The organism is Ferrimonas marina (assembly GCF_900129905.1).
GTDB classification, from domain to species: domain Bacteria; phylum Pseudomonadota; class Gammaproteobacteria; order Enterobacterales; family Shewanellaceae; genus Ferrimonas; species Ferrimonas marina.
Map to the genome: position 1 here is coordinate 173,015 of NZ_FQXG01000007.1, position 55,850 is coordinate 228,864.

Annotated in this window: 54 protein-coding genes and 1 riboswitch (1 of these 55 cut by a window edge); of the genes, 23 read left to right on the plus strand and 31 right to left on the minus strand. The window is 61.2% G+C overall.

Annotation, left to right across the window (positions count from 1 at the left end; translation table 11 throughout):
- Positions 1 to 276: 276 nt before the first annotated feature.
- From BUC04_RS17190 to BUC04_RS17210, 5 genes are all read left to right on the plus strand, one after another.
- Positions 277 to 1,137: a sulfite exporter TauE/SafE family protein gene (locus BUC04_RS17190; protein WP_073326033.1), complete on the plus strand. Its 861-nt coding sequence runs from the start codon at positions 277 to 279 to the stop codon at positions 1,135 to 1,137.
- Positions 1,134 to 2,636 (plus strand): tryptophan halogenase family protein, encoded by a 1,503-nt coding sequence (locus BUC04_RS17195; protein ID WP_067663858.1) that lies wholly within the window; start codon positions 1,134 to 1,136, stop codon positions 2,634 to 2,636. Before BUC04_RS17190 ends, BUC04_RS17195 begins: the two co-directional genes overlap by 4 nt.
- A 214-nt stretch (positions 2,637 to 2,850) precedes the next feature.
- Positions 2,851 to 5,028: a catalase/peroxidase HPI gene (gene katG / locus BUC04_RS17200; protein ID WP_067663861.1), complete on the plus strand. Its 2,178-nt coding sequence runs from the start codon at positions 2,851 to 2,853 to the stop codon at positions 5,026 to 5,028.
- 407 nt (positions 5,029 to 5,435) lie between these two features.
- Complete coding sequence (locus tag BUC04_RS17205) at positions 5,436 to 6,359, plus strand: SPFH domain-containing protein (protein WP_143165779.1); 924 nt, start codon at positions 5,436 to 5,438, stop codon at positions 6,357 to 6,359.
- 4 nt (positions 6,360 to 6,363) lie between these two features.
- Positions 6,364 to 6,816 (plus strand): NfeD family protein, encoded by a 453-nt coding sequence (locus BUC04_RS17210; RefSeq protein ID WP_067663863.1) that lies wholly within the window; start codon positions 6,364 to 6,366, stop codon positions 6,814 to 6,816.
- Between the two features lie 46 nt (positions 6,817 to 6,862).
- On the opposite strand, the gene BUC04_RS17215 is transcribed toward BUC04_RS17210, so the two are convergent.
- From BUC04_RS17215 to BUC04_RS17225, 3 genes are all read right to left on the minus strand, one after another.
- On the minus strand, positions 6,863 to 8,401 hold the full coding sequence (locus BUC04_RS17215; protein ID WP_067663865.1) for a tryptophan halogenase family protein: 1,539 nt from the start codon (positions 8,399 to 8,401) through the stop codon (positions 6,863 to 6,865).
- Positions 8,402 to 8,407: 6 nt separating this feature from the next.
- Positions 8,408 to 9,118, minus strand: a complete 711-nt coding sequence (locus tag BUC04_RS17220) for a SapC family protein (protein ID WP_067663868.1) — start codon at positions 9,116 to 9,118, stop codon at positions 8,408 to 8,410.
- Positions 9,119 to 9,232: 114 nt separating this feature from the next.
- The gene (locus tag BUC04_RS17225) at positions 9,233 to 11,839 is read right to left on the minus strand and encodes a TonB-dependent receptor (RefSeq protein WP_067663870.1); all 2,607 of its coding nucleotides are present in this window, start codon (positions 11,837 to 11,839) and stop codon (positions 9,233 to 9,235) included.
- 550 nt (positions 11,840 to 12,389) lie between these two features.
- Here BUC04_RS17225 and BUC04_RS17230 point away from each other — a divergent pair.
- On the plus strand, positions 12,390 to 13,679 hold the full coding sequence (locus BUC04_RS17230; RefSeq protein ID WP_067663873.1) for an NAD(P)/FAD-dependent oxidoreductase: 1,290 nt from the start codon (positions 12,390 to 12,392) through the stop codon (positions 13,677 to 13,679).
- A 424-nt stretch (positions 13,680 to 14,103) separates the two neighbouring features.
- Here BUC04_RS17230 and ruvX read toward each other — a convergent pair whose 3' ends face one another.
- From ruvX to yciH, 3 genes are read right to left on the minus strand one after another with little or no spacing between them, the layout of a single operon-like run.
- Entirely contained in the window at positions 14,104 to 14,520 is a 417-nt protein-coding gene (gene ruvX, locus BUC04_RS17235) for a Holliday junction resolvase RuvX (RefSeq protein ID WP_067660891.1), read from the minus strand.
- Positions 14,517 to 15,080, minus strand: a complete 564-nt coding sequence (locus BUC04_RS17240) for a YqgE/AlgH family protein (protein ID WP_067660884.1) — start codon at positions 15,078 to 15,080, stop codon at positions 14,517 to 14,519. The genes ruvX and BUC04_RS17240 overlap by 4 nt, the downstream gene beginning before the upstream one ends.
- Before the next feature lie 27 nt (positions 15,081 to 15,107).
- Positions 15,108 to 15,437, minus strand: coding sequence for a stress response translation initiation inhibitor YciH (gene yciH, locus BUC04_RS17245; protein ID WP_067660881.1), 330 nt, complete (start codon positions 15,435 to 15,437; stop codon positions 15,108 to 15,110).
- A 317-nt stretch (positions 15,438 to 15,754) separates the two neighbouring features.
- On the opposite strand from yciH, the gene BUC04_RS17250 reads away from it, so the two are divergent.
- Positions 15,755 to 16,309 carry a DUF4136 domain-containing protein gene (locus BUC04_RS17250; RefSeq protein ID WP_067660878.1) on the plus strand — a complete coding sequence of 185 codons (555 nt, stop codon included), beginning with the start codon at positions 15,755 to 15,757 and terminating at the stop codon, positions 16,307 to 16,309.
- A gap of 51 nt (positions 16,310 to 16,360) precedes the next feature.
- Here the strand turns inward: BUC04_RS17250 and yciA are convergent, their stop codons facing one another.
- The 9 genes from yciA to BUC04_RS17295 form a co-directional block, all read right to left on the minus strand.
- Complete coding sequence (yciA, locus tag BUC04_RS17255; RefSeq protein ID WP_067660875.1) at positions 16,361 to 16,768, minus strand: acyl-CoA thioester hydrolase YciA; 408 nt, start codon at positions 16,766 to 16,768, stop codon at positions 16,361 to 16,363.
- Positions 16,765 to 17,781, minus strand: a complete 1,017-nt coding sequence (gene ltaE, locus BUC04_RS17260) for a low-specificity L-threonine aldolase (RefSeq protein WP_067660873.1) — start codon at positions 17,779 to 17,781, stop codon at positions 16,765 to 16,767. The genes yciA and ltaE overlap by 4 nt, the downstream gene beginning before the upstream one ends.
- A 380-nt stretch (positions 17,782 to 18,161) precedes the next feature.
- Positions 18,162 to 18,986, minus strand: coding sequence for a mechanosensitive ion channel family protein (locus BUC04_RS17265; RefSeq protein WP_067660868.1), 825 nt, complete (start codon positions 18,984 to 18,986; stop codon positions 18,162 to 18,164).
- A 76-nt stretch (positions 18,987 to 19,062) separates the two neighbouring features.
- Positions 19,063 to 19,653, minus strand: a complete 591-nt coding sequence (locus BUC04_RS17270; RefSeq protein WP_067660865.1) for an SOS response-associated peptidase — start codon at positions 19,651 to 19,653, stop codon at positions 19,063 to 19,065.
- A 43-nt stretch (positions 19,654 to 19,696) separates the two neighbouring features.
- Positions 19,697 to 20,299, minus strand: a complete 603-nt coding sequence (locus BUC04_RS17275) for a DUF924 family protein (protein WP_067660862.1) — start codon at positions 20,297 to 20,299, stop codon at positions 19,697 to 19,699.
- A gap of 136 nt (positions 20,300 to 20,435) precedes the next feature.
- Entirely contained in the window at positions 20,436 to 23,591 is a 3,156-nt protein-coding gene (locus BUC04_RS17280; RefSeq protein WP_067660859.1) for an efflux RND transporter permease subunit, read from the minus strand.
- Entirely contained in the window at positions 23,588 to 24,871 is a 1,284-nt protein-coding gene (locus BUC04_RS17285; protein WP_067660856.1) for an efflux RND transporter periplasmic adaptor subunit, read from the minus strand. The genes BUC04_RS17280 and BUC04_RS17285 overlap by 4 nt, the downstream gene beginning before the upstream one ends.
- 185 nt (positions 24,872 to 25,056) lie before the next feature.
- Complete coding sequence (locus tag BUC04_RS17290; RefSeq protein WP_067660853.1) at positions 25,057 to 26,172, minus strand: PilT/PilU family type 4a pilus ATPase; 1,116 nt, start codon at positions 26,170 to 26,172, stop codon at positions 25,057 to 25,059.
- Positions 26,173 to 26,191: 19 nt separating this feature from the next.
- A complete protein-coding gene (locus BUC04_RS17295; protein WP_067660850.1) occupies positions 26,192 to 27,226 on the minus strand; it encodes a type IV pilus twitching motility protein PilT in 1,035 nt (344 codons plus the stop codon).
- Positions 27,227 to 27,252: 26 nt separating this feature from the next.
- Between BUC04_RS17295 and BUC04_RS17300 the strand changes: the two genes are divergently transcribed.
- From BUC04_RS17300 to hemW, 7 genes are all read left to right on the plus strand, one after another.
- Positions 27,253 to 27,936 carry a YggS family pyridoxal phosphate-dependent enzyme gene (locus tag BUC04_RS17300; RefSeq protein WP_067660847.1) on the plus strand — a complete coding sequence of 228 codons (684 nt, stop codon included), beginning with the start codon at positions 27,253 to 27,255 and terminating at the stop codon, positions 27,934 to 27,936.
- A 25-nt stretch (positions 27,937 to 27,961) separates the two neighbouring features.
- Entirely contained in the window at positions 27,962 to 28,777 is an 816-nt protein-coding gene (proC, locus tag BUC04_RS17305; RefSeq protein WP_268762543.1) for a pyrroline-5-carboxylate reductase, read from the plus strand.
- Between the two features lie 32 nt (positions 28,778 to 28,809).
- Positions 28,810 to 29,346, plus strand: coding sequence for a YggT family protein (locus BUC04_RS17310; RefSeq protein ID WP_373277956.1), 537 nt, complete (start codon positions 28,810 to 28,812; stop codon positions 29,344 to 29,346).
- Positions 29,343 to 29,639 carry a DUF167 family protein YggU gene (gene yggU / locus BUC04_RS17315; RefSeq protein WP_067660838.1) on the plus strand — a complete coding sequence of 99 codons (297 nt, stop codon included), beginning with the start codon at positions 29,343 to 29,345 and terminating at the stop codon, positions 29,637 to 29,639. The genes BUC04_RS17310 and yggU overlap by 4 nt, the downstream gene beginning before the upstream one ends.
- 71 nt (positions 29,640 to 29,710) lie before the next feature.
- A complete protein-coding gene (locus BUC04_RS17320) occupies positions 29,711 to 30,151 on the plus strand; it encodes a DUF4426 domain-containing protein (RefSeq protein WP_067660835.1) in 441 nt (146 codons plus the stop codon).
- A gap of 117 nt (positions 30,152 to 30,268) precedes the next feature.
- The gene (gene rdgB, locus BUC04_RS17325; RefSeq protein ID WP_067660833.1) at positions 30,269 to 30,868 is read left to right on the plus strand and encodes an RdgB/HAM1 family non-canonical purine NTP pyrophosphatase; all 600 of its coding nucleotides are present in this window, start codon (positions 30,269 to 30,271) and stop codon (positions 30,866 to 30,868) included.
- Complete coding sequence (gene hemW, locus BUC04_RS17330) at positions 30,869 to 32,005, plus strand: radical SAM family heme chaperone HemW (protein ID WP_067660831.1); 1,137 nt, start codon at positions 30,869 to 30,871, stop codon at positions 32,003 to 32,005.
- Here the strand turns inward: hemW and BUC04_RS17335 are convergent.
- Together BUC04_RS17335 and BUC04_RS24010 are read right to left on the minus strand one after the other, a co-directional pair.
- A complete protein-coding gene (locus BUC04_RS17335) occupies positions 32,002 to 32,298 on the minus strand; it encodes an energy transducer TonB (RefSeq protein WP_082766690.1) in 297 nt (98 codons plus the stop codon). The genes hemW and BUC04_RS17335 overlap by 4 nt on opposite strands.
- Before the next feature lie 9 nt (positions 32,299 to 32,307).
- Positions 32,308 to 32,475, minus strand: a complete 168-nt coding sequence (locus BUC04_RS24010) for a hypothetical protein (RefSeq protein WP_156480003.1) — start codon at positions 32,473 to 32,475, stop codon at positions 32,308 to 32,310.
- A gap of 208 nt (positions 32,476 to 32,683) precedes the next feature.
- On the opposite strand from BUC04_RS24010, the gene BUC04_RS17340 reads away from it, so the two are divergent.
- Positions 32,684 to 34,471, plus strand: coding sequence for a DUF885 domain-containing protein (locus BUC04_RS17340; protein WP_234977457.1), 1,788 nt, complete (start codon positions 32,684 to 32,686; stop codon positions 34,469 to 34,471).
- 531 nt (positions 34,472 to 35,002) lie between these two features.
- Here BUC04_RS17340 and BUC04_RS17345 read toward each other — a convergent pair.
- The 5 genes from BUC04_RS17345 to trmB all read right to left on the minus strand — a co-directional run bounded on the left by BUC04_RS17345 (position 35,003) and on the right by trmB (position 39,018).
- Positions 35,003 to 35,944, minus strand: coding sequence for a LysR family transcriptional regulator (locus BUC04_RS17345; RefSeq protein ID WP_067660825.1), 942 nt, complete (start codon positions 35,942 to 35,944; stop codon positions 35,003 to 35,005).
- A gap of 97 nt (positions 35,945 to 36,041) precedes the next feature.
- A complete protein-coding gene (locus tag BUC04_RS17350) occupies positions 36,042 to 36,851 on the minus strand; it encodes a DUF2884 family protein (RefSeq protein WP_067660823.1) in 810 nt (269 codons plus the stop codon).
- A 186-nt stretch (positions 36,852 to 37,037) separates the two neighbouring features.
- Positions 37,038 to 37,952 carry a glutaminase B gene (glsB, locus tag BUC04_RS17355; protein WP_067660820.1) on the minus strand — a complete coding sequence of 305 codons (915 nt, stop codon included), beginning with the start codon at positions 37,950 to 37,952 and terminating at the stop codon, positions 37,038 to 37,040.
- Entirely contained in the window at positions 37,952 to 38,290 is a 339-nt protein-coding gene (locus tag BUC04_RS17360; RefSeq protein WP_067660817.1) for a YggL family protein, read from the minus strand. The genes glsB and BUC04_RS17360 overlap by 1 nt, the downstream gene beginning before the upstream one ends.
- An 11-nt stretch (positions 38,291 to 38,301) precedes the next feature.
- A complete protein-coding gene (trmB, locus tag BUC04_RS17365; RefSeq protein WP_067660814.1) occupies positions 38,302 to 39,018 on the minus strand; it encodes a tRNA (guanosine(46)-N7)-methyltransferase TrmB in 717 nt (238 codons plus the stop codon).
- A gap of 78 nt (positions 39,019 to 39,096) precedes the next feature.
- Between trmB and mutY the strand changes: the two genes are divergently transcribed.
- The 3 genes from mutY to BUC04_RS17380 all read left to right on the plus strand — a co-directional run bounded on the left by mutY (position 39,097) and on the right by BUC04_RS17380 (position 41,337).
- Positions 39,097 to 40,146, plus strand: coding sequence for an A/G-specific adenine glycosylase (mutY, locus tag BUC04_RS17370; RefSeq protein ID WP_067660811.1), 1,050 nt, complete (start codon positions 39,097 to 39,099; stop codon positions 40,144 to 40,146).
- 205 nt (positions 40,147 to 40,351) lie between these two features.
- A riboswitch (cyclic di-GMP riboswitch) is annotated at positions 40,352 to 40,437 on the plus strand.
- A gap of 15 nt (positions 40,438 to 40,452) precedes the next feature.
- Positions 40,453 to 40,926, plus strand: a complete 474-nt coding sequence (locus BUC04_RS17375; protein ID WP_067660809.1) for a hypothetical protein — start codon at positions 40,453 to 40,455, stop codon at positions 40,924 to 40,926.
- A 42-nt stretch (positions 40,927 to 40,968) separates the two neighbouring features.
- Positions 40,969 to 41,337 carry a hypothetical protein gene (locus BUC04_RS17380; RefSeq protein ID WP_067660806.1) on the plus strand — a complete coding sequence of 123 codons (369 nt, stop codon included), beginning with the start codon at positions 40,969 to 40,971 and terminating at the stop codon, positions 41,335 to 41,337.
- A gap of 45 nt (positions 41,338 to 41,382) precedes the next feature.
- On the opposite strand, the gene BUC04_RS17385 is transcribed toward BUC04_RS17380, so the two are convergent.
- A complete protein-coding gene (locus BUC04_RS17385) occupies positions 41,383 to 42,357 on the minus strand; it encodes a hypothetical protein (RefSeq protein WP_143165780.1) in 975 nt (324 codons plus the stop codon).
- Positions 42,358 to 42,506: 149 nt separating this feature from the next.
- On the opposite strand from BUC04_RS17385, the gene BUC04_RS17390 reads away from it, so the two are divergent.
- The 3 genes from BUC04_RS17390 (at position 42,507) to BUC04_RS17400 (ending at position 44,650) form a co-directional block, all read left to right on the plus strand.
- The gene (locus BUC04_RS17390) at positions 42,507 to 42,779 is read left to right on the plus strand and encodes an oxidative damage protection protein (RefSeq protein WP_067660800.1); all 273 of its coding nucleotides are present in this window, start codon (positions 42,507 to 42,509) and stop codon (positions 42,777 to 42,779) included.
- A 136-nt stretch (positions 42,780 to 42,915) separates the two neighbouring features.
- On the plus strand, positions 42,916 to 44,040 hold the full coding sequence (locus tag BUC04_RS17395; RefSeq protein WP_067660797.1) for an alkane 1-monooxygenase: 1,125 nt from the start codon (positions 42,916 to 42,918) through the stop codon (positions 44,038 to 44,040).
- A gap of 79 nt (positions 44,041 to 44,119) precedes the next feature.
- Positions 44,120 to 44,650 carry an acyl-CoA thioesterase gene (locus tag BUC04_RS17400; protein ID WP_067660913.1) on the plus strand — a complete coding sequence of 177 codons (531 nt, stop codon included), beginning with the start codon at positions 44,120 to 44,122 and terminating at the stop codon, positions 44,648 to 44,650.
- Positions 44,651 to 44,732: 82 nt separating this feature from the next.
- On the opposite strand, the gene BUC04_RS17405 is transcribed toward BUC04_RS17400, so the two are convergent.
- The 4 genes from BUC04_RS17405 to parM all read right to left on the minus strand — a co-directional run bounded on the left by BUC04_RS17405 (position 44,733) and on the right by parM (position 48,799).
- The gene (locus tag BUC04_RS17405; protein ID WP_143165781.1) at positions 44,733 to 46,085 is read right to left on the minus strand and encodes a hypothetical protein; all 1,353 of its coding nucleotides are present in this window, start codon (positions 46,083 to 46,085) and stop codon (positions 44,733 to 44,735) included.
- Between the two features lie 149 nt (positions 46,086 to 46,234).
- Positions 46,235 to 46,678 carry a DUF3010 family protein gene (locus BUC04_RS17410; RefSeq protein ID WP_067660791.1) on the minus strand — a complete coding sequence of 148 codons (444 nt, stop codon included), beginning with the start codon at positions 46,676 to 46,678 and terminating at the stop codon, positions 46,235 to 46,237.
- A 252-nt stretch (positions 46,679 to 46,930) separates the two neighbouring features.
- A complete protein-coding gene (locus tag BUC04_RS17415; protein WP_067660788.1) occupies positions 46,931 to 47,788 on the minus strand; it encodes a hypothetical protein in 858 nt (285 codons plus the stop codon).
- Between the two features lie 9 nt (positions 47,789 to 47,797).
- The gene (parM, locus tag BUC04_RS17420; RefSeq protein WP_067660785.1) at positions 47,798 to 48,799 is read right to left on the minus strand and encodes a plasmid segregation protein ParM domain-containing protein; all 1,002 of its coding nucleotides are present in this window, start codon (positions 48,797 to 48,799) and stop codon (positions 47,798 to 47,800) included.
- Between the two features lie 258 nt (positions 48,800 to 49,057).
- Between parM and BUC04_RS17425 the strand changes: the two genes are divergently transcribed.
- On the plus strand, positions 49,058 to 50,431 hold the full coding sequence (locus BUC04_RS17425; RefSeq protein WP_067660784.1) for an ethanolamine ammonia-lyase subunit EutB: 1,374 nt from the start codon (positions 49,058 to 49,060) through the stop codon (positions 50,429 to 50,431).
- The gene (gene eutC, locus BUC04_RS17430) at positions 50,424 to 51,287 is read left to right on the plus strand and encodes an ethanolamine ammonia-lyase subunit EutC (RefSeq protein WP_200804705.1); all 864 of its coding nucleotides are present in this window, start codon (positions 50,424 to 50,426) and stop codon (positions 51,285 to 51,287) included. Before BUC04_RS17425 ends, eutC begins: the two co-directional genes overlap by 8 nt.
- On the opposite strand, the gene BUC04_RS17435 is transcribed toward eutC, so the two are convergent.
- The 4 genes from BUC04_RS17435 to BUC04_RS17450 form a co-directional block, all read right to left on the minus strand.
- On the minus strand, positions 51,284 to 52,411 hold the full coding sequence (locus tag BUC04_RS17435) for a lipocalin-like domain-containing protein (RefSeq protein WP_067660778.1): 1,128 nt from the start codon (positions 52,409 to 52,411) through the stop codon (positions 51,284 to 51,286). The genes eutC and BUC04_RS17435 overlap by 4 nt on opposite strands.
- Positions 52,408 to 54,780, minus strand: coding sequence for an FtsX-like permease family protein (locus BUC04_RS17440; RefSeq protein ID WP_067660775.1), 2,373 nt, complete (start codon positions 54,778 to 54,780; stop codon positions 52,408 to 52,410). The genes BUC04_RS17435 and BUC04_RS17440 overlap by 4 nt, the downstream gene beginning before the upstream one ends.
- Positions 54,773 to 55,459, minus strand: a complete 687-nt coding sequence (locus BUC04_RS17445) for an ABC transporter ATP-binding protein (RefSeq protein ID WP_073326034.1) — start codon at positions 55,457 to 55,459, stop codon at positions 54,773 to 54,775. Before BUC04_RS17445 ends, BUC04_RS17440 begins: the two co-directional genes overlap by 8 nt.
- A 213-nt stretch (positions 55,460 to 55,672) precedes the next feature.
- On the minus strand, positions 55,673 to 55,850 hold the end of the coding sequence (locus tag BUC04_RS17450; RefSeq protein WP_082766688.1) for an alkaline phosphatase. The gene runs 1,445 nt beyond the window's last position; the window shows 178 of its 1,623 coding nt (coding positions 1,446–1,623); its start codon lies off the right edge, out of view — the gene reads right to left on this strand; its stop codon occupies positions 55,673 to 55,675.

Sequence of the window (55,850 nt, forward strand, 5' to 3'; positions counted from 1 at the left end):
GAGACAGCGGGTCATGGCCTGTGCCCGGGTTTGATTAACCCATACCGAGGGAGTGGCAAAATCGCGACACCGTAACAAGGGGAGTCCAACACCCTGCGGTTGCTTACCAAAGATAAGCGGCACAAATCTTCACAGTTGAGATACATAATGACAACGCTGTCATTTGCTGTCTACCCCTCGGGAAGATTTTCTTTTGCCGCAGGGTAAAACGGCTGACAGCGCTGTCGGCCGATGCTAGGTTAGGCGATAAAAACAAATCGATAACAAGCTGTTCCCATGTCGAATCCCGCTCAGTCTTTCACACGGATCCCCTGGCCGGCCTGGTTGGCCCTGCCCGCCCTTGCCCTGCTCTATCTCTATGGTGCGCCGCTGCAGTACACCCTGCTGGGGATTGGCGGTGCCATCGTCGCCAACGCCACCGGGGCCGGTGGCGGTGTCATCTTCATTCCGGTATTCAGCCAACTCGGGCTGGATGCCCAGCAATCGGTGGCCACCTCGCTGGCGATCCAGTGCTTCGGCATGACCACCGGCGCCCTGGCCTGGTACCGGCTGCATCGACGACTGCGTCACCCCCACTGGCAGGTGTTACCCGCCATTATCCTGCGGGTGGCCCCCGCCTCGGTACTGGGACTGATGCTGGCGCTGCCACTGCCCAGCCCTGCCGGGCTGGATCCGCTGTTTGGCGCCTTCTCAGTGGTGCTGGGTGCCAGCTTGTTGCTGCTGACATTGCGCTACCGGGCGCCCCATGGCCATGCCCGACTGGGGCGTTGGGAGGGGCATAGCCTGATCCTGCTGGGTCTGATCGGCGGCGCCATCACCGCCTGGCTGTCGGTCGGGGTGGGTGAGCTGCTGGTGCTGCTGCTTATCCTGCGCCGCTTCGACGTCACCCTGGCGGTGGCCTGTGGGGTGATCGTCTCCGCCATCACCGTCTGGCCCGGTGCCCTGATGATGCAGGCCAGCGGTGCCATTCAATGGCAAGTGGTGCTGCTGGCCGGCCCCGGCGCCATCCTCGGTGGCTTCCTGGCCCGCCGATTGGCCACCGCCCTGCCCGCCCGGGGCCTGAAACTCTTCTTTGCCGGCTGGATCCTGCTGACCGGCCTCGTCACCTTGTTGTTAGCTGCCCAGGGGGCCCTATGAATCCAACACCCTTGCGCTCCATCACCATCGTCGGCGGCGGCAGTGCCGGCTGGATGACCGCCCTTTACCTCAACCGTTACCTCAACCACGATGCCCCCCGCTGCGACATCACCCTGGTCGAGAGTGAGGACATCGGCATCATCGGCGTGGGAGAAGCCACGGTGCACAGCATCCGCTTCTTCTTTGCCGCCATGGGCCTGGACGAGGCGGAGTTGATGCGCGAGTGCTGCGCCACCTACAAGACCGGGATCCTGTTTCGCAACTGGATGGCCCCCAAAGAGGGCAGCACCCACCAGTATTTTCATCCCTTCGAGGAGCAGCGGGTGCCCGGCGTACTGGACCTGGCCAGCACCTGGCTCAGCGGCGGCCAAACTGACCAAATGCGCTACGATCAGGCCGCCAGCCTGGGCAGCCGACTGATGCAGCAGGGGCTGGGCCCGAAAACCCCCACCTCGCCGCCCTGGCAGGGTGTGGTGCCCTATGGCTATCACCTGGATGCGGTGCTGATGGGGCGCTACCTGCGCAAGAAGGCGATCGAGGCCGGAGTAGGCCATGTGGTGGGCACGGTGGATCGCATCGAGCACGAAGGGGAACGGATCACCGCGCTCTACTGCCAGCAGCAACGCTTCCAGTCAGACCTGTTCATCGACTGCAGCGGCTTTCGCCGCCTGCTGCTCTCCCCACTGCGGCAGGACAACTGGCAATCCTTTGAGGATGCACTGCCCTGCAACCGGGCGGTCGCACTGCAACTGCCCTACCAGCCGGGTGTTAGTCCCCGCCCCTACACCACCGCCACCGCCCTGGAGAACGGCTGGATCTGGGAGATCGACCTGCAAAACCGCCGCGGCAACGGCTATGTCTATGACGGTAATCGCCTGACCGAGGCCGAGGCGGAAGCCAGGCTGCGTGAGTTCCTGGGCGAGCCGGAGCAGGGCAAGGCGGTTCACCTGAAGATGAACATTGGCTGCGTTAAATCCTTCTGGGTGGGCAATTGCGTCGCCATCGGCTTGTCCGGTGGCTTTATCGAGCCGCTGGAATCCACCGGACTGCACCTGATCAACCTGAGTGTGCGCCTGCTGGCCACCCACCTGAACTGCGCCGAGCCGGACCAGAGCAGCAAAGACAGCTACAACCGGCTGATGAACGGCATCTACGACGATCTTAAGCGCTTTATCGTACTGCACTACTGCCTGACCGACCGGCAGGACACCCCGTTCTGGCAGCAGGCCCAGCGCAGCGTCGATCACACCCCGGTACTGGCCCAGCAACTCGAGCTTTGGCGCCACAAGGTGTGTGAGTTTATGGATCTGGCGGGCAGCTTCAGTACGGTGTTTACCGATGAGAACTACCGCTACGTGCTCTATGGCATGGATCACCTGCCCCAGTTGCCGCCCCAAGGTGCCCCGGCGGCCTGCCGTGCGGCACTGGATCAGCTCCATCAACGGTTCGATCAGGTCACCCTGCAGGCCCTGCCCCACGCCGAGCAACTGCCCAATTAACCCCCCTTGCCGGCCATGGCCCTATGCCATGGCCGGCACCTCGTATCCTCTCTGCGGTTCCCTACCACAACCACCAACTAAATACCCTGTTTCTATCCTGTGACATCCGCATCCAGATCAAGGGACCGGGCACTGAGCTGCTATAACGTGATCAGCGTCATTTCAGCGGCCAGCCCCTTTACTGGCCCGTTTACCGCGATACAAGGAGTCTCAGATGGGTGACAAGCAACAGAATCACGGCGGCAAATGCCCGGTTATGCACGGCGGCGCCACCAGCAGCACCATGGCCGACAAGGATTGGTGGCCAAAGACCCTCAAGCTCGACATCCTCCACCAGCACGACCATAAGCCCGATCCCATGGGGCCCGATTTCAACTATCGCGAAGCGCTCAAAGAGCTGGATGTGGCGGCCCTGAAGCAGGACCTCACCGCGCTGATGACCGACAGCCAGGACTGGTGGCCGGCGGATTGGGGCCACTACGGCGGCCTGATGATCCGGATGACCTGGCATGCCGCCGGCACCTACCGCATCGCCGATGGTCGCGGTGGCGCCAGCACCGGCAACCAGCGCTTTGCGCCACTCAACTCCTGGCCGGACAACGCCAACCTGGATAAGGCTCGCCGCCTGCTGTGGCCGATCAAGAAGAAGTACGGCAACGCCCTGAGCTGGGCCGATCTGCTGGCCTACGCCGGCACCATCGCCTACGAGTCCATGGGCTTGAAGACCTTTGGCTTCGGCTTTGGCCGGGAGGATATCTGGCATCCGGAGAAGGACATCTACTGGGGCTCCGAGCAGGATTGGCTGGCCCCCACCGACAACCCCAACAGCCGCTACTCCGGCGAGCGGGATCTGGATAACCCCCTGGCGGCGGTGATGATGGGGCTGATCTACGTTAACCCGGAAGGGGTGGATGGCAACCCGGATCCGCTGCGCACCGCGGCAGACATCCGCACCACCTTTGGCCGCATGGCGATGAACGATGAGGAAACCGTGGCGCTCACCGCCGGTGGCCACACCGTGGGCAAGGCCCATGGCAATGGCGATGCGGCCCAGTTAGGGCCGGAGCCGGAGGCTGGCGAGGTGCATGACCAGGGCCTGGGCTGGCTTAACAAGCAACAGCGAGGTATCGGCAACCAGACGGTCACCAGTGGTATCGAGGGCGCCTGGACCACCCACCCAACCCAATGGGATAACGGCTACTTCAAGCTGCTGCTGGGCTACGACTGGGAGCTGAAAAAGAGCCCCGCCGGGGCCTGGCAGTGGGAGCCGGTCAATATCAAAGAGGAGGACAAGCCGGTGGATGCGGAGAACCCGAGCGTTCGCCACAATCCGATCATGACCGACGCCGACATGGCGATGATCAAAGACCCGGCCTACCGCGCCATCTCCGAACGCTTCCACCAGGACCCTGCCTACTTCTCCGAGGTGTTTGCTCGCGCCTGGTTCAAGCTGACCCACCGGGACCTGGGGCCCAAGGCCTGCTACTTCGGCCCGGATGTGCCTCAGGAGGAGCTGATCTGGCAAGATCCCGTTCCCGCTGGCAAGGCCGACTACGATGTGGACGCGGTCAAGGCCAGCATCGCCGCCTGTGGCCTCTCCATCAGCGAGATGGTCACCACCGCCTGGGACAGTGCCCGCACCTTCCGTGGCTCTGATCGTCGCGGTGGCGCCAACGGTGCCCGCATCCGCCTGGCGCCCCAGCGAGACTGGGCGGGCAACGAGCCGCAACGCCTTGGTAAGGTGCTGGACGCCCTGCAGCCGGTAGCAACCCAACATGGCGTCAGCCTGGCAGACGTGATTGTGCTGGCGGGCAACCTGGGGGTGGAGCAAGCCGCCAAGGCCGCCGGGTTCGAGACCGTGGTGCCCTTTGCCCCAGGCCGGGGTGATGCCAGTGAGGCGATGACAGACGCCCACTCCTTTGCGGTGCTGGAGCCGCTGCATGACGGCTTCCGCAACTGGCTCAAACAGGAGTACGCGGTCAGTGCCGAGGAGCTGTTGCTGGATCGGGCCCAGCTGATGGGCCTGACCGCACCGGAGATGACCGTGCTGCTTGGCGGCATGCGTGTGCTGGGCACCAATCACGGTGGCAGCCAGCATGGCGTCTTTACCGACCGGGTTGGCGCTCTGAGCACCGACTTCTTCGTCGCCCTGACCGACATGAACCTGACCTGGCACCCGACCGAGGATGGGCTTTACAGCCTCAACGACCGCGATACTGGCGCAAGCCGCTGGTCCGCCACCCGGGTGGACCTGGTGTTCGGCTCCAACTCGGTGCTGCGTGCCTACGCCGAGCTGTATGCCCAGGACGACAACCAGGCCAAGTTTGTCGAGGATTTCATCGCTGCCTGGACCAAGGTGATGAACGCCGATCGCTTTGACCTGATCGACTGATCCCGCCCGCCCCGGCACCTTGTGCCGGGGCGTACTCGAGTACCTACCCAAGGGGGCTCAGCCCCCTTAGACCCCCAGTGCCTCCTATCGGTGCTCACTCTTTCGCTCTGCACCATTGCCTGGCGGTACAGACCAGAGTCGGCATCCCTGCCTTCGCTGGTCACTCGGGCCATCCTGGCCCTCAACCTGACCAATGATACCTCCGCTCAGGCACCTCTATGTCGGCGAAAGAGCAGAGGCACCATCACCCGCGGAGGCCTATTACGCTCTTCGCGAACACTCGGTGTCAAAAAGCGCATGCCTCCTAAATCACCCTACTCAACACCTGCCGCCGAGTGAGAAGTGCTCGATAAGCGGCTCTAATTCGTTTACTTTTTAGCTAGTTAACCTAAAAGGCAGGAGCCGATATGTTGTTTGGATTCAGTGAGGTGGCCATCGTTCTGGTGGCCTTGGCACTCATTATCATCGCCACCGGGGTCAAGATGGTGCCCCAGGGCTTCAACTACACCGTGGAGCGCTTCGGCCGCTATACCCGTACCCTCTCCCCTGGCCTCAACCTGATCGTGCCCTTTGTCGACAGCGTCGGCCACAAGCAGAACATGATGGAGCAGGTGCTGGATATCCCGCCCCAGGAGGTGATCTCCGCCGACAACGCCATGGTCACCACCGACGCGGTGTGTTTCTACCAGGTACAGGATGCGGTCAAGGCCTCCTACGAGGTCAATCAACTGGCCTTTGCCATGCAGAACCTGGTGATGACCAACATCCGTGCGGTACTGGGGGCGATGGAGCTGGATGAGATGCTGTCCAACCGCGACCGCATCAACGCCAACCTGCTGACCAAGGTGGACGAAGCCACCGATCCCTGGGGGGTTAAGGTGACCCGCATCGAGATCCGCGACATCAGCCCGCCGGATGACCTGGTGGATGCCATGGCCCGGCAGATGAAGGCCGAGCGGGAGAAGCGGGCGGCGATCCTGGAGGCGGAGGGCGAACGGGAAGCCGCCATCCAGGTGGCCGAGGGCCAGAAGCAGTCGGAGATCCTCAAGGCCGAGGGTGAACTGGAGGCGGCCAAGCGTGAGGCGGAAGCCCGGGAACGACTGGCCGAAGCGGAAGCCAACGCCACCGCCATGGTGTCCAAGGCGATTGCCGAGGGCGAGATGCAGGCGGTGAACTACTTCGTCGCACAGAAATACGTGGAGGCGCTGCAGCAGGTGGCCTCCGCCGACAACAGCAAGGTGATCATGATGCCGGTGGAAGCCAGCTCAGTGATCGGCTCCGTCGCCGGGATCTCCGAGCTGTTCAACGGCAATAAGAAGCCGGAGGCCTGAGCCCATGCTGGCATCCCTCTCTCCCTGGCACTGGCTGATCCTGGCCCTGGTGCTGATGGCCTTTGAGGCCCTGGGCACCGGTGGCTTCCTGCTAGGCATCGCTATCGCCGCGGCGGCCCTGGCAGCCCTGACCCCCTTTGTCGAGCTGGGCTGGGCCAGCCAGCTGGCGCTGTTTGCCCTGGGCTCGCTGCTGTTCACCGTGATCTACTGGAAGGGGTTTCGCCGCTTCAATGAGCAAACCAACCGGCCTGACCTCAACAACCGGGCAGCCCAGCTAGTGGGGCGCAGCTTTACCCTGGAGCAGGACCTGGCCGCCGGCGATGGCCACCTGATGGTGGGGGACACCCGCTGGCGGGTGCGCAGCGAGCAGCCACTGAGCCAGGGCACCCTGGTGGTGGTCAGCGGCTATGATGCCATGGTGCTGCTGATCGAACCTAAGCCCCAGCCTCCGGCCTGAACCCCATGCCAAAGAAAAAGGCGCCTTATGGCGCCTTTTTGTTGGGTTATACCTTTTGCAGGCCGTGCTGCTGGATGCGGCTGATGAGCTGCCGATGGCCCAGCAGTTGCGATTTGAGCTGGCTATGGCGCCGTGCAATCGCCTCCGCCCGCTGCCTTGCCTGCTCGGCATGGGGGAAGCGCTCAGCCAGTAGCTGGGTGTCGTAGCCCATGCCGTACAACACGTAGAGGTAGTTCTCCAGGTTGAACACCTCCATGGTACTGGCGAAGTCGTAGCGGCTGGGCAGGGCATGACGCCAGTGGGCCAGATTCTCCTGCAGCGTCTGCGACCAGCTCTGCGGGTCGCGGTTGTCCCGCCAGAAGGCGCTGTCGTCCCGCTCTGAGACGGCGTAGTGCAGCTTAATAAAATCGATCACCCGCTCCCAGGTGTGGTTCACCCGGCGGTTAAACCGGTTGGCCACTGCGCCTAGCTCATCCTGGTGGCCCGGCAGCTGCTCCGCCAGCATGCGGGAGAGCAGATCAAACAGCAGGATGCCGGTGGCCTCCAGCGGCTCCACAAAGCCACCGGACAGACCGATGGCGACGCAGTTGCCCTTCCAGGCCTGCTCGCGGTAACCCACCTTCATCGGTATGCGGCGGCAGTCCAGGCCATCGGCGGCAGGGCCAATATAGTCACGCAGCTGCTGCTCCGCCTGGTCGCAATGGATGTAGCTGCTGGCGTAGACATGGCCAATGCCCCGGCGACCGGTCAGGCCGATGTCCCAGATCCAGCCCGCCGGCATTGCGGTGGAGATGGTCTGGCAGGCAATCGGCGCCTCGGGGTCGTCATAGGGCACCTGGATAGCCAGCGCGGTATCGACGAACAGGGTGTCGGAGCGGTCCCGCCAGGGCACGTTGAGCGAGCCCTCGATCAGGCGCCCGGCAAAGCCGGTACAGTCGACGAACAGATCCCCCTTGAGCTTGCCATCGCTGCAGTGCAGCGCCGCAATCTGACCGTTCTGGCCCAGCTCCACCTGCAACACCTCAGCCTTGCGATGCACCACCCCCAAGCGCTCGGTGGCGTGCTCGGTCAGCAGCGCAGCAAACTTGGCTGCGTCCAGGTGATAGGCGTAGGCGGCGGGGCCGGTAAACTCGGCGTCCACCAGGGTCTTGGGCCCCAGGCCCGCATCACACAGCTGCGCCTGTACCCCCACCGCATCGGCGTAGCGGCCCGGTTGACCGGACAGCAGCCAGTAGGGGGTGGGGTCGATGCCGTCGATGGCGGGGTAATCAAAGGGGTGGTAGTAATGGTGTCGCTGCGTGCCATTGGGCGCATGGCGCCAGTCGACAAAGCGGATCCCCTGTTTCAGGGTGGCATCGCAGCGGCGGATAAAATCGGTTTCCCGGATCCCCAGGTAATGCAGGGTCTGGCGCATGGCGGGGACGGTGCCCTCGCCGACGCCAATGGTGGCGATATCCGGGGACTCCACCAGGGTAACACGCAAGCCGCTGTCGCCATGCTTGCGTGCCATATGACAGGCGGCGAGCCAGCCGGCGGTGCCCCCGCCGACGATCACGATCTCACGGATCTGTCCGTTGCCTGTCATGGTGTATCAGCTTTCCTGCTGCACTTTCATGTGCGCCAGGCGGTTCACCTGCTGCAGGGAAGCCAGGTGAGCGTAGATGGGGCCCAGCAGACCGCGCTTACGCAGATCCATGAACTTGTCATCTTCCAACTCGGCCAGCTTCTGCTCGTCTACCATGTAGACGCCGTTGAGGGTGATCTCCTGGCCGTTGAGGCGGATCGCCAGCGGCTTGGTGGTCAACAGCTCCATCTCGTTCATCAGCTGAGCGAAGGCACGGGTGATCTGGTCAGACTCCAGGTAACGACCCAGCTTCTCCTTGGCCTTTTCAGTAAAGGCGGTGGGCTCGCCGGCTTCGGTGAACAGGGCCTCGCCCTCTTCCTCGTTAACCAGTGCGCTGCTCTCGTTGACCGCCAGCATCAGCTGATCCGGGTTTTGCGCATCCGGAACCAGGATCAGCGGGTAGTGGCCGATGCTGGCCGGGATGTAGATCCCCTTCCAGCGCTCGCCGACAAACAGGTTCTCACCGGGCTTGAGGCCCAGCATCACCACCGGCTGGAACTGGCCGCTCTCGCTGTTCTTAACAAAGATGATGGGGTATTCCGTCGCGGCCTGAACAAACTCGTGGATCACCAACGGGGCGATGTGCTGCTCGCTGACGTGAGCGAAGCTGGGGTCCTGCTTGATCTTGGTGTTGGCGTGCTTGCCTTTCTGCAGGGGGATGATGGCTGCTGCGGACATAGGGATACTCCTTTTTATAATCGTTAGCCGCACTAACTTACCGAGGAACCCGGACAGAAAAAAGGGGGCTAAGCCCCCTTTTTGGTCCGATTTCGGCTTGAGGTTACGAGTTGGTTAAAAACGCACCGCTGCACCGACGGTCACGGTCCGCGCCAGCTCGTACTCATACAGCGGGAAGCCATTGGCAAAACCGCTCAGGTCGGTCTGGAACGCGTTGTTACCGAACTGCTTGGAGCTCTCCTCGGTGAGGTTAACCGCATCCAGGGTGATGTCCAGGTAGTCGGTGACCTTCCAGCGGGCGGACAGGTCCAGGGTACCGAAGTCATCGTGCAAGCGGTTACCGTAGGAGCCCGCCTCACGGATCATGTACTCGTCACGCCAGGCGTAGGAGAGACGCAGTTCCAGCCAATCATTTTCGTAGTAACCGGTCAGGTTGTACGAGTGCTTGGAGCTGTTGGACAGGAACGGGTTCATGTCGGTGAAGGTGTTCTCGTCGGTTTCGGTGTCGGTGTAGGTGTAGTTGGCAATCGCCCCCAGACCGTTGTCGAAATCCTGCTGGTACTGCAACTCGTAGCCCTGGATCTCGGCCGACTCGCCGTTGCTCTTCTCCTGCTTGGTCCAGTAGATCTCATCCGGACGCAGCTCGCCGCCAAAGTCGATGCCACCCTCGCCGTTCATGAACGGGCCGGACTCCTTGATGGTCACGAAGTTGGACACGTCCTTGCGGAAGTAGGTGGCGGACAGCAGCGAGCTGTCGGTGAAGTACCACTCCACGCCCAGGTCGTACTGGTTGGCGACGAAGGGCTTGAGGCCGACGTTACCAACGATCCAGAACTGGTTGTCCGGCAGGTCATCGTTGGCACCGCGCACATCCGGGTTAACGTACATGTCGACGTACTGGGGACGGGCCATTACCCGGGCCGCACTGAAGCGCAGGATAAGGTCATCAGCCAGGTCGTAGGCGGCGTTAAAGCTCGGCAGAACCTCGCTGTAGTCCGCATCCGTGCTGCCCTTCATGCCATCCACGTAGTAGGTGGAGGTGGCTTCGGTGTAGACGTAGCGCAGGCCGAAGTTACCGCGCAGCCCGTCGGCGTCGTATGAGGCCATGACGTAGGCCGCGAGGTTGTCCTCTTCAATCTCGGAGTAGGAACCCAGATCCTCGGTTTCGCCGACGATGCTGGACTTGGCCCAGGACTTCAATGCCTCGGCATCCACCTTGAAGATCTCGTAGTCGCCGGCACCCACATCGATACGACCATCGCTGACCTCAGCGGTGCTGATGCTGGGGTTGAAGTTGGCGTCCTGGATGTAGTCGTAGCGACGGCTGGTGGTTTTGTGGCTGGCGTAGCGAGCACCGAACTTGAACTCGGTGATTGAACCCAGCTCCACCGGAATGGCCAGGTCACCCTGGACATAGGTTTCGTCGTCGGTCTTGGGGGTGCGGTTAAAGGCGGAGCCGGTGCCCATATTGAGGCTGCCCGGATCGTAACCCGCCAGGTCAAAGCCGTTCAGGGCCCAGCTCTGGCCACCACCGGTGAAGTCGTAGCTGCCGCCGGGGATCGGGGTGCCGCCGGTGCCGTCATCCACCACCATCTCAAAGTCAGTACCGCCGGTGGAGGAGGTATCACCCACCTGGAACTCGAACACGAAGTTATCGCCCTGGTACTCCATGGTCAGATCGATCACATCGGAGTCCATGGTCGCTTCACGGGGACGGGCCTGGTAGAAGGCCACGTTGAGCGGACCGGCGATCTGGGTACCAGAGCCGGGGCCCGGGGCATCGCCACCACACAGGCCACAACCACCCAGCCAGCTGGTTTCATCCCAGGAGCCCCAAGAGGTATCCGCCTGGGTCAGCCACAACGCATAGTTGGTGTTGTTGGCCTTCATCTGCATGTCGATGTAGTTGACCACGAAGTTCAAACGCTCAGTGGGGGCCCACTGCAGGGTGGCGGTGATGGCACTGCGCTCACGATCCTGCTGGAAGGCCACCGGGCCGGCGCCCCATTCCCAGAACGCTTCGTTACCCTGGCGCTGCAGGTTACGGTCCTGGTAGACACCGCCGATCATCACACCGAAGGTTTCGGAATCGTTCTTCCAGCTGCCCATGGCGGAGTACTGCGGATCCCAGCTGTCGGAGTCAGACTGGTACAGGCCGGCGGCGGAACCGTAGAAACTGTACTTGTCCAGGTCCAGCGGCTTACGGGTGTTAACCACCACGGTACCACCGACACCGCCTTCCAGCAGGTCCGCCTGGGAGCTCTTGTACACTTCGAGATCGCCAACGATCTCGGAGGGCAGCAGCTCATAGTTAAAGGAGCGCTTGGCCGGTTCCAGTACAAACCAGCCGGTGGAGGCGACGTTCTGACCGTTCAGGGTGGTCAGGGTCAGGTCGTCACCGGCGCCACGGATGGAGACCGAGGCCCCCTCACCGAACTGGCGCTGAATGGTGACACCGGGGATACGTTGCAGCGACTCTGCCACGTTGCGATCCGGAAACTTACCAATGTCCTCGGCGGTCACCACATCGATGACGCTATTGGAGAAACGCTTGGCGTTCAGGTTGGCTTGTTGCGAGGCACGAATACCGCGCACCTCAATGCGTTCAACTTGTTCAGAGGCGCCCTCTTCTTCCGCTACTGCCACAGCGGGTAAAGATGCGCCCAGAACGGTGGCCACCGAGGTGGCCAAAAGATGGCGTTTGAACTGAACAGGTCCCATCACTATCCCCTTCCTTGTGTTTGTTATCGTCTGTCACTCTTGTTCCATGGCAAATGACAGCGTTGTCATGGATGATTTCTAACTTACACAAGGATTTTTAATAAAGCCACTTTTTGAACATATTTTTTTAACCTTTCACAAACCTGCCCATCACAGGCGGGTTTCGTTGTCACATAGGGGCAGGTAACAGGCAATAGTCAGGCAGGGAGAGAGGATGTAATGACAAGGTTGTCATTGATTGAAATTGAGTTCATCAAGGCCCTGAAACCATGAACCAAATTCCCGCTTTCGTCGCAGCGGAATAGCCACATTGTTTATACGGGTGATCCGAACCAAATTTTGACGAATTAATCCGTAAATAAGTTAACTTTTGCCCGGAATTCGCGTACAAAACTGGCCATCAACAGCGCCAAACTGAAAGAAAGCTACAATATTTTGCTCCGCATAATGCGTCGAGCCCTCTGTCTCCCAACTCCCTCGACCTCACCCAAAGGGTCAAGGTTGAGCAGGCGCTGAAACAAATTTTTAATACTTATAAATGGAGTCAATCATGACCAAGATCGTTGTCGTCGGCGGTGGTGCCGGTGGGATGGAGCTACTGGGTAAGATCGGCCGCAAGCTGGGTAAGAAAGGCAAAGCGGAGATCACCCTGGTAGACGTCTGTGACCACCACATCTGGAAGGCTTTGCTGCACGAGCTGGCTACCGGCAGCCTGGACGAAGGGATCAACGCGGTGGATTACCGCGTCCACGGTGCCAACACCGGCTACCGCTTCGAGCAGGGTGCCCTGTCCGGCATCGACCGCATCAACCGCAAGGTGATCCTGGCGCCGATGACCGACAAGGATGGCATCGAGGTGCTGCCAGAGCGTCAGATCGACTACGACTACCTGGTGCTGGGCATCGGTGCGGTCACCAACGACTTTGGCATCCCCGGAGTCAAGGAGCACTGTAACTTCCTCGACCTGACCACCCAGGCGATGGACCTGCGTCAGAAGATCCTGACCCGCTTCCTGCAGTACGCCAAGAACCCGGACCATGACCACTTCGAGATCGCCATCGTTGGCTCCGGTGCCACCGGGGTGGAGATGGCCGCAGAGATGCACCATGCCGCGGATATCCTGCGCGGCTACGGCTACGAGATCAGCCCGGACCTGCTCAAGGTCAACCTGATTGAGGCAGCCGACCGGGTGATGCCGGGCCTGGAGCAGGACAGCCTGCAAAAGGCGGTGGACACCCAGTTGCGCGACCTGGGCATCGAGATCCACACCGGCACCATGGTGACCGAGGTGACCGCCGAAGGGATGAAGACCAAGTGCGGCAAGTTCATCCAGGCCGATCTGATGATCTGGGCCGCCGGTGTGAAGGCCCCCGAGGTACTGAGCACCCTGGATCTGCAAACCAACAAGGCTAACCAGATCAAGGTGCACCAGAACTGTCAGTCCATCGACGATCCGCGCATCTTCTCCTTCGGTGACTGCGCCGAGTGTCCGCAGCCGGACGGCTCCTTCACCCCGCCGCGGGGCCAGACCGCCCGCCAGATGGCACTGCTGATCGGTGACCACCTGATGAAGCTGCGCAAGGACGACAAGGCGGAGCTTAAGCCTTACGTCTACCACAACCTGGGCGGCTTCGTGAACATGTCCAAGTTCCACACCGTGGGCAACATGTTCACCTTTATGAAGGGCGGTGTGAACGTCCACGGCTGGCCGGCCCGCTTCGTCTACACCACCCTGTACCGTCGCCATATGCTGGCGATCCACGGTCCGGTGAAGGGCGTGTTCATGCTGGCGCTCAACGGCATGCAGCGCTGGATGCGCCCGGAGCTGAAGATCTGGTAATCTCAGACTCCAGCAACGAAAAAAGGAGGCCTATGGCCTCCTTTTTTGATCCGCGCTGCTAGGTGCTAGGTGCTAGGTGCTAGGTGCTAGGTGCTAGGTGCTAGGTGCTAGGTGCTAGGTGCTAGGTGCTAGGTGCTAGGTGCTAGGTGCTAGGTGCTAGGTGCTAGGTGCTAGGTGCTAGGTGCTAGGTGCTAGGTGCTAGGTGCTAGGTGCTAGGCAGGCTAGCCTAAAGGCCAGTTCATCACGGTCAACGCTTTTCCTGGTCTTTCCTAGCTCCTAGAAGGGCTTTGCCCGCCCTAGTCCCTGCTCTTCCTAGGCTCTTCCCAGGCTCTTCCCAGGCTCTTCCCAGGCTCTTCCCAGGCTCTTCCCAGGCTCTTCCTAGGCTCTTCCTAGGCTCTTCCTAGGCTATTCCCTAGTCCCTGCTCTACCCGTACATCGACTCGAAGTAGCTCTCGACGATCACCGCCGCGGACTGGGCGTCTACCGCCCCCTTGCTCAGTGCCCGGTAGCCACCCTGCTCAAACAGTCGGGCCTTGGCATCGGTGGTGGTCAGGCGCTCATCCTGGGTCAGGGTCTCGATGCCATAGCGACCAAACAGCCGATTAGCGAACTTGCGCGCCGCCCGGGTGACGTGCTGCTCAGTACCATCCATGTTCAGCGGCAGGCCCACTACCAGCTTGTCCGGTTGCCACTCACGGATCAGCTTCTCTACCTGATCCCAGTTGGGGATCCCATCCTGAGCCTTGATCCCCACCAGGGGCTTGGCGGTACCGGTGATGCTGTTGCCCACCGCGACACCGATGCTCTTGGTGCCAAAATCGAATCCCATGATCGTGCTCATGAATGCCCCACATCGCTGGAGAGTTGCCAGACGTCGATGCCAAGCCGCCGAGTGGCCTCTTGCCAACGCTGATCCAGCGGAATATCAAACATCAGGTCCAGCTCTGCTGGAATGGTCAGCCAGGCGTTGTCCGCCAGCTCCTGCTCTAGTTGCCCGGCGCTCCAGCCAGCATAGCCCAGGGCCACCAGAGACTGATTGGGCTGGCGCTCGCCACCGAAGGTGCCCAGCACATCCCGGCTGGTGGTGATCATCAGGTCGTCCGGCAAGGGGTGGCTCTGATCCAGCCCCTCTATCGCGGTGTGCAGCACAAAGCCGCGCTCCGGGTTAACCGGCCCCCCCATCAACACCAGGTTTTCCAGCCCTTGCGGCAGCTCAAAGTCCTTGCCCTTGACCGACATCTTGCGCAGCAGGGCGTCCAGGGTAATGTCCACCGGCTGATTGATGATTAAGCCCATGGCACCCTCATCGTTATGCTCACACAAATAGGTCACGGTGCGGGCAAAGAAGGGGTCCTGCAGCGACGGCATGGCGATCAGCAGATGGTGCTCCAGGCTGTTCATGGTCAACCTCCTTGGGCGATGATGGTCTTAGCCACCCGCCAGCTTCACTTTCAGGCCCTTGCTCTCCAACAGGCCTTTGAGCTGTTCACGATTATCGCCCTGGATCTCGATATCGAAACCCTTTACGGCGCCGCCACAACCCATCTTCTTCTTCAGTTCTGCCGCCATGGTTTTCAGCGCCTTGGCATCCAGACCCAGGCCGGTCACCACCATGGCGCCTTTGCCCTTGCGTCCCTTGCGCTCCATCTTGATGCGCACGATGCCGTCCCCTTGAGGCACCTCGACCGGGGCCTTCTCGCTGTTGATACGGCCGCCATCGGTGCTGTAAACCAGTTCGGAATCAAATTTAGAAATCATTCTTGGCCACCTTTACGTACAGAGGGGGAGGGATTGTACCAGATGCTCGAGTCCGGCTTGCAGTCAGGCCCGGGTAAATGGGCAAAAAGCGACTGGATTCAGTAAGCTAAACAATGCTGTACTGCACCTGATGCAAACCGAAAAAAGATGCAGGTTGCTGAATCTGGCTCTTTTCTCACCGTGTCGACGCTGGCACGATAAGAGTAATGGTGACCAATCCCCACCAGTATAGGGCTGGAACACTAGAGGGCTGGAACAATTTTTCGCCCGGGAAGGTCTTATGATTAACAACCTGACGCAGGTATAAGGTAAGTCCCATGAAGAAGCTTTTCGCAATGGCCGCGGCACTGATGCTGGCTGGATGCAGCACTATCCAGACCGATTCCGATTACGATACCTCCACCCAGTTCAGCAACCTCAAAACCTGGGCATGGGTTGAGAAGAGCGAGGTCACCGGCGACGACCAGTACCACATGGATGGACTGATGGACCAGCGGGTACGCAACGCCATCACCAACACGCTGCAGAGCAAGGGACTGAGCCAGGTCGATGCTGCAGACGCCGATATCCTGGTTAACTACCTGACCAAGATTGAGAAGAAGGTTAATGTCGACACCTTCTACTCGAGCTTTGGCTATCACCCCTATTACTACGGTCGCTACCCCTTCCACGCTGGCGTGCGGGCTGACACCCGGGTGCGTGAGTACCAGGAGGGCACCCTGCTGATCGACCTAGTGGACAACGAGAATCGCACCCTGATCTGGCGCGGCAGTGGCACCGATACCCTGAAGCAGAACCAGACCCCGGCCCAGCGGACCGAGCAGGTCAACGAGGTGGTCTCCGCCATCATGGAGCAGTTCCCGCCGCAGTGATTGGCGACGGACAGCAGCAACAAAAAATGCCCGGCAATGCCGGGCGTTTTTTTATGCCTCTAGCGGCGGCAGTGGCCGGGGACGGCCGTTGTCGTCGATCGCTACGTAGTTGAACAGCGCCTCGGTGACGCAGTAATGATCGTCCGAGCCGTCGGTGATGGGTCGTACCCACACCTCCAGTGCGATCTGCATCGAGGTACGGCCACGACGGCTGAGCTGGCCGTAGACGCAGACCGCGTCCCCAACCGCCACCGGGCGATGGAAGGTCATCCCCTCGACAGACACGGTGCAGGTTCGGCCGCGGCTGACCTGCTTGGCCAGCAGACCGCCGGCGATGTCCATCTGCGACATGATCCAGCCACCGAAGATATCACCGTTGGCGTTGGTGTCCGCCGGCATGGCCAGGGTGCGCAGCAGCAGCTCACCTTCCGGCTCTGGATGGTGCTGTTCTCGGCTCATGCCTGTCCCCCCTCGAAACGGGACAGGCTCTGCAGCAGCGCCTCCACTCCGGCTGCCGGGATGTCCTTATGCAGCACCAGGCGGCTTATCGCATCGGCGTTCAGCGTGGCCTTGATACCATCGTCAGCCAGATGAGCCTGCAACCGGGCCAGATCAGGGTAACGGAACTGGGCAAACACCATGTTGGTGTGGCGGCTGTCTACCTCAACCCCACGCAGGGCACTGAGCCCCTCGGCCAGACGCTGGGCGTTGTCGTGGTCCTCAGCCAGGCGCTCTACCTGCTCGGTCAGGGCCAGCTGACCCGCGGCAGCGAGGATACCGGCCTGGCGCATGCCACCGCCAAGTACCTTGCGCCAGCGACGGGCGCGCTGGATCAGTGCCTCATCCCCCACCAGCAAGGAACCCACCGGGGCCGCCAGCCCTTTGGACAGGCAGATGGTGAAAGAATCAAAGTACTGGGCGATGTCCGCCAGGGTCACCCCCTGGTCCACCACCGCATTGAATACCCGGGCACCGTCCAGGTGCAGCTTCAGCCCCTGCTCAAAGGCAAACTGTTGAGCCTGGGCCAGGTAGGGCATTGGCAACACCTTGCCACCAATGGTGTTCTCCAGGCTAATAAGCCGGGTGCGGGCAAAGTGGATATCGTCCGCCTTGATAGCGCCCTTGAGCTTGCCCAGATCCAGGCTGCCATCCGCCTCGTTGTCGATGGGCTGAGGCTGGATCGATCCCAGTACCGCGGCACCGCCCCCTTCATACTTGTAGTTATGGGCCTGCTGACCACAGAGATACTCATCCCCCCGCTGGCAATGGGCCATCAGCGCCAGCAGGTTGGCCTGGGTGCCGGAGGAGGTGAACAGCGCCGCCTCAAAGCCAGCCATCTCGGCCGCCTGGGCCTCAAGCGCATTGACGGTGGGGTCATCACCGTAGACGTCATCGCCGACCTCAGCCTGGGCCATGGCACGGCGCATCGCCTCGGTGGGTTGGGTCACGGTATCGGAGCGGAAATCAAACATCGATTAGACAGGTTCGTTGAATGGCAAAAGTGGCTTTAGGGTATCAGAACTGACCTGACAGGGTATTAATACAATTTTGAACAAATCTGATTCATGCGAAGTGGGATTTTCGCCGTTTTACCTCGGCCTTTCTGCCATGGATAATGCATCGCAACAAACAAAGTCATGCAACAGCCGGGTTATTGGGGTTCGAGTTAGCACCGCCCTGGATCTCCGGCCGCCGAAAAGGAGTCTCGCCATGTTGAGCCTGATGGTTACCCTCTCTCCGCTGGCTGCGATTGCGCTGCAGCGCCGCTACCCGGCCAAGCCCAAGATCAACGCCTGGCTGTAACGCCAAAAGCCCACCATAAGGTGGGCTTTTTGTTGTTTGCCGTTGCGGACTAGGCCTTGGGGATCTGCTGCACGTGCAGATCCATCTGCGGATAGGGAATGCCGATACCGGCATCATCCAGTGCCTCTTTGATCGCCTGGTTCAGGGCGAACTGGGTCGGCCAGTAGTCATCGGTAGCCACCCAGGGGCGTACCACGAAGTTGACCGAGGAGTCGGCCAGCTCTGCCACTTCCACGGTGGGGGCAGGCTCCGCCAGCACCCGGCTCTCGGCGCTAATCACCCGCTCGATCACCTCGCGGGTCTGCTTCAAGTCCGCATCGTAGGAGACCCCGACCACCATGTCGATGCGGCGGGTGTCCATGGCGCTGTAGTTGATGATCACCCCATCCATCACCGCCTTGTTAGGGGCGACGATGCGCTTGTTGTCCGGGGTAACAAAGGTGGTGGAGAAGATGGAGATCTCCTTTATCACCCCGGCGATCCCTGCCGCCTCAACGAAATCACCGGCCTTGAAGGGGCGAAAGGCCACCAGCAGCACACCGGAGGCGAAGTTGGACAGCGAGCCCTGCAGGGCCAGGCCGACCGCCAGGCCGGCGGCACCGAGTACCGCAACGATGGAGGCGGTCTGTACCCCCAGCTGGCCCAACACCGCCACCAGGGTGATCGCCATCACCAGGGCACTGACGATATTGCCGATAAAGCCCACCACGGTGGCATCCACATCCCGGGCGGACAGGTTCTTGCGCACCAGGGCGGAGAACCCTTTGGCAATCCAGCGACCGACGATAAAGATAAGAACAGCCACCACCAGCTTGGTGCCGTAGATCACGATCAGATCCGGCGCCTGCTCAATCCAGCCTGAGAACATCTCCATTACTTCCTCCTTGATAGTGGGTGCATCCCACCGGCTGTTATTTAAAGGGGTTAACGTATGGAAATGTAGCTGATTATTAAAACAAATTCGCCTGGTATGGCTGATTTTTATCCATTGGAGAGATGGTTAAGTCCGGCAGGCTGGCCGCGGGCACATCAGGGGCCTGCAGCCACGCCTGTGCCTGCTGGGCAGGCAGAATAAGCGGCATGCGGTGGTGATAGTGGCTGACACTGCCCTCGGCGGCTGTGGTGAGCATCACCACCGCGCCCTGGGGTCGCTCGGAGCTGGGGGGCCAGGCGATCCCGGCCACGTTCATCAGCGCCTGCGGCTCGAAGCGGTAACCCACCTTGCTCACACCCTCTTTGCGCCACTCAAACCAGGCGGACATCGGCAGCAAACAGCGAAAGCCGGCAAGGGCGGTACGAAACAGCGGCTTCTCCGCCACGGTCTCACTGCGGGCGTTGATCACCGGACGGGAGAGGAATTCGGTATCCAGTCCCCAGCGCAGGCCGCTGCATTGAATACGGCCCTGCTGCTGGTGGATAACAGCAATGGTGTCCGTGGGGTAGATCCTGGGGCTGCCGCTCAGTTTGAAGCTGCCCTGGTCGACCCCCACCTGGGTGCGGGTGTCGTAGTCGACAGGGTTTAACGCAAACTGGCCACACATGGGCTGCTCCAGGCTGGCGGCTGATCGGAATTACGGGCTTAAGCTACTGGCCGAAGCGGGCGCCACCCTGGGCCAGGTAGGCGCGCTCCTCCTCGCTCTCCCGTCGCCCCAGTACCGCGTTGCGGTGGGGGAAGCGGCCAAAGCGCTCGATGATCTCAAGATGGGCCTTTTGGAAGCGTAGCGTACTGGCTACCTGCTCACGGGCCGGACCGCTGAGCCCCGCCATCATCCGCTCCAGCATCGCCACGCCGATCAACTGATCCTCCAACTGCTCGGAGTGCTGCAGCGGCATATAGAAGAACAGGCGCTGACTGAGCGCCAACTGCTTGTCCAGGCCCAGCTCGATACCCTGCTTGCACAGCGCCAGCGCCGTCGCATCGTAGGCAAAGGCCTCCGCCTTGCCGCGGAAGATGTTACGACTGAACTGATCCAGCAGGATGATCAGGGCCAGGCGCCCCTCGGCACTTTGCAGCCAGTGGCCCAGCTCACCCTCCACCGCCTGGCGATGCAGCTTGCCAAAGTGCAGACGGATGGCACTGTCGGTCAGCTCACTGGCGCCGAACCACAGCTTGTTCATGGGCTCCACCGGCAGACCTTCCGAGTCCAGACGGCCGAACCAAAAATCGATTACATGGTTGATATCCATCGACTTAACTCTTAATCGCACCCTGCCCTATCCTGCCTATGCCCGGCGCTAAAGGAAAGCCAAAGCGGCGAAATTGTGGCCTGTGGCAGAAACAAACAAGCCCGCTCGTAGGCGGGCTTGTCATTACCGGCTGGCGTTAGTGCACCTCTCGGCGCAGCCACCCCCGATCCGACATGATGGCGTAGGCGCAGGGGATCATGAACAGCACCAGCAGGGTGGAGGCAAAGATCCCGAACACGATGGAGACCACCATCGGCTTGACCACCTGGGCCTGCAGGCTCGGCTCCATCAGCAGCGGCAGCAGTCCGGCGGCGGTGGTCAGCGAGGTGAGGAACACCGCACGGAAGCGCTCCCGGCTGGCCTCTACCACGGCGTCCAGCACCTGCTCTCCCCGCTCCATATGGTGGCGGATGTACTGCACCAGCAGGATCGAGTCGTTCACCACCACCCCGGATAGGGAGATGAAGCCCATGATGGAGGGCATCGACAGATCGTAACCGGTCAGCCAGTGTCCCCAGAGTACGCCGATCAGCGCCAGCGGGATGGCAATCATCACCACCGCCGGCTCCTTGTAGCTGCGGAACTGCAGGCTGAGGATGGCGTAGATCCCGAACAGACCCAGGATAAAGCCACGCTTCATCGAATCCCCGGTCTCCTGGGTCTCCTTGGCCTGGCCCTCGAAGCCAAAGCTGACATTGGGGTACTGGGCCCGGATCTCAGGCAACGCCTCCTGCATCAGCTGGCGGTTGATGTCCGAGGCGTTAGCCACCCGGCTATCGACACTGCCAAACACCGTGATGGTGCGTAGCCCCTCGAATCGCTGGATCCGCACGTAGCCGCGCTGCCAGCTTAGATCCGCCACACTGGCCAGGGGCAGCTGACTGCCATCCGCCAGGAACACCGGGAAGCGGGCCAGTGACTCCAGATCCGCCGCCTGGCTGCGGTCGAGCTGAACCATCACCCGCAGGTTCTCCGGCCCCAGCTGGATCTCATCCGCCAGATTGCCGTAGTAGGCACCCCGCAGCTGACTGGCCACCATCTGGCCGGTCAGGCCAAAGCTCTCCGCACCGGGGCGCAGGGTGATCAGCAGTTCATCCTTACCCGGACGCATGTTGTCCAGCAGATTGTGGACGCCATTGAACTGACCGAGGTACTGCTGGACCGCCACCGATACTGCCTTAAGCTCCTCCAGGTCATCGCCGCGGATGCGCAGCTCAATGGCGCGGCCGCCGGGGCCGTGCATCGGCTGGCTGAACACCAGGGAGATCGGCTCCGCCAGCTCACCCACCTCGGTGCGCCAGTCCGCCAGGAAATCCTCGATACGGCTCTGGCGGATCTCGGCGCTGCGCAGGTCCAGCCTCACCGTGGCCACATGAGGGCCGGATTCACCGGCATCCACGTTGAAGTTGAACTGCTCCGCTCGGTGCAAGATCAGCGGCTCACCGCCCTCGAACTGCTCGCTGTAGCGCTGGGCGACGCGCTCGGCAGCGTCGCTGATCTGGCTGGCGACCGCCTCGGTCCGGTGCAGCGGTGCCCCCGGCGGCAGGATGATGCGCGCCTCGGCCACATCGCCATCCAGCTCAGGAAAGGCGCTGAACTTGACCGCACCGCCAGCCAACAGGGCAATAGAGGCAAACAGCAGGCCGATCACCCCACCGAATACCGCGTAACGACGCTGTACCGCCCAGCGTACCGCGGTCACCAGCCGCTCATTGCGAAACGCCTCGAAGCGTTCGCCAAACCGAGCCTTGGCCCGCTGCAGGCGCACCAGGCGCTGCTTGGGTACCGGCTTGCCTTCGGCGATCAACTGGGCCCGGCGGGCCTCGCGCTGTTTCTGCTTGTGCATGGAGTGAGCCAGGTGAGCCGGCAGGATCAGGAAGGCCTCCAGCAGCGAGATGGAGAGCACCAGCAGCAGCACCTTGGGCACATCCCCCAGCACCGCTCCCATCTGGCCATCGAGAAACAGCATGCCACCGAAGATACAGATGGTGGTGAGGTAGCTGGAGAGCACCCCGGGGAACACCTTCTTCACCCCCTGGGTGACCGCCTCGTCGATGCCAAGCCCCTTCTCGATATGGGCGGCGATGGACTCGGAGATCACGATGGCATCGTCCATCAGGATACCGATGGCCATCAACAGCGCGACCAGGGACATGATATTGATGGAGATCCCCAGCACCGACATCATGTAGATGGCACCAAGGAAGGAGACCGGCAGGCCCGCGGCAACCCAGAAGGAGTAGCGCAGGGAGAAGAACAGCCACATTACGGCGAACACCAGCAGGATCCCCTGCAGGCCGTTGTTGACCATCATGTTGAGCCGGTCTTTCACCAGCGAGGAGAGGTCGTTGGAGAGCACCAGCTGCACCCCGTCAGGGGCACGCAGCTGCTCAGCCTCGATAAAGGCCGCTACCTTCTCCTTGACCCGCATGGCGTCTTCCGACTTGTTCTTGCTGATCTTCAACGCCGCCGACAGCTTGTCGTCGAACAGGATCTTGGACTCTTCCAGCTCGAAGGTATCGGTGATGGTGGCGATCTCCGCCAGGGTTACCTGGGCACCATCGGGGCTGGCGGCCACCACCAGCTGGCCGAGGCCGCGGGGGGTCACCTGGCGCTGGTCGAAGCGCAGCATCAGGTTGCGATCCGCCAGCTCCAGGTTGCCCGCCGGCATCATCACGTTTTGCTGGCGCACGGTGGTGGCGACATCATTGACCGACAGGCCGTGGCGGCGCAGCGCCACCTCATCCAGCTCCACCCGCAGCAGGTGGTTGGAGAAGCCGGCCACGTTGATAAGCGCCACCCCGGTCTGCAGCTTCATCCGCCGCTTGAGATCCTCGGCGTAGGCCTTGAGTTCCGGCATCGACAGATCCGCGGCGATGGCCACGTCGATCACAGGCTCGGTCCACTCCAGCTCCTCCACCACCGGAGGCTCAATCTCGCTGGGAAAGTCCTTGATGGCGCGGATCCGGGTCTGGACATCCACCAGCATCCGGGTCATGTCTGCCTTGTCGTCGATCTTCAGGCGCAGGCTGGCAAGGCCCTCGCTGGCCTGACAGGTCATCTCACGGATATTGGAGAGGCCATCCACCGCATCCTCCATCCGCAGACAGAGATTCTGCTCCGCCTGGAAGGGGGTCGCGCCGGGGTAAACTACGGTGGCACCGATGTAGTTGAACTTGAACTCCGGGAAAGTATCCCGTTTGACGCTGCCGATGCTCAGCAGCCCCACCATCAGCAGCAACCCCATCAGCAGGTTGGCCGCGGTGGGGTGGCGGACAAAGTAGCGGATCATTGCTCCGCCTCCGTACGCAACAGCATCCCCGGCACCGCCGGCAGCAGGTCATTGAGCACCAGGTCAACATCCGAGGGCAGTGCGCCACGCACCGCCACCTGGTCGCCCCGGCGGTAAAGCACCTCCACCGGCTCAATGCGCAGGCGAGATTGCTGGTCCATCAGGTAGAGTCGCTCACCGCGCAGGGCGCGGCTGGGTACCACAACCTGTTCACGCTCCGGGCCACGGATGCGAGCAGTGACAAACAGATCCTTCACCAGCGGCGGCCGTTGGGCCAGATCCAGTTGCTGATAATCCTGCTTCACCAGCAGCACCACGCCAACGGTGGCCTGGTTGGGATCCACCGACTCGCGGATCCGCACCACCTCGGCATCCCAGTTGACGCTGAGTTCACCGCTGTCGAGCTGGACCTCGGCCTGCAACGACAGCGCCCGGTTGCGCAGGGCGTCTTCGGAATGGCTGCCCAGCAGGCGCTGCATATCGTGCAGCGCTACCGCCACCTCGATCTCCATCTGGTCGATGCCATGCAGCGTCACCATCACCTGGTTGGCTGAGACCACCTGGCCGGTCTCCACACTGACCTCCGCCACGCGGCCGTCAAAGGGCATGGTCACACGGGTCTGGCTCAGGCGCCGCTCGGCATCCGCCACCGAGGCCTCGGCCACCTTCAGCTGGGCCTGGGCTACCTGGCGGTCGTCGGGCAGCAGTTGCAACTGGTTCTCCAGCTCCTGCACCAGCTTGCGCTGGGCCAGCAGCGATTGCTGTTGGTTGTCCAGCTCGGAGTCGGAGATCAGGCTGCGCTGCTTGAGCGACTGCTTGCGCTCGGTCTCCGCCTGGGTCAGCTGCAGACGCCCCTGCTCCAGCTCCAGGCTGGCCTGCAGGTTGTTCTCGTTCTGGCTCAGCCGGGTCAGCTGCGCCGCCGCAGCGTTGCGATCCGCCCGGGCCTGGGCCAGTCGCAGCTCAAACTCCAGCGGCTCGATCTCCAGCAGCAGGGCGCCCTTGGGCAGCAGACGCCCGGCTTCCAGCTGAGGATTACGGTAGCGCACCGGTCCACCCAGCTCCGCTACCGCCTGCCACACCCGCTTGGGCTCAACCCGGCCAAAGGCGCTGATCTCCGGCGCCAGTGGCGCGCGCTCCAGTGGCATCACCTCAACCAGGCGGGCTCGATCATAAGACTCGTTAACCGGTGCCTTGGGGCGCAGCATCACCGCGGCCACCAGGCACAGTACACCCAGGGCGATGCCGATAGGCAGCCAGCGTTTTTTCGGGGTTGAACTCATGGTTTCACTCTTTGTCAGCACAGGCGCCAAAGGCCGCGGGGACGGCCAGATATCGCGCAGCGGGATTTATCCCGGGCATTGTACGTGGCAGATCCTGTACCAAAGAGGGAAAAGCTATCGAAGAGAGCGGGTTGGAGTTGAAAAATCGGAACGGGATCACCCCGTTCCGAAAACAGTGAGGCCGGTCAGTCCAGATCGATGGTGAGATCACCGCGCAGACGGCTGCCCTGCTCGCCTCGCTGCTGTAGCTTCACCATCAGGCGGAGGTCGTTGGCAGAATCGGCATGGTGCAGGGCATCGGCGTAGCTGATCTCATCCTGGCTGTAGAGCTCAAACAGGGCCTGGTCGAAGGTTTGCATCCCCTGCTCCCGGCTGTTGGCCATGGTCTCCTTGAGCAGGTGCAGCTCCCCTTTGGCGATGATGTCCGCCACCCTGGGGGTATTGAGCAGCACCTCGATGGCCACCCGTCGCCCTTTGCCATCCCGCCGGGGGATCAGCTGCTGGGCCATCACCGCCTTGAGGTTCACCGACAGGTCAAACAGCACCTGTTTATGCTTGGTTTCCGGCACCAGGTGGAGGATACGATCCAGCACCTGGTTGGCGTTGCTGGCGTGCAGGGTAGCCATACACAAGTGGCCGGTTTCGGCAAAGGCAAGGGCAAACTCCATGGTCTTCTGGGTACGGATCTCACCCAGCAGCAACAGGTCCGGTGCCTGGCGCAGTGAGCTTTTCATCGCCGCTTCGAAGCTCTCGGTGTCGGTACCCACCTCACGCTGGGTGACGATGCTCTTGTCGTGCTGATGGACGTACTCGATGGGGTCCTCGATGGTGAGAATATGGCCGCGCTGGCTTTGATTGCGCAGCCCCACCATGGCCGCCAGCGAGGTGGACTTACCGGTGCCGGTGGCCCCTGCCAGGATCACCAGCCCCCGCTTGGCCATCGCCACTTCCTTCATCACCTCAGGCAGATGCAGCTCCTCCATGGTCGGGATCTGGGTGTGGATGGCACGCAGCACCATGCCGGGGTAATCCCGCTGCCAGAAGGCGGAGACACGGAAACGGGCCTGCTCAATGCCACTGGCATAACCAAAGTTGGCCTCCCGCTCCAGCTCAAAGCGTTGCCGAATCTCGTCGCTCATCACCTGATCGAGCAGTGACATCACCTCTGCCTCCCCCAGTACCTGGTCCGACAGGGGCTGTAGCTCCCCGTCGATCTTGGCGCTGGCGGGAAAGCCCACGGTGATAAAAAGATCCGACGCCCGATGGGCCAACATCGTTTGCAGCAGAGCCTGAATGTCCATATTCGCCTCGCGGTCTGGTTTAGAAACTGCTCTTCTGACTCATCTTGCTCATCGCATCAGCACGGGTGATGAGCCCCTGATTTACCAAGTTTTCCAACCCCTGATCCAGGGTTTGCATGCCGTGAGCCATACCAGTTTGGATGGCGGAATACATCTGCGCCACCTTGTCCTCTCGAATGAGGTTGCGGATCGCCGGGGTGCCGATCATGATCTCATGGGCCGCCACCCGGCCGCCGCCCGCCTTCTTGATCAGGGTCTGGGAGATCACCGCCTGCAGGGATTCCGACAGCATGGTGCGCACCATATCCTTCTCGCCGGCGGGGAACACGTCCACCACACGGTCGATGGTCTTGGCGGCAGAGGTGGTGTGCAGGGTGCCAAACACCAGGTGACCGGTCTCCGCCGCGGTCAGCGCCAGGCGGATGGTTTCCAGATCACGCATCTCCCCCACCAGAATCACATCCGGGTCCTCACGCAGGGCACTGCGCAGGGCTGCAGCAAAGTTGTGAGTATCCCGATGTACCTCACGCTGGTTGATCAGGCAGTTCTTGGGGTCATGAACAAATTCGATCGGGTCTTCGATGGTGAGGATATGATCGTGACGCTGCTCATTGATGTAATCCACCATCGCCGCCAGGGTGGTACTCTTACCGGAGCCGGTGGGGCCGGTCACCAGCACCAGGCCACGGGGATAGGAAGCGATATCCCGGAAGATGTCCGGCACACCGAGCTGCTCCAGGGTCAGCACCGAGCTGGGGATGGTACGGAATACCGCAGCGGCACCACGACTCTGGTTGAAGGCATTAACACGGAAACGGGCCAACCCGGGGATCTCGAAGGAGAAATCGATCTCCAGGTTTTCCTCGTACTCTTTGCGCTGTTTGTCGTTCATGATGTCGTAGATCAGCGCGTGGACCTCTTTGTGGTCCATCGAGGGCAGGTTGATCTTACGAACCTCGCCATCCACTCGAATTAACGGTGGAACCCCTGCGGAGAGGTGCAGATCCGAGGCGTTGTGCTTTACACTAAAGGCGAGTAATTCAGTAATTTCCATATCTAGTTAACGTTCCCGAAGAGTGTATGTCCACCATATCAGAGCGGATCCAGCAAGCCCAGAACCGCATCCAACAGGCCACGGCTGAAGCCAAACGGCCCGAAGGCAGCGTTACCCTGCTGGCGGTCAGCAAAACCAAGCCCGCCGAGATGGTGCGGGAGGCCCACCAGGCAGGACTGAGTCATTTTGGTGAAAACTACCTGCAGGATGCCCTAGATAAGATGGCGCAGCTGGCGGATCTGCCGCTGACCTGGCACTTCATCGGCCCGCTGCAGTCCAACAAGACCCGGCCGGTGGCTGAGCATTTCCACTGGGTCCACAGCGTCGACCGGGACAAGATCGCCCAGCGCCTAAGTGATCAGCGCCCGGCGGGCATGGCACCACTTAATGTCTGCCTGCAGGTCAATATCTCCGCCGAGCAGAGTAAATCCGGGGTCACCCCCGAGCAGTTGCCGGCCCTGGCTGAGTTGGTAGAGCAACTGCCTGGCCTGAACCTGCGTGGACTGATGGCGATCCCCGCCGCCAGCGATGACCCGGCCGAGCAGCGCCAGGCCTTTGCCCGGCTGCGAGCCCTGCAACAACAGCTGCTGGTTAAGCACCCGGGGCTGACCACCCTGTCGATGGGGATGAGCAATGACCTGGAGGCTGCCATCTATGAGGGCAGCACTATGGTGCGGATCGGCACCGCCCTGTTTGGCGCCCGAGATTAATCAATCAATGAACAAAGGAATCAGTGTGAGCAGAACCGTCGCCTTTATCGGCGCAGGCAATATGGCCCGCAGCATCATCAGCGGTCTGGTGGCCAGCGGCTACCCGGCAGCACAGATCATCGCCGCTAACCCAAGCCAGGGTAAGCTGGATGCCCTGGCCTCAGAATTCGGTGTGCAAACCACCAACGACAACCTCGCCGCTTGTGAGCAGGCCGAGGTGATTGTTCTCGGTGTGAAGCCGCAGTTGATGGCCCAGGTCTGTGCCCCTATCGCCGAGCTTGACCTGTCCGGCAAGCTGGCCCTCTCCATCGCCGCCGGGGTCACCTGTGACTCACTGCAATCCTACCTGGGATCCGATGTGGCGCTGGTGCGCACCATGCCCAATACCCCTTCACTACTTGGTCTGGGCCTGACCGGCCTCTATGCGCCGGCAGGGGTATCGCAGGTGGATAGGGACTTTGCCACCGAGCTGATGGCGGCGGTAGGCGAAACCCTGTGGCTGGAGCAGGAAGCGCAGATCGATCAGGTGATCGCCTGTGCCGGCAGCAGCCCGGCTTACTTCTTCCTGTTTATGGAAGCGATGGAGCAGGCCGCCGAGAAGATGGGGGTAACCCAGGCCGATGCCCGATTGATGATCCAGCAGGCTGCCCTTGGCGCCGCCGAGATGGTAAAACATAATCCGCAGCTGTCCCTGGCGGAACTGCGGGCCCAAGTGACCTCCAAGGGCGGAACCACCGCCAAGGCCATCGAGACCTTTGAACAACAAGGGCTGCGCAACAGCGTGGCCGATGCCATGAACGCCGCCGTCGAGCGCGCGCAGCAGATGGCGAAAGAGTTTTAACACGGAAAACGAGACCCACTATGAATGATGCCATGACGTTCCTCGTCACCACCCTGCTTGAACTGTACCTGATGGTGGTGCTGCTACGCCTCTGGCTGCAATATGTTCGTGCCGACTTCTACAACCCCTTCAGCCAGTTCGTGGTGAAGGCGACCCATCCAATCCTGGCCCCCATGCGTCGGGTGGTGCCCTCCATCGGCCGCCTGGACAGCTCAGCACTGCTGCTGGCCTTCCTGGTGGGCTCGCTGATCTGGACTGCCAAGCTGCTGCTGTCCGGTAACGGCTGGAACGTCATCGTCTTTGTGCTGGGTGCGGTCACCGTGCTGAAGAAAGCCGGCGTTCTGCTGTTCTGGATGCTGCTGATCCGCGCCATCCTCAGCTGGGTATCCCAGGGCCACAACCCGGTGGAAGCGGTACTGCATCAGCTGACCGAGCCGATGCTGGCCCCCATCCGTCGCTTCCTGCCGCCCATGGGTGGCCTGGACTTCTCCATGCTGGTGCTGCTGATCGGCATGAACTTCGTCAATATCCTGCTGCACTCCTACCTGCCCTACTGGAGCGTGGTGTGAGTCAAGCGGTCCGGCAGCAGGGGGAGTCCCTGCTGCTGAACCTCTATATCCAGCCCAAGGCCAGCCGGGATGCGCTAGTGGGCGAGCATGGTGACGAGTTCAAGGTGGCGATCACCGCGCCACCGGTGGACGGCAAAGCCAACAGCCACCTGATCAAATACCTGGCCAAGCAGTTCAAGGTGGCCAAAGGGCAGATCACCATCGTCAAGGGCGAACTCGGCCGCCATAAGCAGCTGCGCATCGACCAGCCCAAGGCGATCCCCAGCGCCATCGAGCAGCTGCTCAACCATTAACCCCAAGGAAACCGTTGCCCGAAGGACAAGGTCTATAGTTGTAATTCGGGCAACTGAAATGGAGATCCCCTATGTTCCGTGCCCTCATTACCCTGGTACTTTCCGGCCTGATGCTGCTGGTTCCCGCCAGTGCCGAGCAGAAGATGCAGGTTGGCAAATACGCCATCCATTACGTCTCCTTTGGCAGCACCTTTCTCACCCCGGAGGTGGCCAAGGCCTATGGCATCAGCCGCAGTCGTTATACCGGCCTGGTCAATGTCTCGGTGATCGACACCAGCATCCAGGGAGATACCAGTCACACCGTGGCGGTCTCCATCTCAGGCAATGCCAAGAACCTGCTGGGCAGCAACAAGTCGCTGGACTTCAAAGAGGTTCGCGAGGGCGATGCGATCTACTACATCGCCGAGGTGGGTCACCGCAACGAGGAGACCTACACCTTCGATATCCAGCTGGATAACGGCTCGGATCTCAACACTCGGCTGCAGTTCCAGCAGAAGTTCTACGTCGATTGAGTATCGGCTCGCTCACCCAGGCGGTGGGCGAGCACTCAACTATTGCCCCTATCTGGTATAGAATCGGCGCCCAGATTGCCCGGGGCGCCACTGCGCTCCCACCCAACAGGAGCCTTCATGTCCCAGTCCATCGTTCTGGCCACCGGCAATGCCGGCAAGGTCCGTGAGTTTGCCCAACTGCTGGCAGACTACCCACTAGAGATCCTGCCCCAGTCCCAGTTCAACGTCAGCAGCGTGGCGGAGGACGGCACCACCTTTATCGAGAACGCCATCATCAAGGCCCGCCATGCCGCCCGCATCAGCGGTCTGCCGGCCATCGCCGACGATTCCGGCATCGAGGTGGACGCCCTCAATGGCCGCCCGGGGATCTACTCAGCCCGCTACGCCGGCGAGCAGGCCAGTGCCGAGCAAAACTGGCAGAAGCTGCTGGTGGAGATGCAGGGGCAAGCCCAGCGCAGCGCCCGTTTCCAGTGTGTGCTGGTGTATATGCGCCACGCCGATGACCCGTCGCCGGTGATCGCCCAAGCCAGCTGGGAGGGCAGCATCACCGAGCAGGCCCAGGGGGAACACGGTCATGGCTATGATCCGGTATTCCAGGTAGCCGGCGACAACCGCACCGCCGCCGAGCTCAGTGCCGATGAGAAAAACGCCCTGAGCCACCGCGGCAAGGCGATGACGCTGCTGCTGGACGGCCTCAAGCAGAAAGGGATCCTCTGAGTGTCCCTGCCGCTGTCGCTCTATATCCATATCCCCTGGTGTGAACAGAAGTGCCCCTACTGCGACTTCAACTCCCACGCCCGCAAGGGACCGATCCCGGAGCAGGAGTACATCGCTGCACTGCTGGCAGATCTGGACCAGGATCTGCCACTGGCGGCGGGCCGGACCCTGCGCTCGATCTTTATCGGCGGTGGCACCCCGTCGCTTGTCTCGCCCCAGGGCATCGAGCAGTTGTTGCAAGGGGTAGCCGAGCGCCTGCCGCTGGCACAGGATTGCGAGATCACCATGGAGGCTAACCCCGGCACGCTGGAGGCGGATCGCTTCCGCCCCTATCGTCAGGCCGGGGTCAACCGCCTCTCCGTGGGGGTGCAGAGCTTCCAGCAGGACAAGCTGCAGATCCTCGGCCGTATCCACGGCGCCGAGGAAGCCCGTCGCGCCGCCCGGGAAGCACGCAAGGCCGGTTTCGAGCGCTTTAACCTGGACCTGATGCACACCCTGCCCAACCAGTCGGTGCAGGATGCCCTGTACGACCTGGCCCAGGCGATCGAGCTGGATCCCCCCCACCTGTCCTGGTATCAGCTCACCATCGAGCCCAACACCCAGTTTGCCTCCCGCCCGCCCAAGTTGCCGGACGAGGAGACCCAGTGGGCGATCTTCGAGCAGGGCAAGGCGATGCTGGAAGCGGCAGGCTACCGTCAGTACGAGATCTCCGCCTGGGCCAAACCCGGCTACCAGTGTGAGCACAACCTCAACTACTGGCGCTTTGGCGACTACCTGGGGATAGGCTGCGGCGCTCATGGCAAGCTGACCGGGGCCGATGGACGGTTAGTGCGAACGGTGAAGGTGCGCCACCCCAAGGGCTACCTGGAGGCGGGGCGTAATCCATTAGACCAGCTGACCGAGGTGGCCCGGGAGGACCAGGCGCTGGAGTACTACATGAACCGGCTGCGGCTGATGGAGCCGATGCCACTGACCGAGTTGACCCAACGCACCCAGCTCAGTGCCGATGAGGTGGAGCCCCAGCTGAGTTGGGCGCTGCAGCGGGGGCTGATCGCCCGGGACGAGCAATCACTGCAGTTGACCGAGCAGGGCCACCGCTATCTCAATGAGTTGCTCGGCCAGTTCCTGCCGGACTAACCGCACTGAGCGGGCAGCGGCATCGGCTCGCCGCTGCCCCCCGCCAGGGTGAAGTCCAGTTTCACACTCAAAAGTGCCGGGGTCGCAGTGGGGTTTTCCGGCCCTGCCTGGTAGCGCCAGCCTTTGAGTGCCTCCAGCCCGGCCCGGTCAAACACCTGCTCGGGGTGGGAGCGTACAATGGCGACACGGCGGGGCCTGCCGTCCCGGTCGATGGTGAACTCCATCTCGACGCAGCCCTGGTAGCCGTTACGGGCCGCATTGATCGGGTAGCGTGGCTCCTTGCGAGACTTCAGCTGCCAGAATCACGTGTACTGCTCATTATCCCGCAAGTCCAGGTAGTAGTCCGATTCGGGTAACACCGTTCCAGCTTGCTCCGCTTCGGTGCTGCTACAGCCGCTCAACAGCAACGCTAACCCGGCCAGCATCAGGCCGGTCTTTTGAACCACTCTTCCCTTTTCTATGAGCTTCATGCTCTCTCTCCATCCATTGGAAAAAAAACATGGTGCACTGCTAAGTCGCTGTTTCGCAACCGTCTTGAAATATCCTCACACAGTTCCGGGTTTACTAAGCAAAGCCATCTGTGCAACATTGCCGCAACTTGATATCGATCACTTAAATGCCAAGGAGTGTGCAGTGAAGTCCTTCAGTTCCGCGGTGGCCCTGGCCGTCACCCTCGCCCTGGGTGGCCTGTCCGGCTGCAACAATGAGCCGGTAGCCAGCCAGGTTCAGGCCCAGGCTCAATCCGAGTCAGAAAAAGCCAACGCCCTGTTCGATGCCCTGTTTATGGAAGAGGTGATGGCCTCCCCGATGGCCCAGACCCAGCTGGGTCTGAAGCAGGATCAGGACAAGTGGGACGAGTTTAGCGAGGCCCAGTACCAGCGCGATCTGGAGCGGCGCCAGGGCCAACTGGCCCGGCTACTGGAGATCGACGCCAGCCAGCTGGATAGTGCCACCCGGCTTAGCTTTGATCTGATGAAGCAGGATCTTGAAAACGCCATCGCCGATCACCGCTGGCGCTACCACAGCTACCCGGTCAACCAGATGCGCGGGATCCAGTCCCGTACCGCCGCCTTTTTGATCAATCAGCATGCCATCGAGGATGAGGCCGATGCCCGCGCCTACATCAGCCGGTTGCAGGGAATTGAGAAACGCTTTGACCAGGCGATTGAGCAGCTCAAGGTTCGTGCTGACAAGGGGATTATCGCGCCGAAGTTTGTCTTCGCCTACGCCATCAGTGACAGCAAGAATATCCTCGCCGGTGCCCCCTTCGAGGCGGGCCCGGACAGTACCCTGCTGGCAGACTTCAAGGGCAAGCTGGCCAGCATCGAGATTGATGCCGACACCCGGGCCCAGTTGATTAAGCAGGCGGAAACCGCCCTGAGCAACCAGGTGGCCGCCGGCTACGGCAAGCTGATTAGCTACCTGGGGGAACTGGAGCAGCAAGCCGATGAGCGGGACGGGGTATGGAAGCTGCCGGATGGTGAAGCCTTCTACGCCACCATGCTTGAGCGCACCACCACCACGGATATGACCGCCGAGCAGATCCATCAGCTGGGGCTGGATGAGGTGGCGCGGATCCACGGTGAGATGCGTGCCATCAAGGAGCAGGTGGGCTTTGACGGCGATCTCGATGCCTTCTTTGAGTACCTGCGTACCGACCCCAAGTTCTATTTCGATAACACCGATGAGGGCCGAGCCGCCTACCTGACCCAGGCCACCGATTACATCGACCAGATGCGTGATCGACTGGACGAGGTGTTCGGTATCAAGCCCAAGGCCGATCTGGTGGTCAAGGCAGTAGAGCCGTTCCGGGAGAAATCCGCCGGTAAGGCGTTCTACGAGGTGCCCACCGCCGATGGCAGCCGTCCTGGTACCTATTACGCCAACCTCTACAACATGGCCAATATGCCCAGCTACCAGATGGAGGCGCTGGCATTCCATGAGGGGATCCCGGGACACCATATGCAGCTGGCCACCGCCATCGAGCTGGAGAGCGTGCCCAAGTTCCGCCGCTACGCCATGTACACCGCTTACATCGAGGGCTGGGGGCTCTATTCCGAGTACCTGCCCAAGGAGATGGGCTTCTACCAGGATCCCTACAGCGACTTTGGCCGATTGGCGATGGAGTTGTGGCGGGCCTGCCGCCTGGTGGTGGACACAGGTATCCACCAGAAAGGCTGGAGCCGGGAGCAGGCGATCCAGTACCTGGCGGACAACACCCCCAATCCCCAGGGAGATATCGTTAAGGCGATCGAGCGCTACATCGTGATGCCCTCCCAGGCCACCGCCTACAAGATCGGCATGATCAAGATCCTGCAGATGCGAGCCGATGCCAAGGCAACCATGGGGGAGGCGTTTGACCTGCGTGGCTTCCACGATGTGATCCTGGCCAACGGTGCATTGCCGTTGAACATGCTGGAGCAGCAGGTACAGCAGTGGGCTCAGGGCCAAATCGCGGCAAATTAAGAGATTGGGATGAAGCGCCACTGCGGTGGCGCTGATTGACCGGCTTTACCGATCATCAGACAAAAAAAAGGAGGACCGAGGTCCTCCATTTTTTTTGTTTTTCGCTGGGCATCATTATTGGTTTTAAGCGGCCCATCGCTTAATGGCTCTCCAGCAATCTTATTGTTGCGTAGGGTACGGAGGGCAATTGTCGCTTTTGAAAAGCACCCCGGTAATCCGGGGTCAAAAGACTTTGGGTGGATCCTAACAATCCGGATAAGCGAACAACCAAACGGCTTATCCTGTGACGGAGGCCGTTAAATGTTTCGGGGGGGTCAATCCCGTCACTCAGCTCTATCCGTCAACGAGGGCTATTCTATCCAGACTCTTTAGTGACGCAAGTTGCCAATAAGATCGAAAAAACAATAATTTAACATTTTGCGCCGGTTAGGTTTCTTCGAATTCTAATTCTATTTATTAAAATTCAGTCACTTAGCCAAATTGTGCCGATTTGATGCACAGCATCGTTCTCTCAAGTGAACAATGATTCTTTCACTGGCGACTCAACTTCGCCGTTGAGGGGCTTTTTCCCCACTCAGAATGGGTGGAAAACTGTTCTCGGACGAAATCAACGAAGGCCCGGACCTTGGGCGCCAGGTGCTGGCGACGGGGGTACACCGCCTGCAGCGCCAGGTAGTGGCTCAGATGCCAATCCGGCATCAGCTGCACCAACTCACCGGTCTGCAGCTCGTTCTGTACCAGGTAGCTGGCCAGGTACACCACGCCAAGATCACGCAGGGCGGCGTCTTTCAGTGCCGGAGCATCGTCCACCCGGTAGTTACCCTGGACCCGGATCTCCACGCTCTCGCCACCGCGCTCGAACTCCCAGACTGAGTGTTCGTACCATTCGCTTTTGTATACCAGGCAGTTGTGATCGGCCAGCTCATCAGGTTGGTAGGGCACCCCATGGCGGGCCAAGTAGCCCGGCGAGGCCAGCAGCATAAAGTCGCAATTCATTACCGGCCTGGCCACCATCCCCAGGGGCAACTGCTCAGACATAGTCAGCAGCAGATCCAGCCCCTCTGCCACCACGTCGACCTTGTGATCCAGAAAGCTGACCTCCAGTTCCAGATCAGGGTGCTGGGCCATGAACTGGGGGATAAGCGGCATCAGGTGCATGGAGCCAAATGCCTGGGTGATACCAACACGAAGCACCCCGCGGATCTCCCGCTGCAGGCTCTGAACGCTGGCCACTGCCTGGTCGAGATCCTTCAACAACTTCTCACCGTGGCTGTAGAGCAGCTCGCCACTCTCGGTCAGGCTGAGTGAGCGAGTTGTGCGCTGCACCAGTTGCACCCCAAGGCGATGCTCCAGTTGGCTAACCTGGCTGCTCACCTTGGATTTGGAGATCCCCAGCTTTCGAGCAGCGGCGGAAAACCCCTGTGCTCGCACCACATGAGTGAAAATCGTGATTGGTTCCAGTAACTCACGCATATCTTGCTCCCATTTGACCCGGCGCTATTGTCCCCCATTTGCAGGAAAAAAAAAGCGGCGAAGTAGGCTTCGCCGCTTTGAAAACCACAATTAGCGCTTAGCGCAGCCAGGCCAGGTCCGGATCGCCACTGACGATCAGATCATAGGCGTTAATCTCGGGAATGATTCGCTGAAGCTGTTGCTCCTGTTCATCCAGTGCCATCCAGCGCTCGCACATCCCCTGGGCTTGCTGCTCAATCTGCTCGGCATGGCTGCCTACCTGCTGCTCGATACGCTCCCCCATCGCCTCCATGGAGCGGCCGAAAGACTCCATCTTGGCCTCGAAGCTCTCTCCCTCACCGTTAGCGATGGCACTGCCCAGCATCATCAGCATGGAGCCCACCGATTGGCTCACCACCTGTTCAATCTCGTCCTCGATCGCCTTGTCCAGCTCCTCATCCATGCTGTTGAGGCTGCTCTGCGACAGGGTGTATCCGCCCTTGCCGTCCTGCATCTCGCCATGGACTCGCTGCTGCACCTTCTGCATCAGGCCGTTGCTGTCCGGCTGCTCAACACCCCACTGGGATAGTTCAGCAAAAACCTCTTCCAGCGCCATCGCCGCCAGGGCCAGGCCCTCATCCACCAGGGCTACCAGCTCTTCACTGCTCTCCATCAGCTCCTGCTGGAACCGCTCCAGCGCCTGGCGCTGCTCCTCGCTCAGGTGGATCGGCTTCTGCTCGACATAGAGCTGGCCCTGGTCAAAGCGGTAGAGCTGACGTTCGCCGTCACTGACACTGAAGGTTTGCTGATTGACGTGCAGATCGTGGTTGAGATTGAGATCGCACTGTTCGCCATTGATGGCGAAGTCACTGGCATGGGCGCTGCAAAGCAGACCCAGGGAGAGAAGGGGAAGCAACAGCTTGTTCATGGCTCGTCCTTTTTATCAAACGCCTCTATTAGCATAACCAAGAGAAAGCAAAGGGTGTGCCACGGATCTATATCTTTATTTATCAATACCTTGAATGTTAGCGCGCTGGAACGATTGGCGAGTTTTGCCAGTCGGTGGGCATTCTTGCCACCGACTGGCTGAGGGTACGGCCAGTGTCGGCGGGACTCAGAAGATCGAACGGCCCAGACGTTTGGAGACCTGCTCCAGCATCGCAATGCCCGCCAGGGAGTTGCCGCTGCTGTCCAGCTCCGGTGACCAGACGCAGACGCTCATCTCGCCGGGGATCACCGCAATGATGCCGCCACCGACACCGCTTTTACCGGGCATACCGACGCGGTAGGCAAACTCGCCGGAACCATCGTACAGACCGCTGGTGGCCAGCAACGCATTTACTTGCCGGTTCTGCTTCTCCGACAACACATTGCGATGATCCAGGCTGGCCCCCTTGTTACAGAGAAAGAAGAAGGCGCGGGCCAGATCGGCACAACTCATGCGGATGGCACAGTGACTGAAGTAGGTATGCAGCACCTGCTCCACCTCATTGTCAAAGTTGCCAAAGGACTTCATCAGGTAGGCGATGGCGGCGTTGCGGGCACTGTGCTGGTACTCCGACATCGCCACGGTGCGATCGGAAATAATGTGCTCATTGCCGGACAGATTGCGCACCATCTCCAGCATTCGCTGGCGCGGGGCACTGAGCCGGGTCTGTAGCATATCGGTGATCACAAGGGCGCCGGCATTGATAAAGGGATTGCGCGGAACCCCCTTTTCAAACTCCAGCTGCACCAGGGAGTTAAACGGGTTGCCCGAGGGCTCCTTGCCCACCCGCTGCCATAGCTCCCGCTCCTCGTACAGCCCCATCGTTTGGACCAGGGCAAACACCTTGGAGATGCTCTGGATGGAGAAAGGCTCCTGGTAATCACCGGCACCGATCACCCCATCCCGGGCGGTACAGACAGCGATGCCCAGCTTTTGGCTGGGCACCTTGGCCAGTTCCGGGATGTAGTCGGCAACCTTGCCGCCTCCCAGCAGGGGGGCGGCATCCGCCACCACCTCCTGCAACAGGGACGGGCTGGGCATCAGCCCCACCAGATATCGTACAGCTCGGTAACCTTAAGATCGGTCACCGGCTGCTTGGCGAAGAAGGCCTCCACCGCCTGGCGATGCTTATCGGTGCACTTGCCGATGGCCTGGGTGCAGATCAGCCCTTCCCACGCCTTGTGGCCGCTGCCGGAAAAGCCCAGCTTGTTGGGCTCGATCACCTCATCGATGAACTGGTCGACGATGGCGTCGATCTGCTCCTCGGACACCTCAGGGGTAAAGGTCCAGAACAGGTCAAAGCCCAGCTCCTGGAACTCGCCGGTACGCAGCTTCTTGCGCAGGCGGGTATTGCGTTTGGCGTCGGTCTTGATGGCCATTGATGGTTTCCTTAGCTTTCGCGTTTGTAGATCAGATCCCAGACGCCGTGGCCCAGGCGGTGACCGCGGGCCTCAAACTTGGTCAAGGGACGGAAATCGGGACGTGGGACAAAATCGCCTTCGCTGGCGGTGTTCACAAAGCCCGGTGCCTCGTTCATCTCAGCCACCATATGCTCGGCATAGTGCTCCCAATCGGTGGCCATATGAAACAGACCACCCAGCTTGAGTTTGTTGCGGATCTCGGCGACAAACTCCTCTTTAACGATACGGCGCTTGTGGTGACGCTTCTTATGCCAGGGATCGGGGAAGTAGAGCTGCACCCGGTCCAGCGACTGATCAGCGATGCAGTCCGCCAGTACCTCAACGGCATCGTGTTCGAACACCCGCAGGTTGGTGACACCCAGCTCCTCGGCATACAGCAGGCAGGCACCAACGCCCGGGCCGTGCACCTCGATGCCGACGAAGTTCTTGTCCGGCTCCGCTGCCGCCATCTCCACCAGGGATTTGCCCATGCCAAAGCCGATCTCCAGCACCACCGGGGCACTGCGGCCAAAGGCCTGGTCCAGGTCAACCGCGCCATCTTCATGCTTCAGGCCCATGGTGGGGAAGTACTCCTCCATGGCCCGGGCCTGGCCCTTGGTCATCCGCCCTTCCCGCTTTACGTAAGAACGGATTTTACGCATCCGCTTATCCCCTTCCGGGGCCTCGGACTTGTGCTCTTCTGTCATCAGATCTTCTCGCTTGGTGCGGCGGACGCTACACTGGCGCCCACAAAAACGCGTGATTGTATTTTAGGTTGCCCGCCGATGGAAGCGAACCCCACCGCCTTTGCCACCCAGATCCTTAACTGGTATCAGCAGTATGGCCGCAAGAGCCTGCCTTGGCAGCAAAACCGCACCCCCTACCGGGTGTGGCTGTCTGAGGTGATGCTGCAACAGACCCAGGTGGCGACGGTGATCCCCTACTTCGAGCGCTTTACTGAGCGCTTCCCCACCCTGGTGGATCTGGCCAATGCCGAGGATGATGAGGTGATGCACCTGTGGACCGGGCTGGGCTATTACGCCCGTGCCCGTAATCTGCTCAAGGCCGCCCGGGTGGTTAGGGACCAGTACGACGGCCAGTTCCCCACCGAGATCGACCAGGTCGTGGCGCTGCCGGGGATCGGCCGCTCCACCGCAGGAGCGATCCTCAGCCTGTCGCTGGATCAGCACCACCCCATCCTTGATGGCAACGTCAAACGGGTACTGGCCCGGCACCAGGCGATCGACGGCTGGCCCGGCGTCAAAGCGGTGGAGAACCGGCTGTGGCAGTTAGCGGAGCGTCATACCCCGGCTGACGGGGTGCAGCAGTACAACCAGGCGATGATGGATATGGGGGCGATGATCTGCACCCGCAGTAAACCACGCTGCACAGAGTGTCCGGTAGGTTCTGACTGCGTCGCCCAGCAGCAGGGCAACCCCCAGGACTTCCCCGGTAAGAAACCCAAGAAAGAGAAGCCGGTAAAGGCCTGCTTTTTGTTGCTGCTGCGCCACCGCGGTCAGCTCTACCTGGAGAAGCGCCCCGGAGCCGGGATCTGGGGTGGCCTATGGTGCCCGCCGCAACTCGACAGCAAGGCAGAGCTGGACAGCGCCCTGGCTCCACTTAAGGCCAGCAAGGCACCGCAGATGCTGACCCCCTTTCGCCACACCTTCAGCCACTACCACCTGGATATCCAGCCGGTGCTGGTGGAGCTGGAACAGGCAACCACTGGCGTCGGCGAGCATGCCGGCGCCTGGTATCCGCTGGAGAAAAAGCCGGAGGTTGGGCTGGCAGCACCCACCGAAAAACTGATCCTTAGCCTGCAAAATATTGACTGAGCACAAGCGCAATGAATAACGATCAACAGCTGCGCAATTGCCCCTGGTTGGTACGCTGTGCCAAGACGGGGCACTAGTTCATATGATTGCGCTAACAGCTAATTGGAATTAGCGAACTAGTAGCGCCAAATTGAGCCAACAAAGCAGACTATCCTCGTTGACGAATTTGGTACACCGGTGCAATACTTTCGTTCGAACAATCCTGATGTTGCGCTGCCAAACCAGTTGTGAGGCTGGGACGGAAAGCCACGGGTCTCCAACCGATGAAAAGGAGATAGCCGGGTTGCACAATTGAGAGGACCTTCCATGAAGAAGTCTATTGCCGCCCTGGCAGCCTGCGCTGCCTTCTCCGCCGCTGTCTCCGCCGAAGTGATCAACGGCCCGCTGGTTACCAAGTGGGAAACCGATAACGACACCACCATCATCAAGCACAAGAAAGGCTGGGCCCCGGTGCTCAAGCTTAAGGGCGACCGTGGTGTTGGCCTGTATATTCAGCAGGGCAATAAGCAAGCCCGCGGTATCGTGATGGAAAGTGGTGGCACCAGTAATCAAGCTAAGCTCACCATGGGCCCAAGCTATGTGGCTGCCGGTATCGCTGGTAATCCGGGATTTACCAAGGAAACTCCGGCCGCGGTATTCAAGCTCGAGGGTAAGAAGCTCGACAACGGAACCAATGGTCACGCCGTTGCCCTGGATGTGAAGCGCCAGGCCATCTACTGGCTTGATGAGAACGGCACTATCATTGCAGAATTGATCCCAACCCCAGTACCTGCGCCGTAAATATTGCCAAGCGCCCCCTTGCGGGGCGCTTTACTAACGCCGATGAAAAAACTACTCCTGCCTTTTTGCCTGGCCATCCTGGCCGCCGCCTACCTGATCCAGTACCTTCAGCTTCAGCAGCTTCGCAGCCAACTCGCGCAGCAACAGCTGGAGATCAAGACCCAACGGATGATGGTGGTGGATAAGGACACCAATCCCCGTATTGTCCTGGATGCCGAAGGCGAAGAGGTTACCCTGACCATGCTGGATCAGGCTGGCACCCCAAGGCTTCAGGCGGTGATGGATGTCAATGACAGTGGCAACCTGTTCCTGTTCGATATCGAGGGTAACCCCAGGGTCGGTTTCTTCAATGAACAAAGCGGTGAGGTGCTGCAGTATCTCGACAATGTCGAACCTTTTGTTCCGCAGTAAAACAGCGCTGTACTGCTTGATCAGCAGCACCCGGCTCCAGCTTTTTTAACGTCTGTCTTGCAGCCAATCCCAAAGCTGCTGGTTACTCGCGGAGCGCTCACCGAGACGGGCCTGCGCTGCAGAAGCCAGCTGCGAGGGATAGACCCCCGCCTCGATAAACGCCTGCACCTGCTCCATGCTATGGCTCGACACGGCCTGTCGTGCCAGGCGGTCCAGCTGGGGAGTAAACACCCCCAGATAATCCCTGTGCTGTATCCACTCCATCTGAGCCAAGGGATCAGCAAACTCGAAATTGCCATAGTCCTCACGCAACAGCTCGTTGAGCTGCGGGTCCTGCAGCCCGTAGGCGAACTCCATAAACTCGACCCCGGGCTGACTGGACTGGCGGGCATCGATGACCGAATAGAGCCCCTGCTGGCGCAGCGGATTATCCTGCGCCAGGGCGAGAACCCTATCGGTCATCAACTCCGAATCAAGCCCAAACAACTGTTCCAGCGTTTTGTCACGCAGCTGCGGTTGTAGATGATCCATCCGCTCCAGCTGGAGAAAGTCCGCTTGTAGCAGGGCATCACCAAACTGATCAAACAGGGCCTCAAGACCTCTGGGCCCGAGAGTACCAAGCAGTTCCGGCTCACTATTGAGCTGCATCAAGGCTTCCTGCGGCTGCTGCTGGATAAGGGTGACCCAGTAGGCCTGCAGCGCCTCGGCCTCTTCAGCGGAGAGCAGAATCTCTGGCAATTCAGGTGCGGTTGGTAACGGGCCGATGGCGGGTGAATGTGCCGAGCGAGAGGGGGAAACGAGTGCTGAACTGCGCTGAGGCACCGATGTATCAGTGCCGCTCTCACCAGCTGCGGAGAGCTTTGCAGCAGCGACTGGGCTGAGCTCTGCAACGCTGCTGTCTGATGGCGCAGGCCCGGTGAGAGCCCAAATACCCGCAGCCACCATTCCTAAGGTGACGGCGCCAAGTGTCCATTTGCTGAATCGGTTCATCCTGCCCCCATATTGCTTCAGCGCCATCATAGGCTTGAGTGCTTTGCCAGCTCAAGTTCGCTGTATCGTTGCTCTGACAACAGATAAGGTGGCAAAGCCGTGGCTGCGGACAACCGCGATGCTGCGACGCCTGGCGCATTCTGGTATAACTGCGCAAGACCAACCAAGAGGATGCAGCAATGGCACGTACTGTTTTTTGCCAATACCTGAACAAAGAGGCGGAAGGCCTGGATTTTCAATTGATCCCGGGCGATGTCGGCAAGCGGGTGTTCGACAACATCTCCAAGGAAGCCTTCGGTTTGTGGCAGAAAAAGCAAACCATGCTGATCAACGAACACAAGCTCAACATGATGAACCCAGAGCATCGCCAGATGCTGCAGGACAACATGGTGAAGTTCCTGTTTGAGGGTGAGGAGATCCATATCGAAGGCTACCGCCCGCCGGAGAGCTAAGCGCCGCGCTTCATCGAACAGACAAGAGGCTCCTATGGGAGCCTTTTTTGCCCCCGCCGACATCGCACCCACTTGCGATACGGTCTTAATAACGCCATTCTCGAATCAGACCTGAACAAAAATCGAGCAATGCGCCATGGGACAACTCAAATTCCTGTTGATGTACCTGTTGGTTCTGCCCCACTTCGCCGGCCTGTTGATAGGGGGCTGGGGCCTGTTTCTGGGGCCGCTGGCCATGGTGTTGCTGCTTTGCCTTGGCGAAGCGCTGGCCGGTGAGGATCATGAAGTCCCCGAGCCCGGTGCCGCCTGGCGCTGGAATGCCATGCTCTACCTGGCACTGCCACTGGTGGCGATGATCGCCCTGCTGGCACTTTGGTTGATGGCCCCAGGGGATCTGCTTGGCATAGGTGCGACCGTTCAGGGCCTGACCGGTTGGGACGCGGTCAGTGGCAAGGCCGACAACACCCTGCTGGGCCTGGTTGCGGCGATGCTGGGCAGCGGATTGTTGATAGCGGCGCTGGGTACCATCGTTGGTCATGAGCTTATTCATCGGCCCTGGGGCAGCCTGGGCCACTCTATTGGCCGCTGGCTGCTGGCCTTCAGCTGGGACAGTAACTTTGCTATCGAGCATGTCTATGGCCATCACCGCTTCCTCGGCTCCCCCCAGGATCCGGCCACCGCCCCAAGAGGGCGCAGCGTCTACAGCCATATCTGGCGCTCGACCCTGGGCGGCTATCAAAGCGCCTGGCGTATCGAGGCCAAGCGTCTGGCGACGCGGCGTCAGGCCGTGCTGAGCTGGCACAATCGTTTCCTGCGCGGGGCATTGCTTAGCCTGCTGTTGTCTACCGCCGCATTGTGGCTGGCGGGCTGGGGCGGATTTATCACCTTTACCCTGGTGGCGCTGATCGCCAAGGCCTACCTGGAGATCGTCAACTACATGGAGCACTACGGCCTGGTGCGTGATCCCCGCACCCAGGTGCAGCCTCACCATAGCTGGAACAGCAACAACGCCTTCTCAAGCTGGGCCACCTTCAACCTGACCCGTCACAGCCACCATCACGCCACCGGCGCCCTGCCCTTCTGGCGACTGCAGCCTATGCCGGATACGCCGATGATGCCGGCGGGTTACATGACCACCCTGCTGCTGACATTGGTGCCGCCGCTGTGGTACCGCATCATGGCACCACGGCTGGATCACTGGGACCAGCATTTCGCCAGCGAGCATGAGCGGCAGCTGCTGACCCAGGGCATCAACTCATAACTACCGGGTCGAATCATCGTTGTGATCCAGGTCATTTGCGTTAGTATAAACGCTCGTTTGAATTTTGGACCTGACCAGCATGTACCCGCTGTTTCGATTGCTGACCTGCACCCTGGGCGCAATGCGTGCCAACCCCCTGCACGCCGATGCTACCGGCTCGATGTCGTTTCGCTGCCGCCCCTGGGATCTAGACCTGTTTATGGAGATGAACAACGGCCGGATCCTGACCCTGTACGATCTCGGCCGCTTTGATTTCTCCATCCGCACCGGCCTGATGAAGGCGCTGAAGAAGAACCGCTGGGGATTGGTGGTGGCGGGTAGCACCGTACGCTACCGCCGTCGTATCCGGTTGTGGGACAAGGTCACCATCAAGACCCGGGTGGTGGGAATGGATGAGCGCTGGCTCTACGTCAAGCAGTCGATGTGGGTCAAAGGAGAGGCCTGCTCATCGGTGCTGCTGCGTACCGGTATCACCGAGCGAGGCCGGGTTATCGAGCCGCGCCGGGTGATCGACGCGGTGGGTCTTGAGGATTGGCAGCCCACCCCCAGCGACTGGCCTAAGGCCTGGATCGACAGCGAAGCCCTGCGGCCCTGGCCGCCCCAGGTCTAGCGGCGATGCCACTGAAAACGGCGCCCGATTGGGCGCCGTTTTGTTTCCCCTCTGTCTCGATGCACTGGCTTGTTCAAGCCCGTTACCTTGCCTCCATCTCCGCCAGGCTATTGCCGATCTGCAGCCGGATCTGACCAGGTGTCATCTTGGCCGCTGCAGGGAACAGCGGGAAGGGCTGACACAGGGTGTCCGGCGGGAACTGGCCGCAGGTGATGATGGCGTTGGTGTAGGGCAGATTCTGCAGGGTCAGCAACTGCAACAACAGCTCTGGCGCCACCAGTTCAGGGTCGGGGAAGACCGGGCCAAAGCCAGGTACCTCGGTGGCGGTGAGATCATCGGCCCGCACGTTGAACAGGTTGTAACTGGTTCCCGGCTGGTTGGCGAATCCCGCCAGCTGCTCTGGCAGCATCGGCAGGGTCACCTGGCCCATGTTCGGCGGCGTGAAGACCACCTGGAAGGCGCTGCCCTGATCGCCCTGTCGACCGATGCCGATCAGGGTATGCAGCGCAGCGTAGTCGCCCAGCTCAAACTGCAGCAGGTTGTCCTGCACCTGGATACTGCTGTACAGACCCACCGGCGGTATCGGTGTCTTGATGCTGAGGCTGGTCGTCCCGGGCGGTACCGGGCTGGCCTGCTGCAGGATAATGGGATCGAGCAGGAACTGGCTCAGCACCTGGTGTTCACCCTCCTCTTGCAGCAGTGCAAGAGTGCCGCTGCTGTTGCCGACAAACTTGCTCTCCAGCAGATAGGGCAGACTCAGGTTGAAGTAGTACCCGGCGATGGCATCCACCATGCCGTCAGAAGTCCAGTTGATGATGTTGGGCTGCTGGTCAAGGAACATATCCACCTGCTGCCCCTCCGTTAGCCCCTGGGCCGGTTGCAGCTTGTAGGCCGCCATGTTGAAAAGGCTGTCGAAGCCCTGACCCAGCAGGTAGGGATTGAACAGGTTAAGCGGATGGCTGCCATCGAGGAAGTTCACCGGCTCCACCAGCGAGAAGACAAACTCGTTGGCGTTGGGGATAAGGCTGGTGACGGTCAGCTGAGACAACATCTTGCACGGCCCGGTCTGACCGAAGTAATCGGTCAGCTGCCACAGGCCATCGTACTGGAACAGCGACTTGTGGGCCGAGGTCATCACCACCTGTTGGCTGGGTGGCTCATTGGGGTCCTCGGGTTGAAGCTCGAACAGCTGGATGATGGAGACATAGCCGCCTTCCGGCACCAAGTTCAGCGATACCACCCCGTTGGGGTCCGGAGTGGTGAGCATGGTCACCGCTCCGGTGGCATCGTGGATGGCGATGTCGATCAAGCTGATGGAGCAGAAATTGATATCAACAACGGTAAACTGACTGGCCTGCTGCACCGGCGGAGCAGGGACTTCCTCAGCCTGAAGAGGGGCTGACAAGGAGAGGGCCAGGGACAAACTCAACAACATAGGCGATTGCATACGTCCACCTCGATCTATCCAAACCGGCCAAACCATAGTCCGGTAGCCCGTCTTTGCCAGAGAGATTGGCTATATCCCCATCGCCAGCAGGCATGAAAAAACGCGGCACCGGGCCGCGTTGTTTCTGAAGCTTTGGCTCAATCGTCCGACTTGCCGAAGATCCGCAGGTTGTGGGCGCAGTAGGCCGCATTGAAGGCGGGCTGCTGGAACTTCTTCATGCCCATGTCGGCAAAGTCCGCCAGCGGCGGGTTGCGCTTGAGCTGCTCCTTGATCTGGGTATTGCTGATCAGGCTCACCGGCAGCTCACCCAGTTGGATCGCCGCTTCCATCTTGAAGCCCGGGGCACCACCGGCAAACTTGCCCTTCTGGGCACGCTGGATGATGACGATCTCATCCACCTGGTAGTCCGCCATCAGCTTGTGGAAGGCAAAGTGAAACTGGCGCATCCCCTCGACGGTTTCGTTACCGGAGCAGGCGATGGAGCGCTGCCGACAATCCGGCAGGTAGAAGCTCTCCACCTTGTAATCCAACAGACAGAGCACAGCTTCGGAGCCTTTAAGCTCCACACCACAAATTCGCATATCGGGCCTTTGTTTCAAATCGTATCTGGCGCGCATTGTAGCGGAAAACGCCAAAACTGTTGGTGCCAAAATAAAAAAGATCCGCCGAAGCGGATCTTGATGTCGTGCAGGGTTGGCGAGAGATGATGAGATGCCAATGCCCGGGCAGGCTAGGTTTGGCCGATGACAGCAAGATGACGGCAGGCTGTCATCCCGCCAACGTCGATGAACCTTATTCCCACTTTGTGAGCCGGCTCTCATCGTCGCCTGCGCTTACCAGACCCCTTTGCTCTTTACCTTCTGGGCGCTGGCCAGTTTCTGGGCCAGATCCCCTTCCTCCGCTGCCGCGGCCACGCTGCCACCTTGCAGCTGTTGGATCAGCTTGGTCTGTCGACTCAGCTGGGCACGCAATTCGCGGATCTCATCCTGCAGCGCACTTTGGCCCCACAGCACCTCATCCAGGTCCTGCTTGGCGACCCCACGCTCCTGGCGATTGCCGCTGACGCTCTCCAGCTGGGCGATCAGCTGGGCACCAAACTGGGCGCTGAGCTGGTCGATATCCAGGCTCGGTGTCTCGATCGCGGTGGAAAGCTTGGGTGCCAGCATGGCCGCCAGTGCCTCAACCTCCGCTTCACTCAATTCATTGCTGCCCTGACCAAGCTGCTGAGCCAGCTTCTGTACCAGCTCGTCGCTATCCAGACTGGGCTCAGCCGGGGTAGACAGGGCCTCGAGCAGGGAAGGGATCAGCTGCTCTGCCAGACTCGAGACGTCCAGCTTGGGCTCCGGCGAGGTGGCCATCAGCGCCTTGAGCTGCTGCCACTGGGGCTCACTCAGGCCCTGGCTCGGCGCCTCAACGCCATTGGCCGCCAACAGATGCAGCATAGCCTGGGGCTGAACCTGCTCGCCCTGGAAGGCTTGGGCTAGCTGGCCGGGCAGGCTTTCAGAGATCTGACGCAGGTAAAGACCAGCCTGGTAGATCTCCTTGTGAAAGCGCCCCTGGGCCGACTTGTAGCTGTCGGCCTCGGTGTGCTGCTTGCGCAGGGATTGCTGCCAGGCCTTAAGGGTGGCCACCGTGTGCTGGTCGGCCCCGCTTTGCTCCGGCTCCAGATGGAAACTGCAGCTGACTTTCATGACCGCTCCTTACGCCGCCTCTGCGTGGTAGCAGCAGATCTCCCGGGCCAGTGCAGACTGGGCCTGGGTCACCAGCTGAACCTTGTCGCCCAGGGCCGGGTAGGCTTCCTTGATCGCCTCGACGATCAGCGGTGCGCCGCCCCCCACCAGGTAGATGCGATTGGGGTTGCGGGCAAAGATCTTGGCCTCGTAGGCCACCGCCGCACCCAGCTCGGCGATCTTCTCCTCGATCTTCTGCAGTACCCACTCGATCTTGGACTCATCGTTAACCACCTCGGCCACGAAATCCCTGTCCTTGCGACGCTTGATCAGCTCATTGGCCACCAGGTAGCTGGCATCGCTGTCTGCGGCGGCCAGCGCCTTGCGGGCGGCGTTGGTGACCATGCAGACACCGATGTCGGCGTTGCCGTAGACCGCGGAGACCTCATCGAACTCGCCAACCACCACGCCCATATCCAGCGTGGTGCCACCGAGATCGATCACCAACGACTTGGTGAACTCGCTGCAACCGGAATCCACCAGGGTGGTCAACACCGCCGGCAGGCTCTCTGGCATCACTTCCACGTCGACGATCTGGAACAGCGAGCCCTTGTTGAGGCTGATCTCGCGCATCAGGTTGGCCTTCTTGCGGGCAATATTGGCCTCGTTGCGCTGACAATCGTCGGCGTTGTAGTACTCGGTGATCGGCAGGGTCACCACGATGGAGACCGGACCCGGCTCGATGCCGGTCTGCAGCAGGGCATGGTGCACCGCCAGCAGGTTCAAATCGTCGTACTGGTACTCCACATGGGTGGTGGAGAGGGCCTTGTCGGAGGTGGCGTCGTAGGTGTACTTGGTGGTGCCGATGGCATAGTTAAACACCCGCTTGTCGGACAGCAGGGCAGCACTCTTCCAATCCTTGCGGAAGGAGTTGGCGGAGATCAGGCTCTTGATCTCACCGTTATCAATCCAGCTGATCTTGACGTTGGTGGAGCCATCATCGATGGCGAACTTCAGTTTTGCGGTGGTCATAGTGGCTTCCAAGGCTTCGCGGACAGCGTCCAGCATGCAACCTGGAAACGCTCCGACAACAAAGGGTCATATCTTAAATCTGGCCTATTAAATCAGGGATTCCGGCACGATTTCTATGCCAATTGTTTGACCCGTTTTTTGCCAAATCCTTGGCGCATTTTTGCCCTTTGATCACACTTTTCCCGCCCGTCAGCCGGCTCGACAGAACCGGTCCCCTGGGTTAGGTTCGAGAGATGGAAGCAGCGTGATGGAGGCGGGATGGCCACCCTACCGCAGGAGCTCAAAACCTTGCTGGCCTGGGCCAGTCCGGCCCGCAGTGGCGACCGCCTGGCGGGGCTGGCTGCCCCCACGGCAGAGATGCGCATTCGCGCCCAGATGGCGCTGGCCGAGGTCCCGTTAAGCCGCTTTCTCAACGAAGCGCTGGTGCCCTACGAACAAGATGAGATCACCCGGCTGATCCTTGACAGCCACAACCCTGATGCCTTTGCCCCGGTGGCGCACCTGACCCTGGGGGATTTTCGCAACTGGCTGCTCAGCGAGCAGGCCAGCCCCGAGGCCCTGGCAGCCCTGGCTGATGGCCTCACCCCGGAGATGGTCGCCGCGGTGAGCAAGCTGATGCGCAACCAGGATCTGATCCTGGTGGCACAGAAGTGCCAGGTGGTGACCGCCTTTCGCAACACCCTGGGACTGCCGGGCCATTTTGCTACCCGATTGCAGCCCAACCACCCCACCGATGATGCCAGCGGCATCGCCGCCAGCATCCTCGATGGCCTGCTGTATGGCAATGGCGACGCGGTGATCGGCATCAACCCCGCCACCGACAACCTAAACCAGGCCTGTGACCTGCTGAAGATGCTGGACGAGGTGATCCAGCGCTACCGGATCCCAACCCAATCCTGCGTGCTGACCCATGTCACCAACACCCTGGCAGCGATCGAGCACGGCGCCCCGGTGGATCTGGTATTCCAGTCCATCGGTGGCACCGAGGCCACCAACCAGAGTTTTGGCGTCAGCCTGTCACTGCTGGAGGAGGCACAACAAGCGGCGCTCTCACTGCAGCGTGGCAGCGTCGGCAATAACCTGATGTACTTTGAGACCGGCCAGGGCAGCGCCCTGTCAGCCAATGCACACCATGGGGTTGACCAACAGACCTGTGAAGCCCGGGCCTATGCCGTGGCCCGCCGCTTTGAGCCGCTGCTGGTTAACACCGTGGTCGGTTTTATCGGCCCGGAGTACCTGTTCGATGGCAAGGAGATCACCCGAGCGGGGCTGGAGGATCACTTCTGCGGCAAGTTGCTGGGGCTGCCGATGGGGGTGGATGTCTGCTACACCAATCACGCCGAGGCAGATCAGAACGACATGGACAACCTGCTGACCCTGCTGGGCGTGGCGGGCTGCAACTTCGTGATGGGGATCCCCGGCGGCGATGACATCATGCTCAACTACCAGACCACCTCCTTCCATGACGCCCTCTACCTGCGCCAGGTGCTGGGTAAACAGCCCGCCCCGGAGTTTGCCCAGTGGCTCTCCAGCATGGCGATCACCGGGGCTGATGGCCGCTTGAATCCGGCGGTGCCACCGGCATTCCAGACTCCACTTCAAGCGGTTACCGGGGAGACGGCCAGTGACTAAACCACAAACTAAGCCAGGAACTGAGCCTACTTCCTTGGGCCAGCCAGATCCCTGGCATGGCCTGCGCCGCTATACCGACGCCCGGGTAGGACAGGGTCGTGCCGGAGTAAGCCAGACCACCAGGGAATGGCTGGCGTTCCAGCTGGATCATGCCCGCGCCCGGGATGCCATCTGGCAGGCGGTGGACTTTGCCCCACTACAGCAACGCATCGAGGCCCTGGTTGACGGCCCCGGCTGCTGCCAGCTGTCCAGTGCCTGCGCCGACCGGGCCAGCTACCTGCAACGGCCAGACCTTGGCCGACAGTTAAGCTCAGCCTCTGGCCAGCAACTGGAACAGCTGGCCAAACAGCACAAGGATGCGACCGAGTCCCCCTTCGACTTGGCTATCGTGGTGGCCGACGGCCTCTCCGCCAAGGCGATCGAGTGTAACGCCTGGCCGATGCTGCAACATCTGCTAAGCCAGCTGCAGGCGGATGCGCAATCATGGCATCTGGCCCCCATCAGCCTGGTGCAGCAGGGGCGGGTCGCAGTCGGTGATGAGATTGGTCAGCGCCTGCAGGCCGATGCGGTGCTGCTATTGGTGGGGGAGCGTCCGGGCCTCTCCAGCCCCGACAGCCTGGGGCTCTATCTAACCTGGCACCCCAGGGTCGGCTGTACCGATGAGCGACGCAACTGCATCTCCAATGTCCGCCCGCAGGGGCTGGATTACCGCCAGGCGGCACTACGGGCGCTCTACCTGCTCAGTGAGGCCCGGCGACGTAGACTCAGTGGGGTAGAGCTGAAGGAGCAAGCGGAGCAGGCTGCCCCGCAAGCCCTGGGCAGCAACTTCCTACTGGCCGGCAAGACAAAATCTTAGCGGTTTTCGTAACCGGTCATCTCGATAAAGCCGATCCCCGCGCGGCTGCCGCTGAGGCGGACCGGCCCCTCCCAGTAGGGGAACGCCAGCTGGTTGCGCTGATCCTCCGACAGGGTCTCCACCGTCATCTGCCAATCCCTATCTGGCAGGCCAAGCTCAAAGGCCACCGGGAAGCGGCCGCTATCGAGACTCGACCAGCGCGTTGCCCGCCACTGGATCTGCTCTGGCTTAAGCGCTTGCAGGCTGCCATCCGGGGCAATCAGCGAGCCTTCGCAGTGTCGCAGCTTCGGATCCTGCCCCTCGGAGGGGCGCATACAGAACAGCATCAAGGCATCACCGCCATCCAGGTGGGCACTGAGCCAATCCCAGCCCTGGTAGCGCTTATCCAGGAACTGCGAGGACCATTCCCGGTCGAGCCAGCCCTCGCCACTGACCTCGAACCAGCCATCAGGGCCCTTAAGGTGACCCGAGACCTTGAGCATCGGATAGCTGTAGTAGAAGGAGGCCAGGTTACCGTCAGCACTTTTTTGCGAATAGCCATCCTTGCCATGGCGTACCTGGGGCGAGTCCCCCAGTACCAGCGCCATGCGAAAATCGTCCTCACCCGCCACCAGGTTCAGCGGCAGAAAGGGCGCCTCTCGGCTTTGCAGTTGCCAGTCATCGATCCAGGCTGAGAAGGGCTGGGCCAGAACGCCGGCCTGCTGCTCGGCACCCACGCCTCCCCTGCCCCAGCGCTCCCAAGCCCGGTGCTCTCCCACTTGCTGCGGGGGCGACCAGGCCAGGTGGCCCATGTACCACTGGCCCTGCCACCAGGGGTTGTCGGCGGTGTCCTGTTCGCCGCGGAAGCGGAACAGGGTCCATTGCACGCCATGATCCCGCCCCTGCCTGTCCTTGAGATTGGCGGTGAGGTACCACCATTCGATGCCGTAATCGTTATGGGCACCATGGTCCTGGGGGAAGCTCAGGGTCCGCCCCGGTTCTACCTTGGCCCCCAGGCTCTTACCCAGGCTGCTCTCCAGTGCCGTGTCCTCCTGGCTCTGCTGACAGCCCGCCAGCAGGGTCAGGGCCAGCAGGATAGTCACCCGGTAGATGATCCATTGCCGGATATTGATGCTGTCGCTCATGCTTCCTCCCGGCTCAGTTCCCACGCCAGCGAGCGTCGGGTTTGCCACCAGATCGGCCCCACCGCTACCAGCAGCAGGATCAGACAGGCGCTCAACAGGCCGCTGCCCCAATCGCCGCTACCCAGGTGCACCGGCATGCTCCAACCAAAGGCCAGCGGATTAACCTTGTGGATCAACTGCCAGCCAAGCAGCAGCCCCACCGCCACCGAGACCCCGGCGACCAGGCCCATCTGCACCACCAACTGGGCCATTCTTGCCCGCAGGATCTGGCCGCGCACCATCCCCAATGCGGACACCACCGCCTGCTGACGGACCCAGCCCTGCTGCTGCGCTGCCAGTGAGGCAAACCAGGACACCATGGCCACCGACAGGGTCAGCCAGGCCAGTGCATCGGTGATATCAAAGGTACGACGGAACAGGCCGTTGGCTTGCTCCCGCAGGGTACGCTGAGCCACCAGACCCGCCTGGGGCAGCTCGTAGCGCTGCTGCAGGGTCAGCAGCATATTGGAGAGATCGACGCCGGGCGCCAGGATCAGCGAATAGCCATCCGGCGGTGCCTGGCCAAAGCGACGGGCCATCACCGGGATCGGCAGGGTCACCTCGCTATGGGGATTGCCGTAGTCGAAGTAAACCCCCATTACCCGGCACGACATGGCGCGATTGCCACTGTTGAGCTGGAGCTCATCCCCCAGCACCAGGTTGCGTCGCATCGCCATCGGCTCATTGATCAGGCAGCCCCTGCCGTTTTGCAGCGCCGGCCACCAGTTAGCATCCACCTCGGAGAAGGTCATAAAGGCCCAGGGCTGCGGTTGATCGTTGTAGCCAACGATGCGCACCGGGGTCTCCCCCACCTGGCCCTGGCGCTGGCTGCGCGCCTGCAACTTGCTCACCTCCGGCATCGCGGCCAACTCCGGCTTGATCCGCTCCAGGGTGGCCTGATCGGCATAGAGATAGATGTCGGCGTGCAGGCGACTCTCCAGGAACTGACCCAGCGCCTGCTCGAACGAGCCCACCAGGATGCGGGTGGCGATGGCGGAAGAGAGCGCCAGGGTGATGGCGATCATCGGGATCACCAGGCGGCGGCTGGCGCTGGAGAGATCCCACATCCCCCAGGCCCACTCTACCGGCAGCCGTGGCGCAAGCCGCGCCACCTGACGGCTGCCCCACTGCAGCACCGGTGGCAACAGCAGGATCGACAGCAACACGGTCAGCGCCACCAGTGCCAGCGCCTGGTTCTGGTTGCTGGCTGCCAGCTGCAGCGCCATTACCAGCGCCGCCAAGGCCAGGATGAGGCCGGTCAGGGTGCGACGGCGCATCCCCGGGCGCAGCAGCCACAGGATCATCAGCGCCAGCGCGGCAAACAGGATGGCGAAGCAGAACAGGGCATGGCCCCAGTTCCAGCTCAGGCTCAGCGGCTGCTGCATGTTGTAGAGGGCCACCAGGGTATCGGACACCCCGGGGCTTAAGAAACGGGCCAAGCGGATACCGATCAGGCTGCCTACCAGGCCCGCCAGGGCCGACCACAACGCCAGCTCCACCATCAGGGCGGTGAGCCATTGGCGCCGGGTAAAGCCCAGTTGATGCAGGACATTGAGACTTTGGCTGCGGTGCTGAACCAGCCGCTCCAGAGCGTGGAAGGCCAGCAGCAGCCCCACCAGGAAGCTGAGGCTGGATAGAGCGGTCAGGTTGAGGCTAAACGCCTCCAGCAGGTTGGAGTCCCCCGCTTCGGCCATGGGCCGCAGCACCAGGTCATCCCCCAGGCGGGCCTCGACCCAGCGCTGCTGTGCCTCGGTCAGCGGCGGCAGCTCCAGGTAGCTGAGCCAGGGGCCGGAACCGGTGACCCGCGCCGCCTGCCCGATATCCATGATTAGCCAGGGGCCGACGTCGGCACGCAGGGTCAACGGCGGCAACTGGACGCCCTGCTCGCTGGTCAGGCGTTGTTCATCCAGCCAGCCCAGGCGCTCGGCCTGGCGCTGATCGACGATGGTCTGCCAACCGCGTTGACCAGACAGGTAGCCCGGCGGCAACTCCACCCCGCGCACCCGCACTACCTGGCCATCCTCCAGCCGGATCATCCTTTGACTTACTGGCCGGGCCTGGATCCCTGCCCGGCGCAGCTCAAGGAACAGGTCGCGGTGGATGCGCTGGCCCGCCAGTAGCGAATGCAGACGCCAGGGGTAGTGGGTATCCAGGCCCTGCTCGGCAGTGGTGAAGCTGGCCTTGGCGGCACGATTGAGCGCCTCGACCCCGGACAGCAATGCCCCGGCGAGCACCAATCCCAGCGCCAGCCACAGGTAGAGCCAGCGATGACGGCGCAGATCACCCAGGCTCAGTGCCAGGAAATCCCTGGCCATGGTGCCTTTAACCACGCTGACCCTCCCGCGCGGACTGGCGCCAGTGCAGGCTCTGCTGATGCAGCTCCAGCTGGCTGGGGAACTGGGCCGCCAGCTCCTGGCTGTGGGTCACCATCAGCAAGGTGGCGTTTTGTGCCTGGGCCAGGGAGCGCAGCTGATGCACCACCTCACGGCTGTTGGCTTCATCCAGGTTGCCGGTGGGCTCGTCCGCCAGGATCAGGGTGGGTTCGTGGATCAGGGCCCGGCATACCGCAACCCGCTGCTGCTCACCGCCGGACAGCTTATCCGGCAGACGATCCAACAGGTGATCCAGCCCCAGCGCCGAGACCAGGCGGGTGAACCGGGGGGCCCGGTCGTGGCCATAGCGCAGCCGATGCGGCAACAGGATGTTGTGACGAACGGTAAGGGCGGGCAGCAGTTGGAAGCCCTGGAAGACAATGCCGAGCTCGCGACGGTAGCGCGCCAGCTGGTCTGGCCCCATCCGGGCCAGTTGGTGACTGCCCACCTGGATCTGGCCGGATTGCACCGGCTCCAGGCCAGCGAGCAGGTTCATCAAGGTGGTTTTGCCACTGCCGCTGTCGCCCAGCAGGGCGCAGTGCTGTCCCTGTTGCACCTCCAGGTCGAGGTGGTCGAAGATAACCCGTTGCTTATCGCCATCCTGGCGGGTGAAGCGTAGGGATTGGATTCGGATCATGGCCCCTCCTGCAGATCCTCTGTAACCCCAGTGTACGCAGCAAATTTCCGCCAGATAAAGCGCTTGTCAGCTTGAACCGAAGATATTTACTTGCACCTCCGAGTGTTACGTAATCACCCCGGTAACGGATTGGTGACCGCCAATAAAAATGGTGGGACAGAAAACAAAAAAACGCCGGCACGGGGCCGGCGTTGTTTGGTTAGCGTGAGCTGTTTATTTCGCTGCCTGCTCACTCAGCCCCAGGGCTGCATCGATCAGGTGGAACACCAGGTTCTGCTCCAGGGTACCCCGGGCCAACTGAGCTCCGGGTCCAGTGGCGTAGAGCACCACATCCTCACCGCCGTGGGTTTCCGAATTGAGCGGCGTGATGGCGCGCTGACGGTAATCCTTC

What these genes read in the sequence shown, in the direction of transcription:
- BUC04_RS17390 (WP_067660800.1), top strand. Translation starts at nt 42,507, where the DNA reads ATGGCACGTACTGTTTTTTGCCAATACCTGAACAAAGAGGCGGAAGGC.
- BUC04_RS17395 (WP_067660797.1), top strand. Translation starts at nt 42,916, where the DNA reads ATGGGACAACTCAAATTCCTGTTGATGTACCTGTTGGTTCTGCCCCAC.
- BUC04_RS17190 (WP_073326033.1), top strand. Translation starts at nt 277, where the DNA reads ATGTCGAATCCCGCTCAGTCTTTCACACGGATCCCCTGGCCGGCCTGG.
- BUC04_RS17360 (WP_067660817.1), bottom strand. Translation starts at nt 38,290, where the DNA reads ATGGCCATCAAGACCGACGCCAAACGCAATACCCGCCTGCGCAAGAAG.
- ltaE (WP_067660873.1), bottom strand. Translation starts at nt 17,781, where the DNA reads ATGTTTGATTTCCGCTCCGATACCGTGACCCAACCCACCGAGGCGATG.
- BUC04_RS17195 (WP_067663858.1), top strand. Translation starts at nt 1,134, where the DNA reads ATGAATCCAACACCCTTGCGCTCCATCACCATCGTCGGCGGCGGCAGT.
- glsB (WP_067660820.1), bottom strand. Translation starts at nt 37,952, where the DNA reads ATGCCCAGCCCGTCCCTGTTGCAGGAGGTGGTGGCGGATGCCGCCCCC.
- BUC04_RS17295 (WP_067660850.1), bottom strand. Translation starts at nt 27,226, where the DNA reads ATGGAAATTACTGAATTACTCGCCTTTAGTGTAAAGCACAACGCCTCG.
- BUC04_RS17290 (WP_067660853.1), bottom strand. Translation starts at nt 26,172, where the DNA reads ATGGACATTCAGGCTCTGCTGCAAACGATGTTGGCCCATCGGGCGTCG.
- ruvX (WP_067660891.1), bottom strand. Translation starts at nt 14,520, where the DNA reads ATGAGCACGATCATGGGATTCGATTTTGGCACCAAGAGCATCGGTGTC.
- BUC04_RS17310 (WP_373277956.1), top strand. Translation starts at nt 28,810, where the DNA reads ATGACGTTCCTCGTCACCACCCTGCTTGAACTGTACCTGATGGTGGTG.
- BUC04_RS17415 (WP_067660788.1), bottom strand. Translation starts at nt 47,788, where the DNA reads ATGAAAGTCAGCTGCAGTTTCCATCTGGAGCCGGAGCAAAGCGGGGCC.
- BUC04_RS17445 (WP_073326034.1), bottom strand. Translation starts at nt 55,459, where the DNA reads ATGATCCGAATCCAATCCCTACGCTTCACCCGCCAGGATGGCGATAAG.
- BUC04_RS17275 (WP_067660862.1), bottom strand. Translation starts at nt 20,299, where the DNA reads ATGGATATCAACCATGTAATCGATTTTTGGTTCGGCCGTCTGGACTCG.
- BUC04_RS17285 (WP_067660856.1), bottom strand. Translation starts at nt 24,871, where the DNA reads ATGAGTTCAACCCCGAAAAAACGCTGGCTGCCTATCGGCATCGCCCTG.
- BUC04_RS17210 (WP_067663863.1), top strand. Translation starts at nt 6,364, where the DNA reads ATGCTGGCATCCCTCTCTCCCTGGCACTGGCTGATCCTGGCCCTGGTG.
- katG (WP_067663861.1), top strand. Translation starts at nt 2,851, where the DNA reads ATGGGTGACAAGCAACAGAATCACGGCGGCAAATGCCCGGTTATGCAC.
- mutY (WP_067660811.1), top strand. Translation starts at nt 39,097, where the DNA reads ATGGAAGCGAACCCCACCGCCTTTGCCACCCAGATCCTTAACTGGTAT.
- BUC04_RS17280 (WP_067660859.1), bottom strand. Translation starts at nt 23,591, where the DNA reads ATGATCCGCTACTTTGTCCGCCACCCCACCGCGGCCAACCTGCTGATG.
- BUC04_RS17380 (WP_067660806.1), top strand. Translation starts at nt 40,969, where the DNA reads ATGAAAAAACTACTCCTGCCTTTTTGCCTGGCCATCCTGGCCGCCGCC.
- BUC04_RS17405 (WP_143165781.1), bottom strand. Translation starts at nt 46,085, where the DNA reads ATGTTGTTGAGTTTGTCCCTGGCCCTCTCCTTGTCAGCCCCTCTTCAG.
- BUC04_RS17250 (WP_067660878.1), top strand. Translation starts at nt 15,755, where the DNA reads ATGAAGAAGCTTTTCGCAATGGCCGCGGCACTGATGCTGGCTGGATGC.
- BUC04_RS24010 (WP_156480003.1), bottom strand. Translation starts at nt 32,475, where the DNA reads ATGAAGCTCATAGAAAAGGGAAGAGTGGTTCAAAAGACCGGCCTGATG.
- BUC04_RS17270 (WP_067660865.1), bottom strand. Translation starts at nt 19,653, where the DNA reads ATGTGTGGCCAGTTTGCGTTAAACCCTGTCGACTACGACACCCGCACC.
- BUC04_RS17205 (WP_143165779.1), top strand. Translation starts at nt 5,436, where the DNA reads ATGTTGTTTGGATTCAGTGAGGTGGCCATCGTTCTGGTGGCCTTGGCA.
- BUC04_RS17300 (WP_067660847.1), top strand. Translation starts at nt 27,253, where the DNA reads ATGTCCACCATATCAGAGCGGATCCAGCAAGCCCAGAACCGCATCCAA.
- yciA (WP_067660875.1), bottom strand. Translation starts at nt 16,768, where the DNA reads ATGAGCCGAGAACAGCACCATCCAGAGCCGGAAGGTGAGCTGCTGCTG.
- BUC04_RS17320 (WP_067660835.1), top strand. Translation starts at nt 29,711, where the DNA reads ATGTTCCGTGCCCTCATTACCCTGGTACTTTCCGGCCTGATGCTGCTG.
- BUC04_RS17225 (WP_067663870.1), bottom strand. Translation starts at nt 11,839, where the DNA reads ATGGGACCTGTTCAGTTCAAACGCCATCTTTTGGCCACCTCGGTGGCC.
- BUC04_RS17385 (WP_143165780.1), bottom strand. Translation starts at nt 42,357, where the DNA reads ATGATGGCGCTGAAGCAATATGGGGGCAGGATGAACCGATTCAGCAAA.
- trmB (WP_067660814.1), bottom strand. Translation starts at nt 39,018, where the DNA reads ATGACAGAAGAGCACAAGTCCGAGGCCCCGGAAGGGGATAAGCGGATG.
- BUC04_RS17345 (WP_067660825.1), bottom strand. Translation starts at nt 35,944, where the DNA reads ATGCGTGAGTTACTGGAACCAATCACGATTTTCACTCATGTGGTGCGA.
- BUC04_RS17230 (WP_067663873.1), top strand. Translation starts at nt 12,390, where the DNA reads ATGACCAAGATCGTTGTCGTCGGCGGTGGTGCCGGTGGGATGGAGCTA.
- BUC04_RS17215 (WP_067663865.1), bottom strand. Translation starts at nt 8,401, where the DNA reads ATGACAGGCAACGGACAGATCCGTGAGATCGTGATCGTCGGCGGGGGC.
- parM (WP_067660785.1), bottom strand. Translation starts at nt 48,799, where the DNA reads ATGACCACCGCAAAACTGAAGTTCGCCATCGATGATGGCTCCACCAAC.
- yciH (WP_067660881.1), bottom strand. Translation starts at nt 15,437, where the DNA reads ATGATTTCTAAATTTGATTCCGAACTGGTTTACAGCACCGATGGCGGC.
- BUC04_RS17350 (WP_067660823.1), bottom strand. Translation starts at nt 36,851, where the DNA reads ATGAACAAGCTGTTGCTTCCCCTTCTCTCCCTGGGTCTGCTTTGCAGC.
- BUC04_RS17220 (WP_067663868.1), bottom strand. Translation starts at nt 9,118, where the DNA reads ATGTCCGCAGCAGCCATCATCCCCCTGCAGAAAGGCAAGCACGCCAAC.
- BUC04_RS17425 (WP_067660784.1), top strand. Translation starts at nt 49,058, where the DNA reads ATGGCCACCCTACCGCAGGAGCTCAAAACCTTGCTGGCCTGGGCCAGT.
- BUC04_RS17265 (WP_067660868.1), bottom strand. Translation starts at nt 18,986, where the DNA reads ATGGAGATGTTCTCAGGCTGGATTGAGCAGGCGCCGGATCTGATCGTG.
- BUC04_RS17240 (WP_067660884.1), bottom strand. Translation starts at nt 15,080, where the DNA reads ATGAACAGCCTGGAGCACCATCTGCTGATCGCCATGCCGTCGCTGCAG.
- BUC04_RS17410 (WP_067660791.1), bottom strand. Translation starts at nt 46,678, where the DNA reads ATGCGAATTTGTGGTGTGGAGCTTAAAGGCTCCGAAGCTGTGCTCTGT.
- BUC04_RS17400 (WP_067660913.1), top strand. Translation starts at nt 44,120, where the DNA reads ATGTACCCGCTGTTTCGATTGCTGACCTGCACCCTGGGCGCAATGCGT.
- BUC04_RS17435 (WP_067660778.1), bottom strand. Translation starts at nt 52,411, where the DNA reads ATGAGCGACAGCATCAATATCCGGCAATGGATCATCTACCGGGTGACT.
- BUC04_RS17375 (WP_067660809.1), top strand. Translation starts at nt 40,453, where the DNA reads ATGAAGAAGTCTATTGCCGCCCTGGCAGCCTGCGCTGCCTTCTCCGCC.
- rdgB (WP_067660833.1), top strand. Translation starts at nt 30,269, where the DNA reads ATGTCCCAGTCCATCGTTCTGGCCACCGGCAATGCCGGCAAGGTCCGT.